The sequence below is a fragment of the Citrobacter sp. Cpo100 genome (assembly GCF_030332595.1).
In the GTDB taxonomy this organism is placed as follows: domain Bacteria; phylum Pseudomonadota; class Gammaproteobacteria; order Enterobacterales; family Enterobacteriaceae; genus Citrobacter; species Citrobacter portucalensis.
The window spans coordinates 1-57,671 of record NZ_JAOWHM010000031.1; the positions used below are offsets into that span (position 1 = coordinate 1).

The 57,671-nt window shown below is 51.3% G+C and carries 55 protein-coding genes, 3 tRNA genes and 1 pseudogene (1 of these 59 running past the window's edge); 14 read left to right on the plus strand and 45 right to left on the minus strand.

The window, feature by feature from the left end:
- The 3 genes and pseudogenes from OGX96_RS06850 to mrdA2 all read left to right on the plus strand — a co-directional run.
- On the plus strand, positions 1–3,371 hold a 3,371-nt coding region (locus tag OGX96_RS06850; protein WP_286582548.1), incomplete at its 5' end, for an RHS repeat domain-containing protein.
- Positions 3,372–3,786: 415 nt separating this feature from the next.
- Positions 3,787–4,065 (plus strand): annotated as a pseudogene (locus tag OGX96_RS06855) (RHS repeat-associated core domain-containing protein); the annotation flags it as partial.
- Between the two features lie 234 nt (positions 4,066–4,299).
- On the plus strand, positions 4,300–6,237 hold the full coding sequence (gene mrdA2, locus OGX96_RS06860) for a peptidoglycan DD-transpeptidase MrdA2 (protein ID WP_048216124.1): 1,938 nt from the start codon (positions 4,300–4,302) through the stop codon (positions 6,235–6,237).
- Here the strand turns inward: mrdA2 and bglB are convergent.
- The 10 genes from bglB to tar form a co-directional block, all read right to left on the minus strand.
- Positions 6,209–7,348, minus strand: coding sequence for a beta-galactosidase BglB (gene bglB, locus OGX96_RS06865; RefSeq protein WP_032943794.1), 1,140 nt, complete (start codon positions 7,346–7,348; stop codon positions 6,209–6,211). The genes mrdA2 and bglB overlap by 29 nt on opposite strands.
- A gap of 308 nt (positions 7,349–7,656) precedes the next feature.
- Positions 7,657–8,049: a flagellar protein FlhE gene (gene flhE, locus OGX96_RS06870; protein ID WP_125362616.1), complete on the minus strand. Its 393-nt coding sequence runs from the start codon at positions 8,047–8,049 to the stop codon at positions 7,657–7,659.
- Entirely contained in the window at positions 8,049–10,127 is a 2,079-nt protein-coding gene (gene flhA / locus OGX96_RS06875) for a flagellar biosynthesis protein FlhA (RefSeq protein WP_003833865.1), read from the minus strand. The genes flhE and flhA overlap by 1 nt, the downstream gene beginning before the upstream one ends.
- Positions 10,120–11,271 carry a flagellar biosynthesis protein FlhB gene (gene flhB / locus OGX96_RS06880; RefSeq protein ID WP_003833866.1) on the minus strand — a complete coding sequence of 384 codons (1,152 nt, stop codon included), beginning with the start codon at positions 11,269–11,271 and terminating at the stop codon, positions 10,120–10,122. Before flhB ends, flhA begins: the two co-directional genes overlap by 8 nt.
- Positions 11,272–11,429: 158 nt before the next feature.
- Positions 11,430–12,074: a protein phosphatase CheZ gene (gene cheZ, locus OGX96_RS06885; protein ID WP_003034659.1), complete on the minus strand. Its 645-nt coding sequence runs from the start codon at positions 12,072–12,074 to the stop codon at positions 11,430–11,432.
- 10 nt (positions 12,075–12,084) lie between these two features.
- Complete coding sequence (gene cheY, locus OGX96_RS06890) at positions 12,085–12,474, minus strand: chemotaxis response regulator CheY (RefSeq protein ID WP_003034656.1); 390 nt, start codon at positions 12,472–12,474, stop codon at positions 12,085–12,087.
- A gap of 17 nt (positions 12,475–12,491) precedes the next feature.
- The gene (locus OGX96_RS06895; RefSeq protein WP_003833872.1) at positions 12,492–13,541 is read right to left on the minus strand and encodes a protein-glutamate methylesterase/protein-glutamine glutaminase; all 1,050 of its coding nucleotides are present in this window, start codon (positions 13,539–13,541) and stop codon (positions 12,492–12,494) included.
- Complete coding sequence (gene cheR, locus OGX96_RS06900) at positions 13,538–14,410, minus strand: protein-glutamate O-methyltransferase CheR (RefSeq protein WP_032943796.1); 873 nt, start codon at positions 14,408–14,410, stop codon at positions 13,538–13,540. The genes OGX96_RS06895 and cheR overlap by 4 nt, the downstream gene beginning before the upstream one ends.
- A 19-nt stretch (positions 14,411–14,429) precedes the next feature.
- Positions 14,430–16,031 (minus strand): methyl-accepting chemotaxis protein IV, encoded by a 1,602-nt coding sequence (tap, locus tag OGX96_RS06905; protein ID WP_198802484.1) that lies wholly within the window; start codon positions 16,029–16,031, stop codon positions 14,430–14,432.
- Between the two features lie 43 nt (positions 16,032–16,074).
- On the minus strand, positions 16,075–17,730 hold the full coding sequence (gene tar, locus OGX96_RS06910) for a methyl-accepting chemotaxis protein II (protein WP_003833879.1): 1,656 nt from the start codon (positions 17,728–17,730) through the stop codon (positions 16,075–16,077).
- Between the two features lie 406 nt (positions 17,731–18,136).
- Here tar and OGX96_RS06915 point away from each other — a divergent pair, with 406 nt between their 5' ends.
- Entirely contained in the window at positions 18,137–19,396 is a 1,260-nt protein-coding gene (locus OGX96_RS06915; RefSeq protein WP_286582552.1) for a dicarboxylate/amino acid:cation symporter, read from the plus strand.
- 76 nt (positions 19,397–19,472) lie between these two features.
- Here OGX96_RS06915 and cheW read toward each other — a convergent pair whose 3' ends face one another.
- From cheW to flhD, 6 genes are all read right to left on the minus strand, one after another.
- Positions 19,473–19,976: a chemotaxis protein CheW gene (gene cheW / locus OGX96_RS06920; protein ID WP_003034638.1), complete on the minus strand. Its 504-nt coding sequence runs from the start codon at positions 19,974–19,976 to the stop codon at positions 19,473–19,475.
- Between the two features lie 20 nt (positions 19,977–19,996).
- Entirely contained in the window at positions 19,997–22,033 is a 2,037-nt protein-coding gene (cheA, locus tag OGX96_RS06925) for a chemotaxis protein CheA (protein WP_198802486.1), read from the minus strand.
- A gap of 4 nt (positions 22,034–22,037) precedes the next feature.
- Positions 22,038–22,967 carry a flagellar motor protein MotB gene (gene motB / locus OGX96_RS06930; RefSeq protein ID WP_103285437.1) on the minus strand — a complete coding sequence of 310 codons (930 nt, stop codon included), beginning with the start codon at positions 22,965–22,967 and terminating at the stop codon, positions 22,038–22,040.
- Entirely contained in the window at positions 22,964–23,851 is an 888-nt protein-coding gene (gene motA, locus OGX96_RS06935) for a flagellar motor stator protein MotA (protein WP_003034628.1), read from the minus strand. The genes motB and motA overlap by 4 nt, the downstream gene beginning before the upstream one ends.
- A gap of 124 nt (positions 23,852–23,975) precedes the next feature.
- On the minus strand, positions 23,976–24,560 hold the full coding sequence (gene flhC, locus OGX96_RS06940) for a flagellar transcriptional regulator FlhC (RefSeq protein WP_008785071.1): 585 nt from the start codon (positions 24,558–24,560) through the stop codon (positions 23,976–23,978).
- Complete coding sequence (gene flhD, locus OGX96_RS06945; protein WP_003034622.1) at positions 24,557–24,898, minus strand: flagellar transcriptional regulator FlhD; 342 nt, start codon at positions 24,896–24,898, stop codon at positions 24,557–24,559. Before flhD ends, flhC begins: the two co-directional genes overlap by 4 nt.
- 793 nt (positions 24,899–25,691) lie before the next feature.
- On the opposite strand from flhD, the gene uspC reads away from it, so the two are divergent.
- Positions 25,692–26,120, plus strand: coding sequence for a universal stress protein UspC (gene uspC, locus OGX96_RS06950; protein WP_008785072.1), 429 nt, complete (start codon positions 25,692–25,694; stop codon positions 26,118–26,120).
- Between the two features lie 17 nt (positions 26,121–26,137).
- Here uspC and otsA read toward each other — a convergent pair whose 3' ends face one another.
- The 6 genes from otsA to OGX96_RS06980 form a co-directional block, all read right to left on the minus strand.
- Positions 26,138–27,559, minus strand: coding sequence for an alpha,alpha-trehalose-phosphate synthase (otsA, locus tag OGX96_RS06955; protein ID WP_286582555.1), 1,422 nt, complete (start codon positions 27,557–27,559; stop codon positions 26,138–26,140).
- On the minus strand, positions 27,534–28,337 hold the full coding sequence (gene otsB / locus OGX96_RS06960; protein ID WP_286582558.1) for a trehalose-phosphatase: 804 nt from the start codon (positions 28,335–28,337) through the stop codon (positions 27,534–27,536). Before otsB ends, otsA begins: the two co-directional genes overlap by 26 nt.
- A gap of 175 nt (positions 28,338–28,512) precedes the next feature.
- The gene (gene araH, locus OGX96_RS06965; protein ID WP_008785075.1) at positions 28,513–29,499 is read right to left on the minus strand and encodes an L-arabinose ABC transporter permease AraH; all 987 of its coding nucleotides are present in this window, start codon (positions 29,497–29,499) and stop codon (positions 28,513–28,515) included.
- A gap of 14 nt (positions 29,500–29,513) precedes the next feature.
- The gene (gene araG, locus OGX96_RS06970) at positions 29,514–31,028 is read right to left on the minus strand and encodes an arabinose ABC transporter ATP-binding protein AraG (RefSeq protein WP_003839135.1); all 1,515 of its coding nucleotides are present in this window, start codon (positions 31,026–31,028) and stop codon (positions 29,514–29,516) included.
- A gap of 132 nt (positions 31,029–31,160) precedes the next feature.
- On the minus strand, positions 31,161–32,150 hold the full coding sequence (locus tag OGX96_RS06975) for an arabinose ABC transporter substrate-binding protein (protein ID WP_286582560.1): 990 nt from the start codon (positions 32,148–32,150) through the stop codon (positions 31,161–31,163).
- A gap of 318 nt (positions 32,151–32,468) precedes the next feature.
- On the minus strand, positions 32,469–33,026 hold the full coding sequence (locus tag OGX96_RS06980; RefSeq protein WP_071446156.1) for a DJ-1/PfpI family protein: 558 nt from the start codon (positions 33,024–33,026) through the stop codon (positions 32,469–32,471).
- Positions 33,027–33,581: 555 nt separating this feature from the next.
- Between OGX96_RS06980 and OGX96_RS06985 the strand changes: the two genes are divergently transcribed.
- Positions 33,582–34,085, plus strand: a complete 504-nt coding sequence (locus tag OGX96_RS06985) for a non-heme ferritin-like protein (protein WP_003034597.1) — start codon at positions 33,582–33,584, stop codon at positions 34,083–34,085.
- A gap of 139 nt (positions 34,086–34,224) precedes the next feature.
- On the opposite strand, the gene OGX96_RS06990 is transcribed toward OGX96_RS06985, so the two are convergent.
- Complete coding sequence (locus tag OGX96_RS06990; RefSeq protein WP_003034595.1) at positions 34,225–34,476, minus strand: DUF2766 family protein; 252 nt, start codon at positions 34,474–34,476, stop codon at positions 34,225–34,227.
- A 129-nt stretch (positions 34,477–34,605) separates the two neighbouring features.
- Between OGX96_RS06990 and OGX96_RS06995 the strand changes: the two genes are divergently transcribed.
- Complete coding sequence (locus tag OGX96_RS06995) at positions 34,606–36,027, plus strand: MFS transporter (RefSeq protein ID WP_286582562.1); 1,422 nt, start codon at positions 34,606–34,608, stop codon at positions 36,025–36,027.
- Positions 36,028–36,060: 33 nt separating this feature from the next.
- On the opposite strand, the gene OGX96_RS07000 is transcribed toward OGX96_RS06995, so the two are convergent.
- Positions 36,061–36,699: an RpiB/LacA/LacB family sugar-phosphate isomerase gene (locus OGX96_RS07000; protein ID WP_286582564.1), complete on the minus strand. Its 639-nt coding sequence runs from the start codon at positions 36,697–36,699 to the stop codon at positions 36,061–36,063.
- A 267-nt stretch (positions 36,700–36,966) separates the two neighbouring features.
- Here OGX96_RS07000 and yecR point away from each other — a divergent pair, with 267 nt between their 5' ends.
- Entirely contained in the window at positions 36,967–37,302 is a 336-nt protein-coding gene (yecR, locus tag OGX96_RS07005) for a YecR family lipoprotein (protein WP_008785081.1), read from the plus strand.
- 194 nt (positions 37,303–37,496) lie between these two features.
- Positions 37,497–37,994 carry a non-heme ferritin gene (gene ftnA, locus OGX96_RS07010; protein ID WP_003034588.1) on the plus strand — a complete coding sequence of 166 codons (498 nt, stop codon included), beginning with the start codon at positions 37,497–37,499 and terminating at the stop codon, positions 37,992–37,994.
- Positions 37,995–38,039: 45 nt separating this feature from the next.
- On the opposite strand, the gene OGX96_RS07015 is transcribed toward ftnA, so the two are convergent.
- Positions 38,040–38,279, minus strand: a complete 240-nt coding sequence (locus tag OGX96_RS07015; protein ID WP_003034586.1) for a YecH family metal-binding protein — start codon at positions 38,277–38,279, stop codon at positions 38,040–38,042.
- 225 nt (positions 38,280–38,504) lie between these two features.
- On the opposite strand from OGX96_RS07015, the gene tyrP reads away from it, so the two are divergent.
- Positions 38,505–39,716, plus strand: coding sequence for a tyrosine transporter TyrP (gene tyrP / locus OGX96_RS07020; protein WP_003833907.1), 1,212 nt, complete (start codon positions 38,505–38,507; stop codon positions 39,714–39,716).
- Positions 39,717–39,742: 26 nt separating this feature from the next.
- Here tyrP and OGX96_RS07025 read toward each other — a convergent pair whose 3' ends face one another.
- The 6 genes from OGX96_RS07025 to OGX96_RS07050 form a co-directional block, all read right to left on the minus strand.
- Complete coding sequence (locus tag OGX96_RS07025) at positions 39,743–40,408, minus strand: YecA/YgfB family protein (RefSeq protein WP_003034581.1); 666 nt, start codon at positions 40,406–40,408, stop codon at positions 39,743–39,745.
- 209 nt (positions 40,409–40,617) lie between these two features.
- The gene (locus OGX96_RS07030; RefSeq protein ID WP_003833910.1) at positions 40,618–40,899 is read right to left on the minus strand and encodes a heavy-metal-associated domain-containing protein; all 282 of its coding nucleotides are present in this window, start codon (positions 40,897–40,899) and stop codon (positions 40,618–40,620) included.
- On the minus strand, positions 40,896–41,252 hold the full coding sequence (locus OGX96_RS07035) for a mercuric transporter MerT family protein (protein WP_003833912.1): 357 nt from the start codon (positions 41,250–41,252) through the stop codon (positions 40,896–40,898). Before OGX96_RS07035 ends, OGX96_RS07030 begins: the two co-directional genes overlap by 4 nt.
- Positions 41,230–42,372 (minus strand): transglutaminase-like domain-containing protein, encoded by a 1,143-nt coding sequence (locus OGX96_RS07040; RefSeq protein WP_286582566.1) that lies wholly within the window; start codon positions 42,370–42,372, stop codon positions 41,230–41,232. The genes OGX96_RS07035 and OGX96_RS07040 overlap by 23 nt, the downstream gene beginning before the upstream one ends.
- Positions 42,373–42,580: 208 nt before the next feature.
- The gene (locus tag OGX96_RS07045; protein ID WP_100272263.1) at positions 42,581–43,051 is read right to left on the minus strand and encodes an SRPBCC family protein; all 471 of its coding nucleotides are present in this window, start codon (positions 43,049–43,051) and stop codon (positions 42,581–42,583) included.
- A gap of 13 nt (positions 43,052–43,064) precedes the next feature.
- Positions 43,065–43,754 (minus strand): LolA family protein, encoded by a 690-nt coding sequence (locus OGX96_RS07050; RefSeq protein ID WP_198802493.1) that lies wholly within the window; start codon positions 43,752–43,754, stop codon positions 43,065–43,067.
- Positions 43,755–43,958: 204 nt separating this feature from the next.
- Between OGX96_RS07050 and OGX96_RS07055 the strand changes: the two genes are divergently transcribed.
- Positions 43,959–44,303 carry a hypothetical protein gene (locus tag OGX96_RS07055; RefSeq protein WP_048235186.1) on the plus strand — a complete coding sequence of 115 codons (345 nt, stop codon included), beginning with the start codon at positions 43,959–43,961 and terminating at the stop codon, positions 44,301–44,303.
- A 156-nt stretch (positions 44,304–44,459) separates the two neighbouring features.
- On the opposite strand, the gene OGX96_RS07060 is transcribed toward OGX96_RS07055, so the two are convergent.
- The 6 genes from OGX96_RS07060 to uvrY form a co-directional block, all read right to left on the minus strand.
- Positions 44,460–44,546: transfer RNA gene (locus OGX96_RS07060), tRNA-Leu, on the minus strand.
- 12 nt (positions 44,547–44,558) lie between these two features.
- Positions 44,559–44,632 (minus strand) — tRNA-Cys (locus tag OGX96_RS07065).
- A 51-nt stretch (positions 44,633–44,683) separates the two neighbouring features.
- Positions 44,684–44,759: transfer RNA gene (locus OGX96_RS07070), tRNA-Gly, on the minus strand.
- A 151-nt stretch (positions 44,760–44,910) separates the two neighbouring features.
- Positions 44,911–45,459: a CDP-diacylglycerol--glycerol-3-phosphate 3-phosphatidyltransferase gene (pgsA, locus tag OGX96_RS07075; RefSeq protein ID WP_003030490.1), complete on the minus strand. Its 549-nt coding sequence runs from the start codon at positions 45,457–45,459 to the stop codon at positions 44,911–44,913.
- Positions 45,460–45,514: 55 nt separating this feature from the next.
- Positions 45,515–47,344 carry an excinuclease ABC subunit UvrC gene (gene uvrC / locus OGX96_RS07080; RefSeq protein ID WP_286582572.1) on the minus strand — a complete coding sequence of 610 codons (1,830 nt, stop codon included), beginning with the start codon at positions 47,342–47,344 and terminating at the stop codon, positions 45,515–45,517.
- Positions 47,341–47,997: a UvrY/SirA/GacA family response regulator transcription factor gene (gene uvrY / locus OGX96_RS07085; RefSeq protein WP_003834023.1), complete on the minus strand. Its 657-nt coding sequence runs from the start codon at positions 47,995–47,997 to the stop codon at positions 47,341–47,343. Before uvrY ends, uvrC begins: the two co-directional genes overlap by 4 nt.
- Positions 47,998–48,293: 296 nt before the next feature.
- Between uvrY and OGX96_RS22665 the strand changes: the two genes are divergently transcribed.
- Together OGX96_RS22665 and OGX96_RS07090 are read left to right on the plus strand one after the other, a co-directional pair.
- The gene (locus OGX96_RS22665) at positions 48,294–48,437 is read left to right on the plus strand and encodes a hypothetical protein (RefSeq protein WP_420291770.1); all 144 of its coding nucleotides are present in this window, start codon (positions 48,294–48,296) and stop codon (positions 48,435–48,437) included.
- A gap of 19 nt (positions 48,438–48,456) precedes the next feature.
- On the plus strand, positions 48,457–48,681 hold the full coding sequence (locus OGX96_RS07090) for a DUF2594 family protein (protein ID WP_003030482.1): 225 nt from the start codon (positions 48,457–48,459) through the stop codon (positions 48,679–48,681).
- A gap of 66 nt (positions 48,682–48,747) precedes the next feature.
- Here the strand turns inward: OGX96_RS07090 and sdiA are convergent, their stop codons facing one another.
- The 8 genes from sdiA to OGX96_RS07130 form a co-directional block, all read right to left on the minus strand.
- Entirely contained in the window at positions 48,748–49,470 is a 723-nt protein-coding gene (gene sdiA / locus OGX96_RS07095; protein ID WP_008785095.1) for a quorum-sensing transcriptional regulator SdiA, read from the minus strand.
- Between the two features lie 230 nt (positions 49,471–49,700).
- On the minus strand, positions 49,701–50,453 hold the full coding sequence (gene tcyN, locus OGX96_RS07100; RefSeq protein ID WP_003030477.1) for an L-cystine ABC transporter ATP-binding protein TcyN: 753 nt from the start codon (positions 50,451–50,453) through the stop codon (positions 49,701–49,703).
- Positions 50,450–51,118 carry a cystine ABC transporter permease gene (gene tcyL, locus OGX96_RS07105; RefSeq protein WP_003030474.1) on the minus strand — a complete coding sequence of 223 codons (669 nt, stop codon included), beginning with the start codon at positions 51,116–51,118 and terminating at the stop codon, positions 50,450–50,452. The genes tcyN and tcyL overlap by 4 nt, the downstream gene beginning before the upstream one ends.
- A 21-nt stretch (positions 51,119–51,139) precedes the next feature.
- A complete protein-coding gene (gene dcyD, locus OGX96_RS07110; RefSeq protein WP_286582574.1) occupies positions 51,140–52,126 on the minus strand; it encodes a D-cysteine desulfhydrase in 987 nt (328 codons plus the stop codon).
- Positions 52,127–52,233: 107 nt separating this feature from the next.
- Complete coding sequence (gene tcyJ / locus OGX96_RS07115) at positions 52,234–53,034, minus strand: cystine ABC transporter substrate-binding protein (RefSeq protein WP_003030469.1); 801 nt, start codon at positions 53,032–53,034, stop codon at positions 52,234–52,236.
- A gap of 225 nt (positions 53,035–53,259) precedes the next feature.
- Positions 53,260–53,811, minus strand: a complete 552-nt coding sequence (gene fliZ, locus OGX96_RS07120) for a flagella biosynthesis regulatory protein FliZ (protein WP_003030467.1) — start codon at positions 53,809–53,811, stop codon at positions 53,260–53,262.
- 57 nt (positions 53,812–53,868) lie between these two features.
- Entirely contained in the window at positions 53,869–54,588 is a 720-nt protein-coding gene (gene fliA, locus OGX96_RS07125; protein ID WP_016153479.1) for an RNA polymerase sigma factor FliA, read from the minus strand.
- A gap of 162 nt (positions 54,589–54,750) precedes the next feature.
- On the minus strand, positions 54,751–56,262 hold the full coding sequence (locus OGX96_RS07130; RefSeq protein WP_198802497.1) for a FliC/FljB family flagellin: 1,512 nt from the start codon (positions 56,260–56,262) through the stop codon (positions 54,751–54,753).
- 255 nt (positions 56,263–56,517) lie between these two features.
- On the opposite strand from OGX96_RS07130, the gene fliD reads away from it, so the two are divergent.
- Positions 56,518–57,671, plus strand: partial view of a flagellar filament capping protein FliD gene (gene fliD / locus OGX96_RS07135; protein ID WP_198802499.1) — the 5' portion only. The gene runs 250 nt beyond the window's last position; the window shows 1,154 of its 1,404 coding nt (coding positions 1–1,154); the start codon lies at positions 56,518–56,520; the stop codon falls past the right edge of the window.

Sequence of the window (57,671 nt, forward strand, 5' to 3'; positions counted from 1 at the left end):
CCGGGCCGTTCAGCGGCCATATCACCGGGGTGACGGACGGCGCAGGCCGTCGCTTCCGGCTGGTGCTGAAGCAGATGAACACACTGCCCGTCACCCGCTACGGCCAGGATGACGGGGTCCGCCTCGGTGCCGTCTGGCTGACGCACGACCCGGAATACCCGGACAATCTGCCGGCATCCCCGCTGGTGCGCTATGACTATTCCCCGCGCGGGGAGCTGGCGGCGGTGTATGACCGGGGCGGAGTGCAGGTGCGCCGCTTTGATTATGCCGCGGACACCCCGGGCAGGATGGTGGCACACCAGTACCCCGGACGCCCGCAGACCACCTACCGCTACGATGCAGCAGGCCGGGTGGTGGAGCAGCATAATCCGGCAGGCTTAAGCTACCGCTATGAATACGGGAAAAACGCCGTCACCATCACCGACAGCCTGCACCGCCGGGAAGTGCTGCACACCGCCGGTGAAGGTGGCCTGAAGCGGGTGGTGAAAAAGGAATACGCCGACGGCAGCGTGACCTGCAGTGAATACAACCCCGTGGGCTGGCTCACCGCACAGACCGATGCGGCAGGCCGGAAAACCGAATACCGGTACAGTATCGCGTCCGGTAACGTCACTGAAATTATCTCCCCTGACGGCCGGAAGACGGCGTTTTATTACAATGGCGGGCGTCAGCTGACCGGTATCATCCACCCGGACGGCTTACGGGAGAAGCGCGAATATGATGAGCATGGCCGCCTGACGGCGCAGACTTCCCGCCAGGGAAACACCACCCGCTATGTGTATGCTGACCCGCACAGTGAATCCCCCTGCACCAGTGAAGATGCCACCGGCAGCAAAAAGCAGATGACATGGAGCCGCCACGGGCAACTGCTGAGCGTCTCCGACTGCTCCGGGTATGAGACCCGCTATGACTATGACCGTTTCGGGCAGGTCACGGCCATTCATCAGGAAGACGGTCTCAGCCAGTATCGCGCTTACGATACCCGGGGCCGGCTTGTCAGCCAGAGAGATGCGGCAGGCCGCGAGACCCGCTATGAATACAGTGACGCAGGAGACCTGACGACAGTGATTGCCCCGGACAGCAGCCGCACGGAAACGCAGTATGACACGTCTGGCAGACCGGTCGGTATAACCGAAGGCGGCCTGACGCGGCAGATAACATACGATGCCGCCGGACGCGTGACACAGCTGACCAATGAGAACGGCAGCCACACCAGCTTCACGTATGACCTTCTCGACCGTCTGACGCAGCAGACCGGCTTTGACGGCCGTACGCAGCGCTATGGCTACAACACCGGCGGACAGCTTATCCGCAGCGAGGACGAAAGCCTGGTCACGCGGTGGCATTACGATGAATCTGACCGCCTGACACACCGCACGGTGAACGGCGAACCGGCGGAACAGTGGCAGTACAACGAACGCGGCTGGCTGGCGGAAATCAGCCACCTCAGTGAAGGCCACCGGGTCGCCGTGCACTACGGCTATGATGAGAAAGGCCGCCTCATTCGCGAACAACAGGTGGTGCATCACCCGGAAACGAACGAACCGCTCTGGCATCATGAGACACAGCACGGCTACAGCGACGCAGGCCTGGCACACCGCATGACATCAGACAAACTGCCTGCTGTGGAGTGGCTGACTTACGGCTCCGGTTATCTGGCTGGAATGAAACTCGGCAGCACCCCACTCATCGACTTCACCCGCGACCGCCTGCACCGGGAGACGCTGCGCCGTTTCGGCGAATATACGCTCACCACCGGCTACAGCGCGGCCGGACAGCTGCTGAGCCGGCACCTGAACAGTCCGCTTCTGAACCGCGACTACGGGTATAACGGGACCGGGCATCTGACCCGCATCAGCACCCCGCGCCAGACCCGGGAATACGACTACAGCCAGACCGGCAGGCTCACCGGCGTGCGCATGACTGCGGACGGTCTGGATATCCGCCTCCCTTACGCCACCGACCCGGCGGGCAATCGTCTGCCGGACCCGGAATTTTATCCGGACAGCAGCAGAAAAGTATGGGCGGATAACCGCATCACGGAGGATGCACAGTACCTGTACCGCTATGACCGTTACGGCAGGCTGACGGAGAAGACGGACCGTATCCCGGACGGGGCCATCCGCATGTACGATGAACGCACGCACCGCTACAGCTACGATAACCAGCACCGGCTGGTGCACTACCTCCGCACACAGTACGGCAAAAAACAGGCGGAAGGACGGTATCTCTACGACCCGCTGGGCCGGCGTATCGGAAAGCAGGTGTGGCAACGGGAGCGTGAGCATCCGGACCATGACCAGATGGCGCTGTCGCACAGGCCGTACACCACCTGGTACGGCTGGGACGGCGACCGGCTGACCACCACGCAGACGGCGCAGACCCGCGTCCAGACGATTTACGAACCCGGCAGCTTCACGCCGCTCATCCGGGTGGAGACCGCCACGGAGGCGCTGGATGTCCTGCGCCGTCACCGGACGCTGGCGGAGAAACTCCGGCAGGAAGGCAGCGAGGATGGCGCTGGCGTGATGTTCCCGCCGGCGCTGGTACAGATGCTGGACCGCCTGGAAGGAGAGCTGCGTGCCGGGGTTATCAGCGACGAAAACCGGCAGTGGCTGGCCGGGTGCGGCCTGACGCCGGAACAGATGGCGGCGCAGATGGAGCCGCTGCCGGTCCCGGAAAGGACGCTTCATCTGTACCACTGCGACCACCGGGGCCTGCCGCTGGCGCTGATACGCCAGGACGGCGCCATCAGCTGGCGCGCGGAATATGACGAATGGGGCAACGTGCTGCGGGAAGATAATCCACATAATCTGCAACAGCTTATCCGCCTGCCGGGCCAGCAGTATGACGACGAATCCGGACTGCACTACAACCGCCACCGGTACTACAATCCGGGACTGGGCCGGTATATCACCCAGGACCCGATAGGGCTGATGGGGGGGTGGCATTTATATCAGTATTCTTTTAATCCAATTCAATTTATAGATCCACTAGGCTTGGCTCAAATTTGTACAAGACCCCTTAAAGGTTCGCGAGGTTTCAGGACAAATGGCATGACAGGTCTCGACCTTGGTATTTTCCATGCACACATATTCTTTGATGATGGTACTAATATCGGCTATGGTGGTGATAGTGGGGTATTTAGTGAACCTAAAACTAATGATTATACCTGTAACAAAGAAAAATATAACGATGAAATAATGAAAAAAGCAGTCGATATAGTCAAAAATGAACCAGATAACTTATTATTTCCGAAAGGAAGTAAACAATATGAAAATGATAACTATGGTTTTATAGTAAATAACTGTCAAGACTTTGTAAGCGATGTTCTGGATGAATACAACAACATAGAAAGTGCGAAACAATGAGCCGTTTTCTGGTAAGAATTTTTATCGTTGATATTTTTATATTATCAATTCAGGCTGCATTGCTACTTTACCATCCATTTCGCTCGCAAAAAAATGATGTAATATCTGATTTAATTATTCACTTAACGTTTACTATAAAAAATGATACTGTCTTATTTCTAAATCCGCCCTTATTAATTTTCTTATATTACGCACTATTTTTTTTAACAAATAAAACTGGTGGATTGATACTGAGATTATTCGTACCAGGGATTTTAAATTTCATTACTCTGTATTGTTTTTCTTGGATTGAAATGCTTCTGTTAATAACCAATGACGTTAGGGTATAGCAGTACGAATACAGTCACCTCCGTGAGGATGATTTTAGTTAAATGGACATGCCCCGTATTAGCACCTAGCGGGACAACTGGAGGAGTACCTACAGGATAGGAAAGTTCATCTATACCACTGCGACCACCGGGGCCTATCGCTGGCGTTGGTCAACGCGAAGGGGAAAGTGGACTGGTCGGCAGAATATGATGCTTGGAGTAATGTGCTGCGTGAGAATAATCCACACAATCTGACGCAGCTCATCCGTCTGCCGGGACTGCAGTATGACGACGAATCCGGACTACACTACAACCGTCACCGGTACTACAATCCGGGACAGGGACGGTATATCACCCAAGATCCGATTGGACTGGAGGGCGGATAGAACCTATGTTCATACCCGCTAAATCCTATTAAGAATTAAGGAAAATATGGTTTAGACGAAAAAATCATCTCCAACTACAATCCTTCGTAATGGGCTTTACAGATGATTACTTATCTACAATTGTAACAACCCACAAGGAATGACACATTTCCCTAGAGATATGGAACATCTTTTGCCTGTCATCCCGTCTAAGCCTCCGTATCATTAGGCGGCGAATTAATCGGGTACGGGTCAATGACATTCAGAGATTTTGAGGCGGAAGAAAAGCTCTTCCAGCGGCGTGTATTGGTGGCCTTTGGCCTGGTAGTCATCTGTTTTGGCATCCTGATTTACAATCTGTATAACTTACAAATCTGCCAGCACCAGTATTACACCACCCGGTCGAATGCAAACGACATCAAAATGCTGCCCGTCGCCCCAACGCGTGGCATGATTTACGATCGCAACGGCATCCCGCTGGTGCGCAACGTTACCTGGTACGATATTTCCGTTACGCCGTATAAAATCAGCGATATGAATGCGTTACTCCAGCAGCTCACGCCGATCGTTGACCTCACACCTGATGACATAGACCAGTTTCGCCATGAGCTGAAAGCCAGCAGCCGCTATCGTCCTGTGGTGCTAAAAAATGCGCTAACCGATGTCGAAATCGCCCGTTTTTCGGTAAACCAGTTTCATTTTAGCGGCGTCAACATCAATAGTTACGAAGACCGCCAGTATCCCTATGGCGCGGCGCTGGCGCATGTCCTGGGTTATGTTTCAAAAATCAATGACAACGACCTGAAAGCACTGGATCAAAAGGGTCTGGCGGAGAACTACGCCGCCGATCACAACATCGGTAAGCAAGGTATTGAGCGCTATTACGAAAACGAACTGCATGGAAAAACCGGTTATCAGGAGGTGGAAGTAGATAACCACGGACGCATCGTACGCCTGATCAAAGATGTGCCGCCCGTTGCCGGAAAAGATATCCATCTGACGCTGGATTTACATTTACAGCAATACATTGAGAGCCTGTTGGCTGGCCAGCGTGCCGCCGTTTTGGTTGAAGATCCACACGACGGTTCCGTACTGGCGATGGTCTCAAACCCCAGCTATGACCCTAATCCGTTTGTCAAAGGCATCAGCTATCAGGACTATAACAAGCTACTCCAGGATAAAGACCTGCCATTAATCAACCGCGTCACGCAGGGATTGTACCCTCCCGCTTCAACGGTCAAACCGTATATGGCGATGTCGGCATTACTGAACGGGGTAATCACTCCGCAGACCAGTTTCTTCGGTGCCCCTACCTGGACGCTACCCGGCACCGAGCGACATTACCGTGACTGGAAAAAAACGGGCCACGGTATGCTGGATGTCACCAAAGCGATAGAAGAGTCTGCCGATACGTTCTTCTATCAGGTGGCGTATATGATGGGGATCGACCGGATTAACAGCATGCTCAGCCAGTTTGGTTATGGTAAACCGACCGGCATCGATCTTGATGAGGAGTATAACGGCCTGCTTCCGAGCCGCGAATGGAAGCAAAAAGTGCACAAAAAAGCCTGGTATCAGGGGGACACTATTTCAGTTGGCATCGGTCAGGGCTACTGGATTGCCACACCTATTCAGATGGTAAAAGCCATGGTCGCACTGATTAACAACGGCAAGGTTATCGTCCCTCACCTGCTGCTCGATGAAGAGAGCGGCAAAACCATCACGCCGTATCAGGCTCCAGAAGCACCATCACAAATCGCCTCGGCCTCATCGCCCTACTGGGGACTGGTGCGTCAGGCGATGTTCGGCATGGCGAATGAACCAAATGGTACAGGTTATAAGTTCTTTCACACCGCGCCATACGGCATTGCGGCAAAAAGCGGCACCTCGCAGGTCTTTAGCCTGAAAGAAAATCAGACCTACAATGCGAAGATGATCCCTGTCCGCTTGCGCGACCACGTGTTCTATACCGCATTTGCACCCTATAAGAACCCGAAGGTCGCGGTGGCGTTAATTCTGGAAAACGGCGGCAGCGATGGTGTCACCGCCGCGCCGGTTATGCGTCAGATCATGGATCATCTGTTTGCCCCGCAGGACAACACGGTACAAACAGTGACGACTGAACAATCAGGTCCGATAGCGGTATCGCCATCGAATACCGATATCAAAAATACTTTCGCAAGTATTCGGTAAGGCACAGCATCGCCATCGCCTGTCCGTAAGGCATGGAGGTCCGAGGGATGTTGCGGTAGAAATCAAGATTGTGTCCCATCCCGGTACCAAACGAGGTGTGCAGCAGTTCACCTTCCGGTGAAATATGCTGCACAATGCCGCGAATGGCTTTTTCGGCTACCGGCGCATACTCTTGCCCAACATAGCGTTTACGTACTGCTTTGAGGATCCCATAGGCAAATCCGGCAGTTGCCGATGCTTCCAGATACGACTGCGGGTCGTCCAGCAAGGTATGCCACAACCCACTTTCATCCTGGCATTTCGCCAGCGCCGCGATTTGCGCGTTCAGGACCTGTACCAGATAGCGGTGAACAGCATTGCTTTCCGGGAAATCAAGTAATTCGAGGAAGTCCGGGATCACGATAGTTAACCAACTGTTGCCACGCGCCCAGCGGGCATTAGCAAAGTTATGATTTCCTTCATAGCTCCAGCCGTGGAACCACAGCCCCGTTTCTTTATCCATCAGGTTTTGCACGTGCAGCAGGAACTGATACGTTGCCTCTTCGATGTAGTCCGGGCGATTGAGTAGCTTGCCAATCTTCGCCAGCGGTAAAACCGTCATCATCAGCGTGTCATCCCACATCTGTTGATGGTTTTCTTCCGCCAGCGTGATGTGTTGCATACCACCAAATTCGGTACGCGGCATCTCATGCATTGCCCACTCAGCCCAGCTGTCGAGCCACGGCAGATACGCTGGATTACGCGTCTCTTCATAGCGATACGCCAACGTTAAAAATGGCGCCATGGTGTTCACGTTTTTAGTGGTTGCACCTTCAGCAAAGCGATCGGCAAACCAGCTATCGATGATATCGCGCATCGTTTCATCGCCGGTTTGCAGATAGTACTGATACATCCCGTACAGGCCGACGCCGTGTGTCCACTCCCATCCCGCCCAGCCTTTAGTATCAATTACGCGTCCATCGTCCAGACGCAGTAAGAACTCACCGGTTTCGTCATGAATATTGACCAGGTTATGCGTCACCTTTTTGATCAGCGTTTTTAATTCATCCCTGGCAATAAAATGTTCTGGCTGGCGCAATAACGGGCTATGTTTAACCGGGTAAACAATCATTTACTAAACCTCTGTCAATGTCGGATTCAATGCTGTGACCTGCCCCTGTTACGGCGCAGCAGCTTTATTTGGGAGGCCCCGCAATCCTCGCTTTGACAATGGGCATCCTTATAGGGTCACAGTAAAAGCTAACAGAAAGTGAAACCTTTCTATTTCTGCCAGAAGGATTCGTGAAATGGCAAGAATGCAAAGAGTCCGGCAACGTACGTCACTTATTTTATAAAACGGCGTTTCTATTTAATTGAATGAGAGACTGGAATGTTGAAACAACCAGCAGTTTCAACTGCTGGTCTGAATGACGGAGGGTGTTAACGGTAGTTCACGATCACCTGATTGCTCTGAATGCGTAACGCGGGGATCAGGCGACCACCGCCGGGGACCTCCCAGACAAAATGCATCGGTTCAATGGCCGGAACGTTATTGAACCCGTTGGTGGTCCCACTTTGCCCGTCCAGCTCGACACAACGGGACTGAGAACATAAACGCACCCGCAAACCTGCGGGCGTGGGGCCATTCAGCTCATAGCGCCAGGCCACCAGCGTCATCAAGCCTGAGACCGGCTGGCTGGGAACCAAAGGATCAGACGAGGCTGACTGGCCACGGTGATTTAAGGTGATCCCCATTCCGCTTGCCTGCCAGGCTCCTTCTCCGGCAGCCTGCGCCATCAGAGGAAAAAACAACAACCACAGTAACTTTCGCATTATTTACCTCCAATGGTCGCCGTCATGCGGATATGGCGGTTATCGGAAAGCTCCATGTTCGATAACACCACCAACTGCGGGATGCTGCGGCGTAAAAACCGCGCCAGTAACGGACGTAACGCGTGATTAACCAGCAAGACCGGCGGCGCGCCCAACATTTCCTGTCGGGACAGCGCTTCCTGAGTCTGGGCCAGCAGTCGGTCTGCCAGCCCAGGCTCCAGGCCGCCTCCGCCCTGCAGCGCTTGCAGCAGCAAACGCTCGAGTGGAGTATCAAGACCGATAACCTGAACCTCTTCATTACCCGGGAACCACTGCTGAGTGATGGCACGTCCTAACGCAACACGGACGACCGCGGTAAGCTCGTGCGGATCGTTTTGCAGCGGCGCATGTTCCGCCAGCGTTTCAAGAATGGTGCGCATATCGCGAATCGGTACTTTCTCATCCAGCAAGTTCTGCAGCACTTTATGCAGCGTGGTGAGCGTCACAACACCCGGCACCAGATCTTCCGTCAGCTTCGGCATCTCCTGCGACACACGATCCAGTAGCTGTTGCGCCTCCTGACGGCCAAACAGCTCAGCGGCGAACTGCCCAATCAGGTGGTTTAGATGCGTAGCGACAACAGTACTGGCTTCAACCACCGTAAAGCCCTGAATCTGCGCCTGTTCCTTCAATGCGCTTTCAATCCAGATAGCGTCCAGTCCGAACGCCGGATCGACCGTTTTCTCACCCGGCAGCGACCCGGCGGCAGTACCCGGGTTAATAGCCAGCCAGCGTCCCGGATAGGCGTCACCGCTGCCAATTTCTACCCCTTTCATCAAAATTCGATAGCGGGCTGGCTGCAGATCCATATTGTCTCGAATGTGTACCACCGGCGGCAGGAAGCCCATATCCTGGGCAAATTTCTTACGAATACTGCGAATTCGCCCCAGCAACTCGCCATCCTGTTGAAAGTCCACCATTGGGATCAGGCGGTAACCAACCTCCATGCCCAGCGAATCTTCCAGTTGCACGTCGTTCCATGTGGCTTCCACCACGGAGTTGTTTTCCGGCATTTTCACCGGCTGCGGTTCATCCGGCGCTTTTTGCTCACGACCGCGCATCCACCATGCCAGAGCCAACAATGCGGCAGTAAACATCAGAAACACCAGGTTCGGCATGCCCGGAACCAGACCCAAAAGTCCAAGTACCGCCGCACTGAGCAACATGACGCTGGGGTTGCTGAACAGTTGGGTCACCATCTGTTCGCCTACGTCCTGGTCGGTACTCACGCGGGTCACGATAACACCCGCCGCGGTAGAGATAACCAGCGCAGGAATTTGTGCCACCAGCCCGTCACCGATGGTCAGCAGGGTATAACTTTCCGCAGCGCTGCCCATGCTCATACCATGCTGCAACACCCCAACTAACAGACCGCCGACCACGTTGATTACCATGATCAAAATACCAGCGATGGCATCTCCACGGACGAATTTACTCGCACCGTCCATTGAGCCGTAAAAATCCGCTTCCTGGGTCACTTCCGAGCGTCGTTTTTTAGCTTCATCTTCGCCAATCAGACCGGCATTTAAATCTGCATCAATCGCCATCTGCTTGCCGGGCATACCATCCAGAACGAAGCGCGCGCCAACCTCGGCGATACGCCCTGCACCTTTGGTGATTACCATAAAGTTAATGATGACGAGAATCACGAAGACCACGATGCCGATCGCAAAGTTACCGCCCACCAGGAAGTGACCAAAGGCTTCAACCACCTTCCCCGCCGCCGCCGCGCCAGTGTGTCCTTCCATCAAAATGATACGGGTAGACGCGACGTTCAGCGCCAGACGTAATAATGTGGTAAACAGCAAAATCGTCGGGAATGCGGCAAACTCCAGTGTACGCTGGGTGAACATCGCCACCAGCAGCACCATGATCGACAGCGCAATGTTAAATGTGAACAGCAAATCGAGGACGAAAGCCGGCAGCGGCAGCACCATCATCGACAGAATCAGCAGGATGAGGATCGGTCCGGCAAGGATTTGCCATTGCGTGGATTTCAGGTTGCTGGGCAGACGCAGCATCGCGACCAGATTAGCCATCAGTATTCTTCTCGTTCATGAAATCCAGTGCTTCTGGCACCGGAAGGTTTTCAGGTTGTGGTGGACGTTTGCCGCCAGCCAGACGCCAGCGTTTTAGCTGCCATACCCATGCCAGTACTTCGGCAACGGCGGCGTATAATTGCCCCGGTATTTGCTGACCAATTTCAGCATGGCGATAGAGCGCACGCGCCAGTGGCGGCGCTTCTAATGTCGGGACACGGTGCTCTGCGCCAATTTCACGAATGCGCAACGCAACCAGCCCGGCCCCTTTCGCAACAACTTTCGGCGCACTCATTTTGTTCTCGTCATACTTCAACGCCACTGAGTAGTGCGTAGGGTTAGTGACAATAACGTCTGCTTTCGGCACATCCGCCATCATGCGACGCTGAGCGGCCGCGCGCTGCATTTGACGTATTTTGCCTTTAACGTGCGGGTCACCTTCGCTTTGCTTAAATTCATCGCGGATATCCTGACGCGACATACGTAGCTTTTTCACATGGCTATAGATCTGGAAAAAGACGTCGAACCCCACCATCGGAATGACGCCAAGTACCACCAGAAGTGCACACATACCGACTAAATCCAGGGCGTTGCCCATCGCCGTAATCGGTGACTCCGCCATCAGACGCATCATCGCTGGCCAGTTATGCCAGAGATAAAATCCGGCCACGCTTCCCACCAACGTGGACTTCAGTATCGCTTTGAGCAGTTCTGCGCCGGTTTGCGCGGAAAACATGCGCTTAATGCCCGGCAACGGATTCAGCTTAGAGAATTTGGGTTGCAGGGATTTACCGCTGAAAATCAAGCCGCCAAGCATCACCGGGGAGATTAAAGCCACCAGAACGACGCCGGTAATCAACGGCAACAGCGCAATCATCGCGTCTTTAATCAGCAGGATGATTTGGCTGAGGATCAGATTCGGGTCGTTAACCATGCTATGGTCAAAACGTAATCCGGCCGACAGCATGCCAGCCAGCCTGCGGGCAAGCGACTCCCCACCAATCCAGATAATGCACACACCCACCAGCAAAATAAGCAGTGAGGTTAGCTCTTTGGATCGGGGGATCTGCCCTTCTTCCCGCGCTTTTTCAAGTCGGTGGGGTGTGGGGGCTTCTGTTTTGTCGTCGTCGCTTTCTTCTGCCACGCATCAGACCCTGGATAGAGATATAGGCGAGAATGATGCCAGAACAGCTATCCAGCAATGGGAAGAGTAAGCGGTAAAAAAGACGGGATTTATGGCTTTAAGCAGAATTGCGCGTAAGCCGGATGAGAGGCCCACGCCTCACATCCGGCAAATACGCATCAGAACCCGAGGCTATCCAGCAGGTCGTCAACCTGATCCTGACTTGCTACTACGCCGGCTTTCGAGGCGTCAACCTGCGGGCCGTTAAGCAAGCTTTCGTTTTCACGTTTTGGACGTGCGCCCTGTTCCGGAATGTTTTCCAACAGAACCATCAGCAACTGACGTTCAATCTCCTGGATAACATCCATCATGCGCTTGATGACCTGACCGGTGAGATCCTGGAAATCCTGCGCCATCATGATGTCCAGCAGTTGGGCATTGGTAAAGCTGGTATGTCCAGGCACATCACCAAGGAACTGACGGGTATCGGTGACCAGTTCACGAGCATCGGACAGTTCGATCGGATTTTCGAACCATTCATCCCAGCGTTTAGTCAGGTCTTTGGCCCCTTTTTCCATCGCGTCCTGATGCGGCTGCGAAGCTTCTACGCTGTTTAGCGCACGCTCCGCCGCCTGCGCGGTCATCTGCACAACATAATCGAGACGATCGCGGGCATCAGGAATCGCTTCTGCCGCTTCGGCAATGGCCTGATCCAGCCCCAGTTCACGCAGGCTGTCGCGCAGCATTCGGGTCAAACTGCCGATGCGCGCGATGATGTCCCCTGCAGAGTGTTCGTCAGCAGGTTTAATTTGTGGTTGCATCATCATCACACCCTCACATGCCCAGTTTCTCAAAGATTTTATTCAGTTTTTCTTCCAGCGTCGCCGCCGTGAACGGTTTCACGACATAGCCACTGGCACCTGCCTGTGCTGCCGCAATGATGTTCTCTTTTTTCGCTTCTGCCGTGACCATCAGCACCGGCAGAGAAGCCATCCCGCCATCGGCACGGATGGTTTTCAGCAGTTCCAGTCCATCCATGTTCGGCATGTTCCAGTCAGAAATAACAAAACCGAATCCCCCAGCCTGCAGCTTGTTCAGCGCATCCACGCCGTCTTCAGCCTCTTCAACATTGTTGAATCCCAGCTCTTTAAGCAGGTTACGCACGATGCGACGCATGGTGGAAAAGTCATCCACAACCAAAAACTTAAGCTCTTTATCCGCCATAAAAATAAACTCCTGATTCAAATACGTATTGCCTGTCCGGCACTAATTTTCACCAGCATTTGCTGGCTCACCTGGCTAAGATCGACCACTTCGCTTACGCCACCCATATTGATGGCCTCGCGCGGCATGCCGAACACCACACAACTTGCTTCGTTTTGCGCAATGGTCCAGGCTCCCGCCTGATTCATCGCTAACATTCCGGCTGCGCCATCGTTGCCCATACCGGTCAGGATCACCCCGACGGCATTGCGCCCCGCATGTTTCGCCACCGAATGGAACAGCACATCCACTGAGGGCCGATGCCGATTAACCGGCGGACCGTCATGAATTTTGATTTGATAGTTCGCGCCGCTGCGCGCCAGTTCCATATGCTTGTCGCCCGGCGCGATATACGCATGCCCCGGGAGTACGCGCTCTCCGTCTTCTGCCTCTTTCACGGTTATCTGGCACAGTTTGTTCAGACGTTCGGCGAACGAACGGGTAAACCCTGGCGGCATATGCTGGGTAATAAGAATACCGGGGCTTGAAAGCGGCAATGGCTGGAGTACATGGCGAATTGCCTCTGTTCCTCCGGTTGACGCCCCAATCACCAGCAGCTTTTCCGAACTGAGTAACGGCCCTGCTTTCAAGGTCGTCGGTGCCGCCATGGGCTTATGGGCCGCCAGTTTTGCGCGCGATGCGGTGCGGATCTTTTCAGCAATCATCTCGCTATACGCCAGCATCCCTTCGCGGATCCCCAGTTGCGGTTTGGTGACAAAATCAATCGCCCCCAGTTCCAAGGCCCGCAGCGTGACCTCTGAACCTTTGCCGGTCAGTGAAGAAACCATCACCACAGGCATTGGACGCAGGCGCATCAACTTCTCCAGGAAGTCGAGGCCGTCCATGCGCGGCATTTCCACGTCCAGCGTCAGGACGTCGGGATTGTATTTTTTGATTAAATCCCGGGCGACCAACGGATCCGGCGCCGTCGCCACCATTTCCATATCACTGTGGCTGTTAATAATTTCGGTCATGATTTGACGCATCAATGCAGAATCATCTACCGACAACACCCTGATTTTACTCATGCTTTATCCTTACCTGGCGCATGCGCATACACGGTCTGTCCACGCAGGCTAAACTCGCGCACAAGGTTGCTAAAGTTTTCTGAATGACCTGCAAACAGCAGCCCGTCAGGTTTAAGAAGTGGAACAAAACGGTGCAAAATGTCCTGTTGTGTCGTTTTATCGAAATAGATCATCACGTTACGACAAAATATGGCATCAAAAGGGCCAGGCACGTTGTACTGCTTATCCAGTAAGTTCACGCTGGAAAATTCAACATGACCTGCCAGTTCCTGCCTAACGCGTACCAGTCCTTCATGCGGCCCGGTGCCGCGCATGAAATAACGCTGCAACTGCTGGGGTGACAGCGTCTTTAGCTCATCGAGGCGGTAAATGCCGTTTCTGGCCTTTTCCAGTACTTCGGTATCAATGTCGCTGGCAAAAACGCGCCAGCGGCCCGGTGCCATACCTAAGGTATCGGCAAGCGTAATCGCAATGCTGTAGGGTTCTTCTCCGGTTGACGCCGCCGCGCTCCAGACGCGGTATTCACCGCTGCGCCGACGAGCGTGATCTGACAGCACCGGAAAATGATGCCCTTCGCGAAAAAACGCGGTCAGGTTGGTAGTCAGGGAGTTAATAAAAGCCTGCCACTCAGCACTGTTCTGGTTAGCTTCCAGCATGCTGAGATAGCGACCAAAGTCATCCAGCCCCAGGGTACGCAGACGACGAACCAGGCGGTTATAAACCATGTCCCGCTTATGGTCGGCCAGTACGATCCCCGCACGCTGGTAGATTAATTGACATATCCGACGAAAATGCGCGTCAGACAGCGCGAGGCGCTGTGTCATCTGTAACAATAATGACGTTTGCCCGGAGGGCAGAGATGATGTCATAGCGCCTTCTCAATCACATTCAGGATACAACGGGCGCAACCTGAGGCTGCGCCAACTCTTGTTTTGCTACGGTTTGCTCTTCAAGTTTAAAAAATGCGACACAAGCAGAAAGATGATCGGCCTGCGTCGCAAGTTGTCCGGCGGCGGATGCGGCTTCTTCCACCAGACCGGCGTTTTGCTGCGTCACGGAGTCCATCTGGCTGACGGCCTGCGCCACCTGCTCAATGCCTCTGCGCTGTTCATCGGATGCCGAGGCAATCTCGCCCATGATGTCGTTAACCCGGGTCACCGAACTGACTATTTCCGTCATAGTGCGCGACGCCATATCCACCAACTGCGAGCCCTGATGCACCCGGGTGACAGATTCCTCAATCAGTCCCTTAATTTCTTTCGCCGCCTGTGCGCTACGGCTTGCCAGATTGCGCACCTCACCAGCGACGACGGCAAAACCACGCCCTTGCTCCCCCGCCCTGGCGGCCTCTACCGCGGCATTCAACGCCAGGATATTGGTCTGGAAGGCAATGCTGTCAATCACGCCGATGATGTCGCCGATTTTCTGCGAGCTGGCAGAAATCTCATGCATAGTGCTGGCGACCCGGGACGTCTGCTCGCCACCTTTATGCGCTGTGTCTGCCGCACTTTTGGCAATTCCTGACGCCTGGCGTGCGTTATCAGCGTTCTGGCCGACGGTGGCGGTCAGTTGCTCCATGCTGGCCGCCGTTTGTGCCAGCGCGGCCGCTTGCTGTTCGGTTCGCGAAGATAAATCGTTATTGCCCATCGCAATTTCTGAAATACCGCTATGCATGGCTGAGCTGCCCTGACGAACGTCACTTACCGTTTCACGTAACGCCTTTTGCATCTTCTGCAGGCTGGCAAAAATGGCCGAGATCTCATTGCGCCCATAAACCGCTACCGGTCGTGCCAGGTTCCCCGCGGCAATACTGTCGAAATGGCTGCCAATAATCGCCAGCGGCTGAACGATCATCTTGCGCGACCAGAACAGCGCACCGCTGGTGAGCAGTGCCGCCAGTACCACCATGGTGGCGAAAATCACCCCCGACATGTGGTAATTGCGCTGACTCTGCTCTCCCGCCGTTTGCAACACGCTGTCGATGTTGCTCTGCCACGCATTCACATTCGCATCAAAAGCATCTTGAGCCGCCTGCACCGGCGCGGTCAGAAAATCTGACAACTGATTATTTTCAAGCCAGGTGGCCTGATGCGCGAGAGCGCTGTGCCACTGGCTGAAACTATTCTCCGTTGCGCCAAACAGCGCCTTCCCTTGCTCCGTCGAATCCGACGTCGCCATAAAGCGTTTAAACATCAATTCAGACTGCGCCAGGCTGTCGCGCGCGAGGGCCATCAGCGTTTTGATGTCCTCTGGCGGATAGCTCAGGGCGGTCAGCGTCCCTGCCTTATTAAGGGCCGTACTGGCCTGTAATAACACAGCGCGGGTTTGGGCCAGCGCAGCGCGTTGCTGATTACTCCGTTCGACCTGATTCAGGTTCTGAAAACCGTCCCGAAATGCCCAGAAGGACAAGCCATTACTGCCAATCTGCAAAACACCGCAGAGGATTAAAATCAAAAACAGCGTGGTCGAAATTCGAATACGATTAAACATCAACGCTCCCATTGGGCGGCACTGGCCGCGGTTTAACTATCAGTCAAAATGTTTCCCAATTCGTATCTTGTTCAATGCTCTGGCGCGGATAGGATGCGCTCGGGGCTGCTGGTAATCGTGTATCGCGTGGTTTTGTCGAGGCCGGACGTGACGCAAGACGGAAAGTCGATACCGACTGCGTTAAGCGACTGGCCTGTTCTTCAAGAGCGGCCGCTGCGGCAGCTGACTCCTGTACCAAAGAGGCGTTCTGCTGCGTAACGCGATCCATTTCAGAGACCGCGAGCGCAACCTGATCAATCCCCCGGCTTTGCTCGTCAGATGCCGAGGCAATCTCGCCCATAATGTCGGTCACCCGCGTCACGGCATTGACGATATCGTTCATTGTTTCGCCGGCGCTTTCTACCAGTACGGAACCGGTATCAACCCGGGAAACGGAATCTTCAATCAATGCTTTGATCTCTTTCGCCGCCTGCGCACTGCGACTTGCCAGATTACGCACTTCACCCGCTACCACAGCAAAGCCGCGGCCTTGCTCACCGGCACGTGCTGCTTCAACTGCCGCGTTCAGTGCGAGAATGTTGGTCTGAAAGGCAATGCCATCGATGACGCTGATGATGTCGGCGATTTTCTTCGAGCTATCGGCGATTTCGTGCATGGTGTTCACCACGCTATCAACCACTTTGCCGCCATGCTGCGCGGTATCGGACGCGCTTTTTGCCAGTTGCGAGGCCTGACGCGCGTTGTCCGCGTTTTGCTTCACAGTTGCGGTCAGCTGTTCCATGCTGGCTGCGGTCTCTTCAAGTGCAGACGCCTGCTGTTCCGTACGAGATGAAAGGTCAGTGTTTCCGCTGGCAATTTCACTGGTACCGGAATAAATCGCGTCAGAGCCTTCACGCACCAGAGTGACGGTTTCCGTCAGCGAGCGCTGCATATGATCAACCGTACTGGCCAACTCGCCGATTTCGTTACGGCCACTAACGGCGAGAGTTGCGGTCAGGTTACCGCTGGCGATTTCCCGGATATGGGCAATGACACGGGACAGAGGATTAAGCAGGGTATGACGGATGCCATACCAGACCACCACCAGAATCAGCACCAGCACCACGGCCAGCACGCCGAGCTGCCATTGGGCGAAATGGTAATCCCGCGCGCTTTGATCAAATGCCTGGACGTAAAGCTTTTCGCTAACGCTGGCGTACTTGCCCAGCGCCTCGCCGAGCGCGTTTTGCATTCCCTGCGTGGGCTGCGCGAAGTAGGCGTCCATATTGCCGCTTTCCAGAAACTGAACCAGTTCTGCCAGGGCCGCATGGTACTGCTGATATTTTTCCTCAACGTTGCCGCTGGCTTCTGCCATTTCCGGCAACGGTGTGATGTTTTTAAATTTTGCGTAATGCGTTTCAGCCTGCGCCAGCGATGCTTTCGCATTCTTCAGCAGATCGTTTTTGGCGCTGCTTTGCTGGTTAGATGCATCCATCATCATGCGCGCAGAAGAACGGCTTAAATTGATTCGTGTCTGCAGCATCAGATCCCATGTTGAGGTGAGTTCACTTTGCTGCTGTCGAAGATCGTTAGAAATAACAAAACTTTGCTGATTCTGCTGCAATGAAGAAAACAACAGACCACCGGAAACAAGCTGTAGCAGTGCGAAAACCCCCAGCACCATCATCAGCATTGTGACAACGCGGATACGGTTAAACATAAGGCACCTTCCTGAAAACGAGTTATCAACGTTATCGGCACTCGCTGAGATAACTTTACGTTTGCGAAAAGGAAATCCTGAAGGGATGTGAAGCCTGGCGAGGGGAAGATAAAACGGGTGTGCAGCAACCACAAATCATTCACATAAAAACACCATAATTATCATGTAAATAACATTTATTTTCATCGGTGAGCACGGTCAGAATGGCCGAAATACGCATTTTTATGTGATTGAGATCACACATACGCATCGTAAATACCACAACAAAATGGATAAAAAATTAAAAAAAGTTGTATCCGTTTACGCTTTAATCCAATTTATATGATGAATACCTCGTTACCACTTAATAAGTATAAAAAATGAGTAACCGATCAATAAATGTTAAATCCTTACTGAGGGCTTTTTAGTGGCAAATGCAAACAAACTCACGTTGTTTATCGTGATCTTCATGCTGGCGGGGATCCTGTCGGGTGCGGTGATCCACTCTTATGCCTCCCCCGGCGTCGTGACCGCCTGGGCCGATAACATTACGCTTCTTACCGACATCTTTTTACGCCTGATTAAAATGGTGATCGCGCCTTTAGTATTCAGCACCCTGACCGTTGGTATTATGCGCCTGGGAGAAACGTCCACCATCGGTCGCGTGGGCGGCAAAGCGATGATCTGGTTTATCAGCTCTTCTATATTGTCTATCCTGGTCGGTCTGTTTGTGGTTTCCCTTGAGCAACCCGGCAGCGGGCTGAACCTGGCGATCCCGCTGGAAGCCACCGACACCGGCCTGGCCGTGGGCGGCATGAGCCTGAAAGGTTTTCTGACGCATACCATTCCAACCAGCATCGCCGAAGCGATGGCTAACAATGAGATCCTGCAAATTGTGGTGTTCTCAATGTTTTTCGGTATTGGTGGCGCATCCCTTGGTGAGAAATTCAACGCCCCACTGGTTGCGGCGCTGGATGTGGTTTCCCATATTATGCTCAAAGTGACCGGCTACGTGATGTACGTTGCACCGCTGGCTATTTTTGCCGCCATCTCTTCCGTCATCTCCACCCAGGGTCTGGGGATCCTGCTTAACTATGCGTCGTTTATCGGCGGTTACTATGTGGCGATTTTGCTGACCTGCCTGGTTCTGCTGGCTGTGGGTTATGTCATGCTGAAAAAAGAGGTATTTCGCCTGGTGAGCATGCTAAAAGACCCGGTTCTGGTCGCATTCACCACCAGCAGCTCTGAGGCCGCTTATCCGAAAACGCTGGAGCAATTAACTAAATTTGGCTGCTCACCCAACATCGTGTCATTCGTGCTGCCTATCGGTTATTCGTTTAACCTGGTCGGTTCCATGGTCTATTGTTCATTTGCCTCCATGTTTATCGCGCAGGCCTATAATATTCACCTCTCCTTCGCAGAAATCACCGTCCTGATGCTGACGCTGATGCTGGCGTCCAAAGGGATTGCCGGTGTGCCGCGTTCAGCACTGGTAGTGCTGGCTGCAACCATCCCGAGCTTTAACATTCCGGTCGCCGGGATCCTGTTGCTGATGGGAATTGACCACTTCCTGGATATGGGACGTTCAGCAATCAACGTATTAGGTAACGGGATTGCAACGGCGATGCTGGCGCAGGATGAAGGTTTACTGGAAGAAGAACCGGAGCTGATTGAGCGGGAAGCGTAAGAGGGAAATCTGCCGGATGCGTTACGCTAATCCGGCCTGCAACAGCAATCATTGTAGGCCGGATGAGTTATGGCGATTATGCGACGTGGGAAGCGGCAATATCCAGCAGCGCCATTTCTTCGCTGTTCAGCAGTTTCTCAATGTTGACCAGAATCAGCATCCGGTCACCCAGCGCACCCAATCCCGTCAAATATTCCGTCGACAGCGTGACCGCAAACTCCGGTGCCGGACGGATTTGATCCGTTGTCAGCGACAGCACATCCGAGACGCCATCTACCACAATTCCAACCACCCGCTGACCCAGATTCAGCACAATCACCACTGTGTTTTCATTGTAATCCACATCGCTCTGGCTAAATTTCACGCGCAGGTCGACGATAGGCACAATCACACCACGTAGGTTTGTGACGCCTTTGATAAACGCAGGCGTGTTAGCGATGCGCGTCACCTGATCATAACCACGGATTTCCTGCACTTTCAGGATATCGATACCGTACTCTTCATCCCCCAGCGTAAACACGAGGAATTCCTGACCTGACGGTTCGCCGGCCAGTTTAGTTACATTACTCATACCGGTCATATTATTCCCTTCTCACTCAATCAGGCGGCTGTGATCGCCACACGTTGTTCGCGGTTTAACCCCTGCAATGCAGAGACATCGACAATCAGCGCGACGCTGCCGTCGCCGAGGATCGTTGCAGCAGAAATACCTGGCACTTTGCGGTAGTTGCTTTCCAGGTTTTTGACCACTACCTGGTGTTGGCCAATTAACTGATCGACCAGCAGCGCATAGCGACGCCCTGCACTTTGTAAAATGACCACAATGCCCTGAGTCGCTTCAGTTTTTGCGCCTTCAACCTCAAAGACTTTCCACAACTCAACCAGTGGTAAATATTCGCCACGCACTTCCAGAACGCGCTCTCCTCCGGCCAGCGGATGGAGATCTTCTTCGCGCGGTTGCAGCGATTCCATAACGGCATTCAGTGGCAGAATGAAGACCTCATCGGCCACACGCACGGACATCCCGTCGAGGATCGCCAGCGTCAGCGGCAGCAGAATGCGAATAGTGGTCCCCTGTCCCTGTTTAGACTGGATCTCAACATGACCGCCCATCTCCTGGATATTTCGCTTCACCACATCCATACCCACGCCGCGTCCGGAAACATCCGTCACCTGTTCGGCGGTCGAAAAGCCTGGCGCGAAGATCAACATACCCACTTCGTCATCGCTCATGTTTTCGTGGATCGGCATGCCCTGAGAGACAGCTTTAGCCAGGATACGTTCGCGGTTCAGGCCAGCGCCATCATCGGTCACTTCAATACAAATATTCCCGCCCTGATGCTCCGCGGAAAGCGTCAGATTGCCGATTGGGCTTTTGCCAGATTCAAGGCGTTTTTCCGGCAATTCGATACCATGGTCGAGGCTGTTACGCACCAGGTGCGTCAACGGATCGATGATGCGTTCAATCAGGCTCTTATCGAGTTCGGTTGAGCTACCTACCTGCGTCAGCTCGACCTGTTTACCCAGCTTACCGGCCAGATCGCGCACCAGACGAGGGAAACGGCTGAACACGTACTCCATTGGCATCATACGAATCGACATCACCGACTCTTGCAAATCGCGGGCGTTACGTTGTAACTGACCCATACTGGTGATGAGATCGCCATGATTGACAGGATCCAGTTCGTTAGAGCGCTGGGCCAGCATCGACTGCGTGATCACCAACTCACCGACCAGGTTAATAAGCTGATCAACCTTTTCAACCGCTACGCGGATACTGGTCGACTCGCTGGCGCGGGCGGGTTTTTCACGTTCCGCGCGGCTATGTGGTGCTTCACTGGCGGCAGCTTTCACCGCAGGTGCCACAGCAACCGGCTGCGGCTCAGTGACAACAGCTACCTCTTCAGCTTCAGCTGCCACAGGCGCTGCGCTGACGGTTTCGAATTCAATTTGGTCCGCTTCAATGACAAAGCAAAGCACCGCGATGATGTCATCTTCTGCGAGGTTGCCATCAAGCGTTGCTGATAACGTGTCGCTTCCTTTTACCACATCGGTTAAGGTCGCCAGATTCCCCAGTTCCTCTTCCAGTAAATCCACTTCGCTGGCTTTCAGGCGCGAGAGAGTAATGCGTTTTTTGCTCTCTTCACTGGCGGGTTCAGGCTTTGCAACCGCCTCTTCCTGCATCGCGGCGCTGTCAACAACGCTAAGTTTTGCTGAGTTGACAACTGCCGGTGCGGTTTCACCTTTCGCTTCGAGCGCTAACTGCCGTAACGCCTGGCAGATGTACTCAAAACTGTCGGCATCAGGCTCCACTGAGCTTTTATAGGCGTCGAGCTGTTCCTGCATAATATCTTTCGTTTCCAAAAACAGGTTGATAATGTCGGCATTGAGCTGCATCTCGCCACGCCGCGCTTCATCCAGCAGGTTTTCCATCAGATGGGTCGTTTCCTGCAAAATGGTAAAGCCGAAGGTGCCCGCCCCGCCTTTAATCGAGTGCGCTGCACGAAAAATGGCATTCAGCTGTTCGGAATCCGGGGCTTCAGGAACCAAATCAAGCAGGTGTTGCTCCATATCAGCCAACAGTTCGTCAGCTTCATCAAAAAATGTCTGATAAAAATCGCTAATATCCATGCTCACGCTATCACCTCGGATTGGCTGGTGGCGATGTGGGAACGCTTACCGGCGGGAGTTCCGCTGGCCGTTGTAAGACACTTACCGGCTCATTCTGGCTTTCAGCGTTTTCATGCAAAATGGCCTCTTCTGCCTGCTTATTGAGAACCAGCAGGCTAATACGGCGGTTGATAGCGTCTTCAGGACCGCGATCGCTCAGACGCATCGTGGCGGCCATACCTACCACACGTAATACTTTTCCATCATCCAGACCGCCGCTAACCAGCTCGCGACGCGATGCATTTGCGCGATCGGCAGACAATTCCCAGTTGCTGTACCCTTTCTCACCATTCGCGTAAGGGTAATCATCCGTGTGACCGGAAAGGCTGATCCGGTTAGGGATCCCGTTGAGCACTGGAGCAATCGCGCGCAGGATATCGCGCATATACGGCTCAACGTCAGCGCTACCGGTCTTAAACATCGGGCGATTCTGACTGTCGATAATCTGTATCCGCAGCCCTTCCTGAACCAAATCAATCTTTAAATGCGGACGCAGCGCTCGCAGTTTGGGATCGGATTCAATCAGTTGATCGAGATCGCCGCGAAGTTTGCTCAAGCGGCTCTGTTCCATACGTTTTCTCAGGTCATCAATATTCGGCTGCTTGTTCACCTCGCCCTGCTGCTGGGTGTAATCATCCCCGCCGCCTGGAATCGGGCTTTGGCTATTCGAAATACGATTTCCCCCGGTCACTGCGGTGGCCAGCGGTGTACGGAAATATTCGGCAATCTGGATCAATTCTTTAGGGCTGGAAATAGAAATGAGCCACATCACCAGAAAGAAGGCCATCATCGCGGTCATAAAATCGGCGTAGGCGATTTTCCACGAGCCATGCGCCCCACCACCGTGATTCTTATGTTTGCGTCGCTTTACAACGATAATGGGATGGGCCTGATTTTTCATGCGTCCTCGGTCGTCTGTTGCGCAGTTGGATTTCTCACCGCACGAACATGTTCTTCCAGTTCGATAAACGAAGGACGTTCGCTGGAGTACAATGTCTTACGACCAAACTCAACGGCAATCGGCGGCGCGTAACCATTCAGATTGGAGAGCAGCGTTATCTTCACGCACTGCATCATTTTGGTTGTTTCAGCGCTTTTCTGGCGCAGAACGCTGGCAAGCGGAGAAATAAATCCATAGGCCAGCAAAATACCGAGGAATGTTCCCACCATCGCATGCGCAATCAACGCACCCAGCTCTGCTGCCGGGCGATCGGCAGAAGCCAGCGCATGCACAACACCCATAACGGCCGCGACGATCCCGAATGCCGGTAGTGAGTCGCCGACCATCGCCAGGCTATTCGCCGGGACTTCAGCCTCACTCTCATGAGTCTCAATTTCTTCGTCCATCAGCGCTTCAATTTCAAACGTATTCATGTTGCCGCTGATGATCAGGCGCAGATAATCGACAATAAAATCAAGCATTACCGCATCCGCAAGAATGCGCGGATAGCTGGCGAAGATTTCACTTTCTTTTGGGTTTTCGATGTCGCGCTCAAGCGAGAACATGCCCTGTTGACGTGACTTGGCCATCAGGCGATACAAGAGCGCCAGCAGATCCATATACATCGCTTTGGTGTATTTCGAACGACGGAAAAGCAACGGGATCGCTTTCATCGTCCCTTTGATGGCTTTCCCGTTATTGCCGACGATGAATGCCCCAATACCCGCACCACCGATAATCACCAGCTCAGCCGGTTGATAGAGTGCCCCAAGGTGTCCGCCGGTCATCATGTAACCGCCGAAAACTGTACCAATAACAACCAGGTAACCTAATAAGATAAGCACGACATCATCCTTTCGCAATTGACTATGGCAGGATGCGCAGTCGGGCAATTAACGTAAGGTCAGGACAAAAAAAAGCAGCGGTAATCGCTTACCGCTGCTGGAGTGTTCATCCACACCGTATCAGTTAAACAGCCTGTTCGATCTGTTCATCCAGCAGTTGTGGAATAATATCGGCAGCATTCTGGGAAAGTTTACGTCTTTTTACGGCCCGTGATGGCGGTTGGCATAAACTACAGGCAAAGCTGCCTGCGGGTTGGTGTGCGTGGGTGATAAAATTCCCACCGCAGCAATTGCATTGGGACAACTCCAGCAATCCGCTGTCGACAAATCGCACCAGCGTCCACGCGCGGGTTAACGCCAACAATGGCCCTTCTTCAGGCTGCGGACACTGCTCAAGATATAACCGATACGCCTTGATCACGGCATCCACGCCGCTACAGAGACCCGTTTTGAGCAGGAATTGCCATGCATTGCAAAACATCGACGCATGAATATTTTGTTCCCACGTCATAAACCAGTCGGTGGAAAACGGGAGCATCCCTTTTGGCGGAGGACTACCGCGTAATTCTTTGTACAGCTTGATTAATCGACCACGGCTTAATTGCGTTTCGCTTTCCAGCATTTGCAAACGGGCGCCCAATGTGATTAATTCCATTGCTAACTGGATATCACGCGCTTCCTGAACAATGCTTTTTTCGCTCATCATCAAGCCCTTTTCTTACGTGCTGCATCATCGATGTCGCTTAACAGGCGTGTTGAAAGCATGATACCAGTATGAATTTGCTGAAGATCGTCAACGCGGGAGTCTTGCGTCAGGCGAGTAACAGTCTGGTGATCGTCGAAACGGAAATGACATACCAGTTGGTTTGTTTCGGCCAGTTTGACCATTTGAGGAAGTGTTAATGTTGCCAACGTGTCCGCCATTTCCTCGCTGATACCAAGGCGAAACATCGCAGATGCTTTGTCCTGAACGATCAAACGCTGTGCAAGCAATAAATATGACAAATTGATGTCATAGATGTGTTTCAGCAACTCGGATGTATGCATTATTTGCATCCATAATAACCAACATTGTTTTCATGCGGTAAAACCGCACCCCGTGATGTCGCCGGGAAGGCCCGGTAAAAAAAAGCAAAAGGTCAAATACATAGCAGCGTGACGACACTTACGCGTTGTCTAAACATTCCCTTTTAAGAAGGCAGCGTCCCTTACAAGCTCACATCAATTCTTACAAATGTCTAAGATTTTTCCTAATTCGACGCAACTCTACCCGCCGTCAGTTACACATACAACGGAGGTATGCTGCGAATTTAAAGAATATGTGATCAAGATCACATAAACCAGCCAAACACTTAACATAAATCCATCAGCGTAGCTTTTACTTTGCTTATTTTTTAATCCGCCATCATCCATTTCAATTCCTGATGTACGAATATTCTTGCAATAAAAGCGAATAGTATTTTGTTCACATCCGTTAATATCACGCTGTGAAATAGCGAGCTGGATCACATATTTAACTCAAAAAACTTTTTTAATTAAATTCTTTAGAAACAATAAGTTAAATATTTAGAGTGATTAATTAATACCGCGATGTGACGACCTTGCAAATGTTAATATATGTTTAATTTTTATTAACACATTGTTTTCATTAGCGGTGGGTTTCACTTAAGTAACCTGAACATATCTGCAACTAATATGAATCGATTATTCTATTTATAAGAATAATTAATGAATAATCATGATGACATTCACACTATCGAGGCGGGAAACGTTGCAGTATGGGGTAAGCTGAGTAAAGCTGAAAAGCCCTCTCATAATTCTTGAAAAAAAGGAGCGAGTTATGAGCTATTCGCACATTCTTGTTGCTGTTGCCGCCACCCCTGAAAGTCAGCAGTTGTTAGACAAGGCGGTTTCTATCGCTCGCCCTGTCAACGCCCGAATTAGCCTGATTACACTGGTCTCAGACCCCGAGCTGTATAACCAGTTTGCTGCCCCCATGCTGGAAGATCTGCGTGAAGTGATGCAAGAAGAGACTCAGGATTTTATCGACAAACTTAGCAAAGAAGCAGAATACCCCATTGAACATACCTTTATTACCTATGGGGCTCTGAATGAACATATCCTGGATGTATGCCGCAAACACGCCGTTGATCTGGTCATTTACGGCAACCATAACCACAGTTTTTTTTCGCGCGCCTCCTGTTCAGCGAAAAGCGTGATTCATACCAGCCAGGTGGACGTTCTTCTGGTTCCGCTAGCTGGAGATTAATCCACAGTGCCACGACTTCATGCGAGTTTAGAACAGGAAGAGATATTGTCTGGCAGTTGGCATTGACCCCGACGCGGCGTGACCGTTTTAAGATCGCAAATGAACGTCGCCTGCCAGTTGTCGATATCGTTTTTAACGATAGTCTCAAGCATTTCAGCGTGGCGCGAGATACGTTCGGTAAGTGGCATCGTCAGCGCCTGGTTTAATGCGCCTGCCACTTCATCCCGGTCATAAGGATTAACAATAAGGGCGGAGGTTAGCTCGTTCGCCGCCCCGGCAAATTGCGATAAAACCAGCACGCCAGGGTTAGCAGGATCCTGTGCGGCCACAAACTCTTTCGCCACCAGGTTCATACCATCGCGCAACGGGGTCACCAACCCTACATCAGAGTAGCGGAAGATCTTCATCAGCAATTTACGATCAAAATACTGGTTCAGATAGTAAAGCGGTGTCCAGCCCAGTTGCCCATATTTGCCGTTGATTCGCCCTGCCTCTGTTTCCAGTTGGTGGCGAATATCCTGATAGGCCTGCACCTCTTCGCGCGAGGTCGGTGCTATCTGCGTATAGCGAATTTTACCGTGGTGCTGCGGATAATGTTCCAGTAAGGCCTCATAGGCCTGAAAGCGCTCCGGCAAGCCTTTGGAGTAATCCAGACGCTCCACGGAGAAAATATTCTGCACATTTTTAAGCTCCGCTTTTAGCTGTGCCAGTTTTGGCGGCAGCGGACCGGACGCCTGTCGTGCAATCTCATCCGGTTCAATACCGATGGGATAAACCTGAGTACGAAACGCTTTCCCCCATGCCTGGTGGTGCTTATCTTTATGCGTGGTCACCCGAGTCTGGGCTGCGAGACAGTCCAGAAAAGCCTGGCGATCGTTTTCGGTCTGGAAACCAAGCAAATCAAAATCACACATTTGCTCAAGTAGCGCCAGATGCGGCGGGAGCGCATTAAAAATTTCCGGCGTCGGAAACGGAATATGCAGGAAAAAACCGATGCGATTACGCACGCCGCGCTTACGTAACTCGCAGGCAAATGGCAACAGATGGTAATCATGAACCCAAATAATGTCGTCATCGCCAAGCAATGGTAGAAGTTTATCTACCAGTAAGGCATTAACCCGTTGGTAGCCCTCCCAGGCAGAGCGCTGAAACTGAACTAAATCCAGTCGATAGTGAAACGCGGGCCATAAAACCGCATTTGAAAACTGGCAGTAATACTCTTCGTAATCTTGCTCACTCAAATTAAACGAGGCCCAGGTGATATTGCCACGCGTGACCTTTTTTAACGGTTTATCCTCATTACCTGTATCACCACTCCAGCCAAACCATAAACCACCAGCAGCTTTTAACGCGCCCAGTACACCGACCGCGAGCCCACCCGCGCTCCCTTTGTCATCTGGTGAGGCGATACGATTAGATACTACGACTAAACGACTCATAGCCACCTCTTCTGTTATTCGTTGCTTTCGGTTCTTGCTGCGAAGAGTTATTTTTCTCCAGCCAGTGCCAGACATCCCTGACACCATCCAGACGCCATGTTGCCTGCGTCGGCCCGCTCCCTACCTTTACAGAAATACCGCCAGCGCGGTTAACTACAGCAAACCCTGTTTCATCTGTCAGATCATCACCGAAAAACACCGGGATCCGGCCAGCAAAAGGCGCTTCCTGCATAAATGCAGCTATCGCGTCGCCTTTATTACTGCCCTTAGGCTTTATTTCCACGACACATTTTCCGTGCTGCAGAGCAAGCTGCGGCCATTTGCGCGTGATGCGTTCAGCCAGGGTAACCAGCGCCGCTTCGTGTTCGGGTGCCTGGCGATAATGCAACGCGAAGGCCATGCCTTTGGTTTCAAGTGTTGCCCCCGGTAACATCACCAACGCTGCGTGTAATAACGCCCCGGCTTCACGTTCGATATCTTCAGGCAGGTTTACTATGTGCGTTTGACCATTGATATCACGGCGTTCTGCCCCATGCACTCCGGCAAGCGGAAAACGAAACGGAGTAGTGAGTGCGTCAAGCTCAACCATTGAGCGCCCTGAAATCAATGCCAGCGCATCCGAATTCTGCGTCGCTAACTGATGTAGACATTGCAGGATTGTCTTAGGGACAACGACCTGGTCGGGAAAAGGTTTAATCTCAGCAAGTGTCCCATCGAGATCAAAAAAGTAAGCACAGTTTGCAGATTGTTCAGGGGGTAAAGTCAGTGATGCTGTCACCCGGTTATCCTCCTCATCATGGTCAGAACGCCACGCGGATCGCGGCGTATAGATGATGTATGACGGATATAAGTATAGACAGTGTGACCATGCTCGCCATTTGAAAAAACAATCGCCAGCCGGGTAGCGGCTGGCGACGGGCAGAAGCTAGACTAAAAAGTTGGGGTTTAAATCATCAAACGGTACGCTTCGCTTTTTGCTTATAACGGTCGAAGATCACCGCCGCCAGCAGGATGAGGCCACGAACCACATACTGCGCGAACGGAGAGATATTCAGCAGGTTCATCGCATTCTCAACCGTCCCCAGGATCAACACCCCGGCCACCACATATGAGATTTTTCCGATGCCGCCTTTAAGCGAAACGCCCCCTAACACGCAGGCTGAAATCACGATCAACTCATAACCGATTGAGGTCATTGGCTGGCCGCTGGTCATACGCGATGCGAGGATAATCCCGGCAATGGCGGATACCAGACCGGAAAGAATAAAGATAATAATCTTGGTGCGAACAACCGGAACCCCAGCCAGGCGCGCCGCCTCTTCATTGCCCCCAATGGCCAGCGTATTACGCCCAAACGTGGTTTTGTTCAGCAGTAAGCCAAAGACAATAAAACAAACGACCGTGATCCAAATAGGCGCCGGCAGACCAAACCAGTTCGCATAGCCGAGTGTGAAGAAACGCTCGTCTTCAATCCCGACTGCCTTACCGTCGGAGATAATATAGGCCAGACCACGTACAATCTGCATTGTCGCAAGAGTAGTGATCAGGGCGTTAATTTTTAACCGCGCAATCACGAACCCATTCACCAGACCACACAGAATACCGAGCAACAGCCCGGCAGCCACACCAATCCACAGACTTTCGGTCATGTTAATGACTACGGCAGTGGTAACACCAGCACAGGCAATTACAGACGCGACAGACAGGTCGAAATCACCGGATGCCAGGCAAAACAGCATCCCGCAGGCAACCATACCCGACATTGATACCGCCAGCCCTAACCCCTTCATGTTGATGAAAGTAGCAAAGTTTGGCACAAAGAGGGAACAAACTAGGAACAGCACGGCGAACACCACCAGCATGCCGTATTGGTCCCAAATGCGGCCCAGATTTAGCGCCGACTTCGTTGCGCCAGAACCCGATGTAGAAACGGAAGACATCATACTCTCCTTATTCAGGCTACAGCCTGGCTGACTTTAGGCATAGCAAGGCTCAACGCCTGGCGCTCATCCGCCTGTTCATGAAGTAACTCACCGGCAATTTCGCCTTCTCTCATCACCACAATACGGTCGGCGACACCGAGCACTTCTGGCAGGTCACTGGAAGCAAACAACACGGCCACACCGCGCGCTGCGAGGGCATAAATCACATTGTAAATTTCATGCTTGGCGCCCACATCAATGCCGCGTGTCGGCTCATCCAACAAAATAACTTTCATCTCTTCCGACAACCAACGACCGAGAATAGCCTTCTGTTGATTACCGCCGGAGAGGTTCATGATCAGTTGCTCTGCACCCGGCGTTTTGATGTTGAGTGAACGAATATGGTGATCGGCATTGGTCTCTTCCCAGCCGTTGTTGATCACGCATCCCCCCAGAACATGCTTACGCCGTGCACTAATGTTGATGTTGTTGCGCACTGAATGGACCGGAATGATCCCTTCAGCTTTGCGATCCTCCGGGCACAGCATCATCCCCGCTTCAATGGCATGGCTTGGTTTACGGATATCGATAGGCTGTTCATCAATAAATACCTGGCCCGCAGTGATACGCGTACCGCCGAACAGCCCTTTCATTAATTCGCTACGTCCGGCCCCCACCAGGCCAAACAGCCCGACAATTTCACCGCTTCGCACGGATAAGCTGATTGGCGTACGCACGCCTGGAGCTTTGACTTCATGCAGCCGCAGACGCTCTGTGCCATACGGTCTGGATTTCCAGCCATAGATATCCCCGAGGTCGCGCCCGACCATCGCCTGCACCAGCGCATCGTGATCGACCTGCTGCATGTCCGTGAACGTTTTGACGTAATGACCATCTTTAAACACGGTGATGGCATCGCTGAGAGCAAAAATCTCCTCCATACGGTGTGAAACGTACAGAATGATGCGACCTTCGTTGCGCAGCTCACGGATGACGCGAAACAAATTCTCAATCTCGCGAGCCGACAGGGAGCTGGTTGGTTCATCAAAGGCGATAATTTTGGCGTTTCGCGCCAGCGCTTTTGCAATCTCCACCATCTGCCACTGGCCAATGGAGAGGTATTTCAGTGGGGTATCGGGATCGATATCCATCCCCAGATGCTTCAGCTGGATTCCTGCTTCATAGTTCAGCAGCGAGCGGTTCACAATCCCGCCTTTGTGCGGTAACTGCCCTAAGTAAATATTCTCGGCAACGGTCATTTCCGGGACGAGATGCAGTTCTTGATAAATAATGGCGACACCGGCGTTGAGTGCGGCAGTAGTATCCGCGAACGAAACTTCCTGTCCGCGGATCGTCAGAGATCCCGTTGTTGGTGCATAGTTACCGCTGAGAATTTTTAAGAGTGTTGATTTCCCGGCGCCATTTTCGCCCATCAGCGCATGCACCTGACCGGCATAGCAGTCGAAACTGATATCCGTCAGCGCCTTAACGCCCGGGAACGTTTTGCCAATGCCGCGAAATGAGAGATACGGGGTAGACTGTTGCATAACGTCTCCGTGAGTCAGGATTTTACCGGCCTGGAAAACCGCCGGACGTAGGCCCGGTAAGCACAGCGCCACCGGGCATTGCGCCGGATGGCGGCTTCGCCTTATCCGGCCTACAACATCGCAGCATTTCTGTTACTTACCGCCTAAGCCTTTCTTCTCCAGCTCTTCTTTGAAGTTATCGCGGGTAATCAGCACCACATCTGTCACTTCAGTGAATGCCGGTGGCTCTGCACCTTTCGTTACCCAGTTGTAGAGCATTTCACTGGATTTGTAGCCGTGAACGTCCGGGCTTGGCAGCAGTGAACCGTAGAACCCGGTCGCTTCGCCTTTTGACAGTTCGCTCACCGCGTCAACGCCGTTGATCCCGATACCAATCACGTTTGGTGCTTTGAAGCCCTGCCCTTCGGTCGCACGTACGCCACCCAGCACGGTGTTGTCGTTCATGCCGACAATCAGCCAGTTTTTGACTTCAGGATGCTGAACCAGCATGGAGTTGGCGGCGTCAAATGCGCCGGGGATGTCATTCGATTTTGTTGGGACCTGGTAAATCTGTTTTTCCGGGAAGCCTGCGGCTTTAAGCGCTTCCATTGAACCAGAAGTACGACGACGTGCGGTATCCAGTTCGTTGGCGGTAATGGCCATTACGGCGGTGGATTTCACATCCCAACCGCGTTTTTGCATCTCTTTGTACAGCTCCTGGCCCTGGCGTTCACCAATTTTGGTTGCCGCCATCATCACCAGCGGCACGGTATCCATCGGCTTACCTTTAGCGTTGGCAAACTGGTCGTCGACGGCAATGACTTTCATATCGTAGCCACGTGCCTTAGCCATAATGGCTGGCCCCAGTTTTGGATCTGGCGTGCAAATCACAAACCCTTTTGCTCCACTTGCAGCCAGGCTGTCGATGGCGTTAAGGGTTTTCTCACCATCCGGAACGGCAATTTTAATCACCTCAAAACCAAGGTCTTTACCGGCTTTATCGGCAAATTTCCATTCAGTCTGGAACCACGGTTCTTCCGGCTGCTTGACCAGGAAACCGAGCTTCATGGATTCAGCGATAGCGGATTGTGACATAATGGCCGCCAGACCGATGGCAGCCAGCGCTTTAGTGAATTTGTGCATGGTTAACTCCAGCTTTAACGTTCTTTTATGTAGGGTAAAATCAGACGATTTTTTGTAATTCGGACGTAAAACAAGGCATTACCTTTTATTGATAAGATCAATGCCAGTGCTGAGAGTATTTTTAGCGGGAAATTGATTCTCCATAAGAGAGCGGCATCACACCACAGAATTACAGTAATTGCGTACATAAATTCAGCGGGAAATGACATAAAAAAACGCGGTTTTGTCGACGGGAAAAAAGAGGGGTAGCAGATTAGTCCATAACATCAGCCAACGAATCCTTGTTCCCGAATACCGAAGCATTCGGGAGCACAATGATTACCATCTGTAATAAATGTGGTCAGCGTGATCGCGAACCGGAATGTCATCTTCCAGCAGACGCGCTGAAAGCGTGAAAGCAAAATCGAAAATATGCCCTAATCCTTTGCCGCTAATAAGGTTGCCATCTTCAACAACCGGCGCATCAATATATTCCCCATCCGCGACGTTTTGCCACAGATCTCCCGAACACACATAGCGACGCCCCTTCAGCAGGCCGTTGCCACCCAGCACGCGCGCCGCCGCAGAACACACCGGGCAAATGAGTTTTCCCGCCTCGTCATGGCGAGCGATAAACTGGATGACAGCCTCACTGGCGGCAAGGTTAACGCTGCCCAGCGGCCCGCCGGGTAACACAACGGCATCATAAAGATCCGTCTGACGCGCAGCCAGCGTGCTGTCCGTCACCATCGGCACGTCATGGTAGCTCACCACCGCACGGGACTCGGCGCAGGCCAGTGTTTCAACTTCGATCTGCAGGCGGCGCAGAATATCAATGGTAACAATGGCTTCCGCCTCTTCAAAACCAGGTGCCAGTAGCACGGCAACCTTTTTCATACACACTCCTCGATTTTTCCAAATACACCAAACAATAAATGTCGAATCATTCAGGCGCTTAACTTTATTAATTTCCACAAAACTGATCTGGCGCAAAAAAAATTAGCCAGCAGATAGCGTTCACAGACGCGGGTCAATGGTGAAATTTCTTCATCCGAAGACCAGATAATCATCTGGCGACAGACAATACCTGATTGTGAAATTCCATTTCGTGATATGAAACATCATTTCATTATCAACATCTCACTTTAATACTATAAATATCAATCTGTTATATTCACAGCATTTATATGCACATGTGGAAAAATCACTAATATTGCTATGACAATATGTAAAAAATCATAAATACGCAGATTTAAGGATTTTCTTATGTCGGGACTGGAGTTATGCTGAATCTCGATCGGGAGCGAATATAATTCGTGATCACTAAAGGACCGGCGGAACGGATTTATTCTGCTAACAGTTTTAATTGTACGTAGTGGTGAGGTGTAGCGGCAGCCCGTTGCACTGACGTTAGTAACGTACATCCCCCTTTCTGGAAATAAGGATATTGATATGGCTGCAGTTGGAATTGTTCATAAACTTAACACGCAAATGAACCTCGAGTTCTACGCATCGAATCTTTACCTGCATCTCAGTGAATGGTGCTACGAACACAGCCTGACTGGCACCGCAACCTTTCTACGCACCCAGGCGCAAGGTAACGTAACTCAAATGATGCGTATGTTTAATTTTATGAAAAGTGCCGGGGCTAACCCTATCGTCAAGGCTATCGATGTTCCGGGTGATGAACTAACTTCCCTTGAAGAACTGTTTCAGAAAACGCTGGATGAATACCAACAGCGCTACAGCAAGCTATCACGCTTAACCAATGAAGCAGAAGCCTTGAATGATGCAACAACCATTGATTTTCTTCACGATCTGGAAAAAGAGCAGCAGCAGGATGGCGTGCTGTTACAGACGATTCTTGATGAAGTCCGCAGCGCTAAACGTGCGGGACTGTGCATGGCGCAAACCGATAAGCACCTGCTGAACGTCGTGAACTATCAACATCACTAATCTTCAATTTTCATCGTGTTAATGCCGGATAACGATGCGACGCACCTTATCCGGCTGGTGCTTAATTTTCTCTACGCTCACGCCTCTCATTCTGCGAGGCGCAAAAAAACCTTTCTAAAACCTGAAACAACGGTTTATTTTAGTGAGATTCATTCTGCGGCGTGAATTTCAACTCGATCAAGGCAACCGCTTTTTGTATTGCGCGCATAGTGACCGGATCGGCACCTGCAGGATGGCTGGAAAAGTCGATGCTTTTCAGCTGGCTGGACATTTTCTCCCGAACTTCTACTGGGGCAATAACATCAAGAACATCCAGAATCTGCTTGATAACCAGCTGACAGGCAACAACGTCCGAGAGCAGTTCCTGATCGGCATTCAGTGTTTGGGACATAGTGAGCTCCTTATAGAAAGGTCGTCATAGTACCCATTCAACGAACGAAACGATAGCCGCGCATGCCTTCCGAATGCGCTGAAAATAAAAATAGTTCCAGTCAGTTTCTTTTGAGATGGCAAGCACAACATGAGTGAACATTTAGCGGTTGAGAACAAACGCGGTCTATCCCCGGCTGCATTACTTGTTGCCGGGGCTTTCTTTATGGAGTTTATTGACGGCACGGTGATTGCCACCGCACTGCCCGACATGGCGAAAAGTTTTGGCGTGCAGGCAGTTGACCTGAACATAGGTATCAGTGCCTATCTGATCACCCTCGCGGTACTGATCCCCGCCAGCGGCTGGATTGCGGATCGCTTCGGCGCCAGAAAGGTGTTTACCCTTGCACTGGCGATATTTACTCTCGCCTCGGTTTTATGCGGTTTGTCCGAAAGCCTTGAGAGCTTTGTCGCCATGCGAATCTTACAGGGTGTAGGTGGTGCGCTAATGGTTCCGGTTGGCCGACTCGCGGTATTACGAACCACGCCTAAACATCAGTTGATCACCGCTATTGCGACCCTGACCTGGCCCGCTTTAGTCGCGCCCATCATTGGCCCTCCCCTTGGCGGATTCATTACCAGCTATGCCAACTGGCGCTGGATCTTCTTCATTAATGTACCGCTCGGAATACTGGCGATTGCGCTGGCGCTACGTTTTATCCCGGATATTCATGACGACGAGCGCCGCCCATTTGATATAACAGGATTTATCGCAACCTCTGTTGCGATGGTGAGCCTGGTGTATGCCATGGAGTTACTGGGAACCCAACAGCCTCAGGGCTGGCTGACCGCCGGACTTTTGGCGCTAGGAACATTGACCTTTCTGTTTGCCCTGCATCATTTTCGTCGCACCGCCTGGCCAATGATTCACCTTGATGCCATGAACGTCCCTACTTTTCGCGTCACCATGTATGGCGGATCGCTGTTTCGTGCCTCTATCAGCGCCGTGCCGTTTCTGCTGCCGTTAATGTTTCAGGTAGGTTTTGGCATGAACGCTTTTCACGCGGGTTCGCTGGTGCTGGCGGTATTTGTCGGCAATCTGACGATTAAACCTGCCACCACACCGTTGATACGCTGGCTGGGCTTTAAGAAACTGCTGTTGATTAACGGTGCGCTTAACGTTCTGGCGTTGCTGGCCTGTGCATTAATTACGCCGCAGACCCCCGTGTGGGTTATTTTGCTGGTGTTGTATCTGGGCGGTGTGTTCCGCTCAATTCAGTTTACCGGCGTCAGCACGCTTGCCTTCGCGGACGTCCCCGCGGCACAAATGAGCTACGCTAATACGCTGTTCAGTACGGCGACACAATTAGCGGTGGGATTGGGCATTTCTTTAGCCGCTATTGGCATCCGCATTGGCGATGTGGTCAGTGAAAGGCTGGCATTGGGCAATATTCCGGGGATCAGTTTCCGGCTGGCCTTTGTCGCTATTGCCATTATTTGTCTGGTAGGTATGGTGGATACGCTGCGGCTCACCCGTGATGCAGGAAGCGCAGTATCGAACAGGAACAGGTAGCCCGGAGGGTGAACGCCGCCGGGCCAACAGGATTTAGCCAATCACCTCGCGTACAAACGCTTCGATTGCTTTGTCCTGGCAGTTTTCAAAGAAGCACTGCTGGAAGCGCGGGCCTGATACAGCGGTTTTCACCAGTTCAGGATCGATCGCGCGCAGCGTGTCCAGATAATTTTCTTTTACCACAGCCGCTTTCACCTGATTCAGAATTCCGGCGTTACGCACCTGCGGCTCTTTACGCTCCGGTGGGTAGCCTTCACCGTTACGCCCGGTGAACGCTTTTTCAAACATATAGCGCACATTCAGCTCAGCACCCCAGCCAAAACCTTTGGCGAATGCCAGAGAAAGCGCGTTGCCGTTGTTGATCTGAGAGAACAAGAACGCATCTGCAGAATCAAGGCAATAACCACACACCACACCCGGATGGATATTCAGTGACATCATTGCTCCCTGGCCCGTACCGCAACCTGTAACAACAAAGTCTACAGCTTTGGAATTAAGCAGGATGCTGGCCATAATGCCTAAATGGATGTAGGTCAGATGATGATCATTTTCGTCGCTCATCCCAACGTTATAGACCGGAAAACCTTTCTCATCCGCAACGGCCTTAAGCTCGTTATGGATGATGGCGTTTTTGCTTGCCTGGCTGTTTTCCATCATCAATGCAATTTTCATTCTGTACTCTCCTGAATGCGCTGCGGTAGCCCGCTGAAAGTCATAACATTCAGCCACATTACTATTTTGCAATCACACTTTCAAATTTAATGAAATTTAGTTTTAAAAAACAAAGTTGCGCTCACATTCCTGTCTGAACAGTTAAGAATTACCTCAAACAAATGACCTCGTTGTGATTAATCGCAGGTGATCTTCGGGCTATTCAAGCCATTGATGAGGGTCTCTGTATGCCATGATAGTGTATCTTCGAACTTTCAGAGCGATCTCATGAAGACTTTTATCCTGGCGCTTTTGCCGCTCATGCTGACAGGATGCACAATTACAAAACAGGCACAGGTCAGCGAAGCCAGCGCCATCACTGGTGTGGTTCGCCTGACTTATAATCAGGCCATGTTACAAACAGCACGTACCGATGACTACGTTACCCAGGGGACAGCCACCAAAGAGTGTCAGCGCCTGGGCTATGCCAGCGCAGAAGCGTTTGGCCAGCCGGTGTCAACCTGTAGCGTGTATGCAGGCTCTCTGTGCTTAAATACCAAAATTACACTCGCCTGGCAGTGTCATGGTGTCGCGGTACCCCAATCACCTTCTTTCAATTATTAATATTTCCGACCAGCTCATTTTTGCTGGTCTTTTACCACTTTATTATTTATATCCTCCGTTTAATATCGTTAATGCGTTTTATTCCCATTCGCATTTTTAATAAATAAATTTATTATTTTACCTTTTGCAAATAATTAAATAACAAATTATAGTGGCGCCACGTCAATATATAATAACGTTTGTGGAGCAGAACCATGCTGAAAACAGAAATGATCGACCAACTGAATGAGCAAATGAATCTTGAATTATATTCATCTCTGCTCTACCAACAGATGAGCGCGTGGTGCAGCTATCACAGCTTCGAAGGTGCTGCCGCGTTTTTGCGCCGTCACGCCCAGGAAGAGATGACACACATGCAGCGTCTGTTCGACTACCTGACCGATACCGGCAGCTTGCCGCGTATTAATACCGTTTCTTCACCCTTTGCTGAATATGCTTCTCTGGATGAACTGTTCCGTGTTACTTACGAACACGAGCAGCTAATCACCCAGAAAATTAATGAGCTGGCACACGCGGCAATGACCCACCAGGATTATCCAACCTTTAATTTCCTGCAATGGTATGTTGCCGAGCAGCATGAAGAAGAGAAATTATTTAAATCTGTTATTGATAAGCTGTCGCTGGCAGGAAAAAGCGGCGAAGGTCTTTATTTCATCGATAAAGAACTGGCTACGCTTGATACACAGAATTAATATTTTAGGGTAATGAAGGCAACACGCCATCATTACCCCTTGAAATCAGTGACGGCAGATCTTGCTTTCGTGCGTAGAGAAGCCGTCTTCTTTTGCAATAAACTTTCCCTTCGCCGCTAAAAACGCCACCAACTCACCTGCCGTCATATCCGCCGCAGAACAAGTGTGAAAACGCGCCTGCTCGCCGAAACGTGCCGTAATCGCCGCTTCAAGGCTGGCATTTGAATACTGCTCACCAGATTCAATCATCATGTTAAGCACTTCGTGACCGTGAATAGATTCCATATTACCTCCTTAATAAAGTCCGTAGCCTAATGTGAACCGCACATCGTCGCTTTGCGCTAACGCAGGTTTATCAGCAGATAAATGTCATTTGTTATACATCTTAATGGTCAAAAAATCGTAAACATTAATGTACAGTCATTGTAACGGTGATTTGACGAAAATAGCGTTTTGCCTTAATCTGCGCCGCAGATATAACCATTGATTATCTCTGGGACAGAGGAAAGCGTGAAAAACAGAACCCTGGGTAGTATTTTTATCGTGGCGGGAACCACGATTGGTGCCGGTATGTTGGCAATGCCGCTGGCTGCGGCAGGCGTGGGGTTTAGCGTCACGCTGGTATTGTTAGTCAGTCTTTGGGCGTTGATGTGCTACACCGCGCTGTTGCTGCTTGAAGTGTATCAACATGTCCCGGCAGACACCGGGCTGGGTACGCTGGCAAAACGTTATCTTGGTCGTTACGGACAATGGGTAACGGGCTTTAGCATGATGTTTTTAATGTATGCCCTGACGGCGGCGTACATCAGTGGTGCAGGTGAACTGCTGGCCTCCAGCATCAGCGACTGGACTGGAACAAATATATCTCCGACGACAGGCGTACTGCTGTTCACCTTTGTTGCCGGTGGCGTGGTTTGTGTTGGGACCTCGCTGGTCGATCTGTTCAACCGTCTGCTATTCAGTGCCAAGATAATCTTCCTGGTGGCGATGCTGGCTCTGTTAATGCCGCATATTCATAAAGTGAACCTGCTTACGCTGCCACTGCAACAGGGGTTGGCGCTCTCCGCAATCCCGGTCATCTTCACCTCGTTCGGTTTTCACGGCAGTGTTCCCAGTATCGTCAGCTATATGAACGGTAACATCCGTAAACTGCGTTGGGTGTTTATTACGGGTAGCGCTATTCCTCTGGTCGCCTATATCTTCTGGCAACTGGCGACGCTTGGTAGCATTAACTCGACAACGTTCATGGGGCTATTAGCCAACCACGCAGGCTTAAACGGCTTATTGCAGGCATTGCGTGAAGTCGTGGCTTCGCCACACGTCGAACTGGCGGTGCATCTGTTCGCCGACCTCGCGCTGGCAACCTCTTTCCTCGGCGTTGCATTGGGATTATTTGACTACCTGGCCGACCTCTTCCAGCGCCGCAATACTGTAGCGGGAAGAATGCAAACCGGCGCGGTGACATTCCTGCCGCCGCTGGCATTCGCGCTGTTCTATCCGCGTGGTTTTGTCATGGCATTAGGGTATGCGGGCGTTGCCCTGGCGGTGCTGGCGCTGCTCATTCCCTCGATGCTGGCCTGGCAGAGCAGAAAACATAATCCGCAGGCCAACTACCGCGTAGCAGGCGGTGCTCCGGCGCTGGCGCTGGTATTTTTGTGCGGCATTGTGGTGATAGCAGTACAGTTTTCTATTGCAGCAGGATTACTACCAGAAGTGGGTTAAAACAAAGGGGCTTTCGCCCCTTTCTGTTAATGCAAACAGCACTGCTTATATTTCTTTCCGCTGCCACATGGGCAAGGGTCATTGCGCCCTACTTTGGCATCCACTTTCACCGGTACTTTGACCGGCGTTTCCTGAGGATGCGCCATCCAGTAAGCGTGCAGGTCCAGCGCAGCCAGGCGGATAGCATCGACGCTCTCTTCAAACGCTTCCGGCGTTAGTTTCTCAACCACCGCAAAGTTCTCTTCCGTGCCGTGCAGCGCAATAGCTTCAAGTGCTGGTTTTAACGTGTCCGGTAACGCGGACCAGTCTGACAGTGCGACGCCGCGCATATAACCAAAGCACCACTCTTCAACGATGGTCAGTTCATGCTCGTCAATTTCACGCAAACCAAATAACGGCTCAAACTGCTCAGGATATTCATCCAGACGATCGGCCGTATCCGCCATATGTTGAAACGCTAGGTTCATGAAACGCGTCATTTCTTTTTCGGAGGACCAGCGAGGGACATACTGCGCGCCGCCCCAAATTGCGACCAGCCACTGCTCTGGTTCAATTTCATACGGTGAACTCAGCACCGCCGTCAGCAAACCATCCAGTTCTGACACATCCAGAATAGCCTTGTCTGTATTGTACTTAGTCAGTACATCATCCAGCCATTCCAGTTCGCTCTCGTTTAATGGTCCCGTTTTCATAACGCTTTTCCTTAGTCAAAAAATCTTGCCTGTGATCATCCTACATGGCTGGAGGGATAACAGATACAAATGGGCATATGCGGCATACAGCTGCCGCCTGTTCAGGTTAACAGGAAACGAGGGGAATTCCGGAAGTTAACGCACAAAAGAGAACACTAAGCCGCCGGGCATCATACCGGGAAAACACAATAAAACCACCCGTAGGTGGTTTACTGTTGTTCAATACGATTGAGCGTTGCGGTATAGCCCGTTTTCGCTACCGCGTTAAGTAACGTATCGGTTGGGAAACCTTCTGGCACAATCGCTTCTGCTTGTCGGGTTTTTAGGGAGGATTTTGCTTTAATCACACCGTCGGTTTCACGTAGCGCCTGATTGACCGAAATAACGCACAGCGAGCAGGTCATATTTTGTATATCCAGCACCACTTTTTGATTGGCCGCCTGAGCCCACAGCGGCAGCAACAAGCATGCAACTAATGTGAAGATTTTCATTCAAATACCTCATAAAACCAGGCAACGAGCGTTGGATAAAATAGCACCGGCAAAATCAACGCCAGCGCGCACCAGTAGAGAACGCGCGCTTGCTTCAACGTTAACCATCCGGAGCACCACAGCCGCCTGGAAAAATAGAGCCGCCAGAAGACGCGCAGTAATAAGCCCAATGACACCAGCATCAGGGGAATTCGCAAAAACTCAAACTGGGTAAAAACAGCAAAGCTCGCCGCCGAAATACCAAACAACAGATAGAGCAGCGGTCCAACGCAGCATAAGCCCGCGGTGACGGCAGCCGCAGCGGCCGTCAACAGGGTGAGTCCCGCCCCTTTAGCGTTGTTCTGTGGCGACATAGCTGTACGAGAACGCTTTAGGATCATAGAAATTGATCGGGTCGCCATCGACTTCAGCGTAGGGATAGCCAAAGTTGTTCATGGCTCCCTGCTCCGTTGCTGGATACAGCTCGAAATCACGCCCGTAGTTAAATCCAACCCAGTTCATTTCCCAGTTACCAAACAGGTAAGTGTTTACCGCCTGGACATCGGCGTCCTGATGCGATTTTTTCTCTGCCAGACGCATTTTGGTCACATCAGCAGGATCGCACGGTAACCAGCCGTAACCGGCCAGATAGAATTCGGCGCGGCAATGTTGTCCGCCGCTCACATCGGCGACGCCTGCACTGTCTGCTTTGCCAAAAGCGCTTTTCGAGTAACGTTCGAGTTTATTGGCTTTGCCCAGACGGATGCCAAACAGTTCGCGTGCCGGAATACCGCTGGCCCGTGCCAGAGAAACAAAAACGGAGCTCATGTCGGTGCATTTTCCTTTGAGCTTACCGCTTTTTAAGATCTCCGCCACATCCCCCGTGCCGCAGCCGATAACGTCGTTATCGCGCTCCATATGGCTACTCACCCACTCGTAAATCAGGCGTGCTTTTTTCAGCGGATCCTGCTCATTACCGGTAATTTTACGTGCGGTTTCCAGAACCTGCCCATCAACTGGGGTATGTGTCGTCGGCAGCAGGTACGGTTTTACATCCAGCGGATAAATAATCTGCTCCGGCGCTTGCCAGGTTTTCAGCGCGTCCTGCTTCAGCGGCTCCCAGTCGGCGGTTTCAATGTCGATATCAACGTTAATCAACAGTTCGCCCTGCGAGTCAGGCCAGGTGGCAAACAGCGTTTTCGCGCCATAAGTATTATTAGTGGTAACGTACGCCTGCTTATAGTTTCCGCTAAAGGCAAGCGCCGTCATTTGTTGAAACGCGGTATCTACCGGAAGCGGGATCCACAGTTTTACCACGCCGCTCGACCCCTTAGGAGGGTTAAGTTTATACGTCTGGGATAACACAAAGCGCCGACGCGCGACTGGTGCAACGGATGGCTCAGCGGCGTGAACCGTCTGGCTAATAACCGCAGGACCGACTAAACCGGCGGCGGAAAGGAGAACGCTATTTTTGAGAAATTGTCGACGTTGCATTGCTGTCTGTCCATGTTGTAAGAGTTGGGCTACGGCTAAGAAGGTAAAAACCGTATGCGATCATCACAGCAGACAGACGCTGACATAAAAAGGTGAGCCGATGGAGGTTATTCATCAATAACAGACCTGTTAACTGTGAATGAAATAAGAAACTGCGCGACAGATAGTAAGCCATAGGCAGGCAAAAAGTACAGCCGTGAGAGCGAGTTCAGAATATATAAACATTCGTTGCCAGCTTACGGGCTAACCCTCTGGCCCCTTCGCGCATAACCATATCGTGATTCCAGCGAAAAACAGGTGCCGCCAGCGGAGCCAGGTAATTCATCCAGAGAATCGTGGTGCGAACATTCCAGTCATATCTGACGATAGTCTCTGTGCCATTGGCAGAAAAAGACCACACGCCTCGCCCTTCAACCGCCCCGCTGGCTTGCCCCTCAAGCAGCGAGCAGGGCAGAATATTCAACACATTGATGTCAAAGGTTAAGCGATAAGGAAGCGCTCCTTTCCAGGTATAACGATGCAGCGCCCCAATGCCCTGTGTATCACCTTTTTTAATCTCAACGATGCGTTCCAGACTTTCCCACCATTCTGGCCACTGATCGGGATGAGAAAAAACATCCCATACCTCCTGAATTGAAGCCTCAACCCGCCAGACGGTGGAAAACCGATAGTTAGCCATAATACAGACTCCCTCAAGGCGAGAAGAAATTGGCGGGAAAACGGATGTTAATGACCATAGCATCCAGAAGCACGGTTTCTAATCGCTGCCCATCTGGCGCATAGCTGATCACTTTGGCAGGGAGTCCGTGATAATTATCCAGCCAGACGTCATAGCGGTGAACACCATCAACCGCCATTGTTCCTGGCCCAACCACAGATACGCGCGTCGTCGCCCGTCCTGCAAGGTTTTCATTACCAACTGTGGTTGTTATCCCTTCGCGTTGCAGATGACGAATATTGCCCAACAACACGCCGATATCAGAGCGATCCACCCGATGACCGCGCTCATCCTGGATCAATGAATTAGTAGGTGACAGGTGCAAAATGGGCAACGTACCCGCACCAAATGGCCATAACGTCACTTTACCGCTGACAGGATTAAAGATAAGCACCGCACCTGAATGCGGTTGGGTAAAATCCATCCGCACATACCCAGGCTTTTGAAAGCTATAGCGAATAATTTTGCTTTCATCGGATGGCGACGAGGAGCGCATCATAACCTGATAAGATGTCAGGTTATTAAATGACTGTTGAGAAAACGCGATGGGATCCGTAGCCCTGGCATTCTGCGAAAAGATATCCCCTTCTTCCACCGAATATGCTGCACCACTAAAGGTAAGCAATGCTGCGAACATAACTATCGGAAAAGATGAAATGTTCATAGCAGCCCCCTGAATCAGCACTGTCTGCCAACAGAAGTAATCATCTGTTGGCTGTTTTTATTATAGTTCTTAACTGCGCGGCACTACTCTTCCGGACTTTTAAACACAGTATGGATAGCAGGTTTAAATTATTGGTTTTCTTTTCAGTTAAGATGACAACATAAAGCTATACTTTAATAGCCATGCTTTTTATAGGTATTAATCATGAAACTGCCATCGGTATTTTCATGCGCCGTTCTCATATTACTGCTGCTGGCGTCATCGTCTGCCACAGCCAGCGCGTTACAAAACCAGGCTGTTAGAGAGCAAGAGTTGAGCGAGGCACTTCGAGCTGGTAATGGCGTGATCATCATTGGCGGGACGGATGATTTCGCTTTCACGTTCAGGGCACGAAACCGAATCCACAGACAACTGGCGATACAGGATGGCTTTGGCGATCCCATACTGATGAATGGTTTCCAGGACCACAACTATAATCCCGCCCGCGATGGGTTTATCAACAACCCTGCCCGAGGGGGCTTTATGTTTAACGCGCCGATTCGGCGATAGATTGATTAACAATAGTGAGTATATAGAGGGCAGTTTACGTTTCTGGCAGGTTGCTTGACGCAAGGTATCTATGCTTGTAAAAAACAGGCACAAAAAAACCACCCGTAGGTGGTTTCACGACACTGCTTATTGCTTTGATTATTCTGTTCTTTCCCATGGTACCCGGAGTGGGACTTGAACCCACACAGCGCGAACGCCGAGGGATTTTAAATCCCTTGTGTCTACCGATTCCACCATCCGGGCTCGGGAAGAAATTGGAGGCGCGTTCCGGAGTCGAACCGGACTAGACGGATTTGCAATCCGCTACATAACCGCTTTGCTAACGCGCCGAAATCTTTTGGCTTTACAGCCGACATCCGCTATTGCCGATGTCTTAAATTTGGAGCGGGAAACGAGACTCGAACTCGCGACCCCGACCTTGGCAAGGTCGTGCTCTACCAACTGAGCTATTCCCGCATCACCAAGTAATTTTGTTAATCACTTGATTTTGTTATCGTCTGGCAATCAGTGCTGCCGTTCGATGCGTTGCATTCTACTTACCTGACGCAATGAGTCAACGATATTTTTCACCACTGACGATCGTTTGCTGAAATTTGCGTCGAAACGATCACTGATCAAGCAAATCTCCACGTGCAGCGCTCAAATACTGGAACATTGACCACAAAGTCAGTATCGCGGCGACGAAGAAAAGTGCGATCCCAGCATACTCTACCCAGATATTTGGACGCCACAGCAGCCAGGCTAGTGCAGCCATTTGCGAAGTGGTTTTCACTTTACCGATCCAGGATACGGCTACGCTGCTGCGTTTACCCAGTTCGGCCATCCATTCACGCAGTGCAGAGATGATAATTTCACGCGCAATCATTGTTGCGGCAGGGAGCGTTACCCACCAGCTGTGGTAATGCTCTGTCACCAGGACCATCGCGATTGCCACCAGCACTTTATCAGCGACCGGATCGAGGAAGGCGCCAAAACGCGTGCTTTGGTTCCAGCGGCGTGCCAGAAAACCGTCAAACCAGTCAGTGACCGCTGCGATACAGAAGATCAGCGCACAAACAAAGGGAGCCCAGGTGAATGGCAGGTAAAAAGCCAATACAAAGAATGGGATCAGGATGACGCGAAACAGCGTGAGCAACGTAGGGATATTAAATTGCATATGACGGATAACTATCTGTTGTCAGTGAAATTACCCCTATGTTGCTACAGAGGGCCTAATGTTTCAACGAGTAGAAGATCTTTTCTGCCAGAGCTTGCGAAATACCCGGCACTTTTGCAATTTCTTCGATACTTGCGTTACGAAGGCCTTGCAAACCTCCCATATATTTCAACAACATCTGGCGACGCTTTGGCCCGACACCTTCGATGGTCTCAAGCGTGCTGGTGCTTTTCACTTTCGCCCGCTTTTTACGATGCCCGCTAATCGCATGATCGTGAGATTCATCGCGGATATGCTGGATAACGTGCAATGCAGGCGAATCCGGCGGCAGGCTAAAGCCCTCACCTTCCGGCTCAAAGAACAGCGTTTCCAGGCCTGCTTTACGATCGGCCCCTTTTGCCACCCCCAGCAAGAGTGGGTGCTGTTTGTCCCAGGGAACATCCAGCTCAGCAAAAACGGCTTTCGCCTGCCCTAACTGACCTTTACCGCCGTCGATCAATATGACGTCCGGAATCTTACTTTCTTCAATCGCCTTACCATAACGCCGACGCAAAACCTGATTCATCGCCGCATAATCATCACCCGGCGTAATGCCGGTAATGTTGTAGCGGCGATACTCTGCGCGCAGCGGGCCATTGGCATCAAAGACCACGCAGGAAGCTACCGTCTGTTCACCCATCGTATGGCTGATGTCGAAGCATTCCATACGCTTCACCGCAGGTAACTTCAACACCGATGCCAGCGCCGTCAGACGTTGCGTAATCGTCGACTGCTGAGAAAGTTTTGTGGTGAGCGCCACTGCCGCGTTGGTCCGCGCCAGCTTGAGATAACGTGCGCGATCCCCTCGCGGTTTCGTCTGCACGTTAATCTTCCTGCCGGCCAGTTCAGACAGAGAGTCTGCCAGCAGGGTTTTATCGCTAAGATTAAAATCGAGCAGGATCTCCCCGGGTAAGGTACGCATCTGGCTCCCCTGCAGATAAAACTGCCCGACAAAGGTTTCGACGACCTCGCCGAGTTCCGTACCACCGGGTACTTTCGGGAAATAGCTGCGGCTGCCCAGCACTTTACCCTGGCGAATAAACAGAACGTGCACACAGGCCATACCGGCGTCAAACGCCACGCCAATGACGTCCAGATCGTCTCCGGTATTAGAGACAAACTGTTTTTCTGTCACGCGGCGTACGGCCTGGATTTGGTCACGAATGCGCGCAGCCTCTTCAAACTCGAGATTTTGGCTGGCCTTTTCCATGCGGGTGATCAGCTGCGTTAATACCTGATCGTCTTTTCCGGACAGGAACAGACGAACATACTCGACCTGCTGAGCATACTCTTCCTCACTCACCAGACCCGCGACACACGGACCGAGACAGCGGCCAATCTGATATTGCAGACAAGGTCGAGAACGGTTGCGATAAACGCTGTTTTCGCACTGGCGGATAGGGAATATTTTCTGCAACAGCGCCAGCGTTTCACGCACCGCATAACCGTTAGGGAACGGTCCAAAGTACTCGCCTTTGGCATGCTTTGCCCCGCGATGCATCGCCAGGCGCGGGTGGGTATCGCCGCTAAGGAATATAAAAGGGTAGGATTTATCATCGCGCAGCAATACGTTATAGCGCGGCTGATACAGCTTGATGTAGTTGTGCTCAAGCAATAACGCTTCGGTTTCAGTGTGCGTTACCGTGACATCAATCTGCTGGATTTGCGCGACCAGCGCTTCGGTCTTGCGTGACGCAAGATTACTACGGAAGTAGCTGGAAAGCCTTTTTTTCAGGTCTTTCGCTTTCCCGACATAGATAACCGTCCCGGCGGTATCATACATACGATAGACGCCGGGCTGACTGGTCACGGTTTTCAGGAACGCTTTGGCATCAAACTCGGTCACTGGCTTGTTAATGTCTCCGCATTACACAGGCCATGGCGAATTGCCAGGTGAGTCAGCTCTACATCGCCGTGAATGTTTAATTTACTGAACATTCGATAGCGATAGCTGTTCACCGTTTTAGGACTAAGATTCAGCTGTTCTGAGATCTCATTGACCTTCTGACCTTTGGTGATCATCAGCATAATCTGCAACTCGCGTTCAGACAAACTGGCAAACGGGGTTTCCGTTTTCTCAGGCTCAATCTGGCTGAGCGCCATTTGCTGAGCGATATCGGAGGCAATATAACGCTGCCCGGAAAAAACCGAACGAATGGCACTCACTACTTCCTGGGGGGCGGCGCCTTTGCTGAGATACCCTGCGGCCCCTGCCTGCATAACTTTTGCAGGTAATGGGTTTTCGGTGTGTACCGTCAGCATGATCACTTTAATGTCTGCCGTGGAACGCGCAATTTTGCGGGTTGCTTCCAGACCGCCAATACCGGGCATATTCATATCCATCAGCACAACGTCAACGGAATTTGAGCGGCACCATTTTACCGCATCTTCACCGCAGCACGCTTCGCCGACAACTTTTATGCCTTTTATATCTTCCAGAATGCGTCGTATCCCTGCGCGCACCAGTTCGTGGTCATCAACAAGAAAAACGTTGATCAAAGGAATATCTCCAGAATAGGGATAACGCTACCGATAGCTAATCGGCCCTATGTTAACGGGTTTTATCTCAACTTTGAAATGTAAAAAACGCCCGACTTTCGATTTTGCTCTCGTTTTTGGAAATTAGATTGTACGACGAGTGGAAACTTTCAGTCCTGACAGCCTTCTGCCACGGTTATATCTGCATAGCTGTTTCAGAATAGTGACAAAAAATTCATATTCCCTCGCTGAATGCAAAATAGGTAGTCAAAGTTGTAACAATAATTAACGAGGAAAATACTCGAAATAAACAACATGTGGAGAAAATATATGCACTGCAACATGTTGTTTATTTTAATGTCCACAACATTGGTCCGCGCAAAAAACAACCACAGATATTTTTAGCCTCGCTTATGGTATACTCCGCCGCCTTAAGATTTAACATCGCACTTTTTCATTGAAACATAACGAGGAAAATAAATGAGTACGCCTGACTTTTCCACTGCTGAGAATAACCAGGAACTGGCCAATGAAGTCACCTGCCTGAAAGCCATGTTAACGCTGATGCTGCAGGCAATGGGTCAAGCCGATGCAGGCCGCGTGATTCTTAAAATGGAAAAACAGCTCGCGCTGATTGAAGATCAATCACAGGCGGCGGTATTTTCCAACACGGTTAAGCAAATTAAACAAGCTTACCGCCAGTAAAAAGAAACCGGCTGATAGCAATGCTCTCAGCCGGTTTTGCGTCTGACACTCAGAACGATAATTTACTCAGATAAGCCCGGTTGCCGCGGCATAACAGGCTATCTGCGTTTTGTTTGGTGCATTGAATTTCTTTTGCATATTCTTCTGGTGGAAGTTTACGGTATTTTCAGAAATAGACAGAATGATGGCTATCTCTGAAGAGGTCTTCCCCTCCGCCGTCCATTTCAATATTTCCTTTTCCCGCTTGCTAAAGCGCATTTCTGGCGCCATAACCATGTCATCTTCCAGCCGCGTCAGTACAGACAGGCTTTCCCGCACCAGAAGCTGCATCCTGAGCTCCACTTCATCGCTCGCAAGGCGACTGTTACGGATACTTGCACGCGATACCGATAAAAAACCCAACGCCCGATTAGGCAACATTAAGCATTGCGTCATCCCTTTGCGTAAACCGTGATTGCGTGCGGCGTCCCACAAAGGTTGCGCATCGCGAAACAGAGTATCGTTCCAGGGTAAATGCCCCTGACTGAAGTTTTCAGGTTTCAGCACCGGATCAATGGCGAAATAATTTTCGGACTGATAATGCGCCACCCATGCTTTGGGATAGGTCGTATGAAGAGACGTTTTAGGTCGGGTAAAAGGTACCGGATGACGAACACAGAGCGCGTAAAAATCGAACTCTAAGTGCTGCGTCTGTTGTTGTAATTCCGTATAGACATCCTCTGCCGTCGCCATTTCCTGAAAGCGTAACAGCATGCTCCGTCGCCAGGTGAAGAAATCATGATCCTGCATACTAAGTGGTAATGCCCCTGAGATTGATAATCATCCAAACATATGAAACAAGCTAACACATAAATGTATTTTATATATGCAAATTATCGGACAAATGAAGAATTACTTGAGTATTACTCAGCAGTGGAAGGAAGTAACAGATTCAAGCGTTAATAATAAAGCAATAATTATAAATAGTTATGCGAACAGCACTCGCCAGAAACAATTCCGACGAGTGCTATATGCACTATTTATTGCATCAAAAACTTCTCAAGAAACTGGCGGGTACGCGGCTGCTGCGGATGCGTGAATAAGGATTTTGCTGGTCCCTGCTCCACTATCCGTCCTTGATCCATAAATATCGCTCTATCGGCAACATCGCGAGCAAAGCTCATTTCATGCGTCACAATTACCATGGTGCGTTTTTCCTGCGCCAACTGGCGGATGGTATTAAGTACCTCGCCAACCAGTTCAGGATCAAGTGCGGAGGTCGGTTCATCAAAAAGAATAACCTCAGGTCGCATCGCCAGCGCTCGGGCAATCGCTACGCGCTGCTGCTGTCCGCCCGATAAACGCCGCGGATAGCTGGTTTCTTTGCCCGCCAACCCGACTTTCGCCAGCAATTCACGCGCACGAGCTGTCGCTTCAGCTTTTGGTTCACCTTTGACTATCACCGGCCCTTCAATAATGTTTTCCAGCACCGTCCGATGCGGGAACAAATTAAAGTTCTGGAACACAAAACCGACGTGCTGACGTAACTGACGAATCAGCCCTTTCTGCTGGGTCAACGAACGCGCGGTATCAATGGTAATCTCACCCACTTTAATAGTGCCCGCCTCCGGTTGCTCCAGCAAATTAATGCTACGCAGCAGCGTGGTTTTGCCCGATCCGCTCGGCCCGATAATCGCTACTACTTCACCAGGTTTGACGTCAAGATCGATCCCATGCAGCACCGTTTGCCCATGAAATTTTTTGACCAGGTTTCTGACTTCGATAGCACTCATTTCGGCTCTCTCTCCTGGCGGTTCAGTTGTTCTTCAAAATAGTTTTGCAGCGCAGAAAGCACCGTCGCCATCACCCAGTAAATCAACGAGGCCGCCAGATACATCGTAAAGACTTCCAGCGTACGCGAGGTAATCAGCTGCGCCTGACGGAACAGTTCCGGTACCTGGATAGTGGCGGCCAAAGAGGTATCTTTCACCAGACTGATAAAGCTGTTGCTCAGCGGCGGTAGCGCAACGCGTGCCGCCTGCGGCAGGATCGCACGGCGCATGGTCTGCCAGCGCGTCATGCCAATACTGGCCCCTGCTTCCCACTGACCTTTGTCGATGGAGGAGATTGCCGCACGCAGGGTTTCCGCAGCATAGGCTGCCGTATTCAGCGACAAGCCAATCATCGCTGCCGGGATGGGATCAAGCTCAATACCAAACTGCGGCAGACCGTAATAGATCATAAACAGCTGAGCAATCAGCGGTGTTCCGCGAAAAATAGAGATATAAAAACGCGCCAGCCAGCGCACAGGCAGCAGCGGCGACAGACGCATCAACGCCAGGATAAACCCCAGCACGAGGCCAAAAAACATCCCGCCGATACTCAGTTGCAGCGTAAAAACCGCGCCTTTGAGCAGATACGGCAGAGAATCAATTACCAGTTGGATACTTTCATGCATTAGCGTTTTTCGACCTGGTTGTTACACGTGAGGATGGTAGGCAAACAGTGCAGGTGCCCCACCGGTATGAATAAAGAGGATTGGCCCTTCGTCTTTGAAGCGTTTCTGGCTGATACCGTCAATCAAACCTGCCATCGCCTTACCGGTATACACCGGATCCAACAAAATGCCTTCCAGGCGCGCCAGCAGTTTTACCGCCTCCATGCCTTCTTCGTTTGGCGTACCGTAGCCCGGCGCAAAATAATCGTCCCATAACAGGATATCCGCCGAGGCCGTCAGTTCCAGTTCGCGGGCAATATCCTGCTGCAACATTACAACTTTGGGCTTTTGATCGGCGAAGCTGCGCGAGACGGTCACGCCGATGAGCTCGACGTCTGGCATCAGTTGTTCCAGGCCCACGGCCAGCCCGGCGTGCGTTCCCGCACTGCCCGATGCCACCACAACGGAAGAAAGCGCAACGGCCCCTTCACACTGCTGGGCAATTTCCAGCGCGCTTTCCACATACCCCAATGCGCCCAGGGCGTTAGAACCACCAACGGGGATCACATACGGGCGGAACCCCTGCGCTTCAATGCGCGTCGCCAGTTCCTGAAGCTGCGCATTCGGGTCGGTCAGCGCATCGCACATTTCGATCTGCGTATTAAACAGGTCCAGCAGCAGACGGTTGCCGTTGGTGAGATAGTTTTCCGCAGTAGTGCCAATCGGATTTTCCAACAGCGCCACGCAGTGCAGGCCAAGCTTTGCCGCTACCGCCGCCGTCTGGCGAACATGGTTAGACTGGATGGCACCCGCGGTTATCAGCGTATCTGCACCTTCACGCAGTGCGTCTGCGGCCAGGAATTCCAGCTTACGCAGCTTATTGCCGCCCATAGCCATCGGCGTGACGTCATCGCGTTTGATGAAAATATCGCGCCCGAGGTAGTCGGAGAAGCGTGGAAGATATTCGAGCGGCGTTGGCGCGCCAATAAATTCCAGACGTGGAAAGCGCGTTAAGTTATGCAGCGGCATACAGCCTCCGGTATTCGTTGTTGTGATGTTCTTTTTATTATGCACGCTCAGGCGCAATGAAATAAAAAAAGGCGCTGTTAAAGGCGCCTTTTTTCATCGGATGCTGATTATTTCGTCACATCCGCTCCAAACCATTTTTCAGACAGGGCTTTCAGCGTACCGTCTTTCTGCATTTCAGCAATGGCCGCATCAACCGCTTTCAGCAGATCTTCATTGCCTTTGCGCAGTGCCACGCCGGACTCCTGGCGGGAGAATGCTTCACCGGTTACAGCCAGCGTATCCTTGGTTTTCTTGACCAGATCCAGCGCCGCCAGACGGTCAACCAGAATGGCGTCGATACGACCTACACGCAGATCCTGGTATTTGGTCGGGTCATCATCATAGGTACGAATATCCACGCCCTGCACGTTCTGGCGCAGCCACTCTTCATAGTTGGTGCCCAGACCAACGCCGACTTTTTTACCTTTCAGATCGGCAGCGGTCTTAATAACGCCTTCATTACCTTTCTTAACCAGCGCCTGAATACCAGAAACCGTATACGGGGTAGAGAAATCGTATTTTTTCTTACGTTCGTCAGAGATGGTCACCTGGTTGATGACCACGTCAATGCGCTTGGAATCAAGAGAGGCCAGCATACCGTCCCACTTGGTCGGCTTCAGGTTAGCTTTCACCCCAAGGTGCTTGGCCAGTTCCTCAGCAAACTCCACTTCGAAACCGGTCAGCTTGCCGTCATCGCCCTGAAAACTAAACGGGGGATAGGTCCCTTCCAGGCCCACCAGCAGCGTGCCGCGCTCTTTAACTTTATTTAACAGACCTTCATCTGCATAAGTCTTTACGCTCATTCCAGCGACAAGTGCAACAGCCATTACACCCATCAGAGCCTGACGTCCCAGAAGTGCTAATTTCATAGTTACCCCGAATATTGTCATTAGTGACTGCTATTTATTCACAAAATCATTCGAGTTGTATCAAGGCGGCAAGCGAGTAAATCCCCAGGAGCTTACTAAAGTAAGTGACTGGGGTGAATGAGCGCAGCCAACGCAGAGACAGCTTGAAGGATGACGTGTATATGACTGTAGTGTAGAGCGTTTGTCGTGATCCACAAACACGACTCTGTTACACCTTATTCGTTTTTAATATATATCAGAACTGGCTGTCCAGGAGGATTTCTGCATATGTCCCATATGGGTATGGGCTTTGAACTGCTCATACTTACGCAAGGCGATGCGGTAATTGTTGGTGCTGGTTTCCGGCAGCCACGGGGCAAGGTTTTCGTCGAGGAACCCTTCCTGCAGCAGGTCATGAGAGATATTTTGTTCGGTCAGATGATTCCCGAGGCGACGCAGACGGACAACGTATTCACGTACCGTGCCGTGACTCATTTCGGTTTGCTCAAACAAAAATTGTTTAAATCCAATAATGTCGAAAAAGTCGCTCTGCTCTTTGCAATGCAAATCACCGCAAAAACGACACAGCGCCACCCACTCTTTTTTCTCCTGCTCCCACTCGGCTTCATCCAACAAAGTGTCCAGTCGAGCGATGGCGATTTTATTCACAATTTGCCCGCGACGAACCAGCGTGATCCGGTCGAGCAACTTAAAGCAATGGGCGCAATGCGTCTGGCTGTGTTTGAAATCTTTGAGGTAGCGGCTTAGAGGCCGTCTTTTTGATTGCTGCACCGTCATGAGAACTCCTGGTAGTCAATTCGTAATGCGGCATTGTTCAGGGGTAATAATGTACCCCTATAGCTTACCCAGCTTGGTGCGTAGACGTTTGATGGCCTGACTGTGCAACTGGCTGACCCGTGACTCCCCGACTTCCAGTACCGCACCAATCTCTTTCAGATTCAGCTCTTCCTGGTAGTACAGCGTTAACACCAGCTTTTCGCGCTCCGGCAACGCCTCGATCGCGTCCATCACGCGCTGGCGGAGGTTACCCTCAAGTAGCTGTTGTAACGGGTTTTCCTGCTGATGTTCTTCCGTCACCAGCTCAATACTATCGCCATGCTCTTCCCGCCACTCGTCATATGAGAAGAGTTGGCTGTTATTGGTATCGAGCAACATCTGACGATACTCTTGCACAGGAATAGCCAGACGCTCCGCCACTTCGGTTTCCGTCGCGTTGCGCCCTAATTCCTGCTCCAGTTGTCCCATCGCCTGTGCCACTTCGCGAGCATTGCGCCGAACGCTACGCGGCACCCAATCCCGGCTACGTAGTTCGTCCAGCATTGCTCCACGAATACGCTGCACTGCGTAAGTGGTAAATGCCGTTCCTTGCAAAGCGTCATATCGGTCAACGGCATTCAATAACCCGATGCCGCCCGCTTGTAGCAGGTCATCCAGTTCTACGCTCGCCGGCAAACGCACCTGAAGGCGCAATGCTTCGTGACGCACCAACGGTACATAACGCTGCCACAGCGAGTGTTTATCCATTACACCTTCAGCGGTATACAGTGAATTCACGATAAACAGCCCTGCGTTAAATGAGTTATCGGCATGATTATCCGTTTCTGCAGGGGTTTTAATCGGGTGAATAGTGGGTGAAATGGGGGGTTATTTGGGGGTTACGGGTAAAGCTAAATGTAAAAAACCCCGCCGGAGCGGGGTTTGCGCGATAAGCGTAAATTAACGCAGCAGAGACAGAACGTTCTGCGTGGTCTGGTTAGCCTGCGCCAGAACAGAAGTACCCGCCTGTTGCAGAATGTTTGCACGAGACATGTTGGACACTTCGGTCGCGTAGTCAGCATCTTCGATACGGCTACGGGCTTCAGACAGGTTGTTTACAGTGTTACCCAGGTTAGTGATGGTAGAGTTGAAACGGTTCTGTACTGCACCCAGGTCGGAACGCAGGTCAGCAACTTTCGCCAGCGCCGCGTCGATTTTAGCCAGCGGGCTGTCGGTAGTTGCAGTAGCTGCTTCAGACAGTTTAGGTTCTGCCTGGAAGTTGTGACCTTTTGCTTTAGCAGCCGTGTAGGTTTTACCGGCAATTTCTACCAGCTCAGTTTTACCGTCAACACCACCCAGTTGATTGACTGCTGTTGCAGTTTTACCAGAAGCATCAGTATAAGAAGTCGTCTTAAGTTCTACTTTATTATCGGTGTAATTTGCTGCGTATCTTTTTCCACCGACTTCTAACGCATAGCCACCATCAATAGTCTTATTATTTGAATCGGTATAAGACATTTTGACTAGTTTAGCACCTGTAGTATCAATGCCTGCATCAGTCAGAGGTTTAAGTTCAGCAGCAGATACAGTTACTGGGGTACCAATTTGCTCCTGTTTAACTTTTGTTGCGGTGGCATCACCGGTAACACCTGTAACTTTTGCTGCACCACCAGCTAATGTCACATTACCGCTGTCATCAACGGTAACTGCATATTTACCATTTTTAGTGGTACCGCCAGTTTCTGAGTCACCAGTAACGTCAGCATAATATTGACCATCTTTGAACGTTATAGTAGCAGCATAAGTATCACCAACTGGATCCTTTGGATCACCAAGAGCTGTTTTAATTGCAGCCGGAGCAAGTGTCTTGATATCCGTTGCAGTATCAACATAGCTTTTCGTTGTACCAGTGGTCACAGCTGTAGCTTTCACATCGTAGCCTTTCTGTACGTTCAGAGAATCCAGGCCTAACGTTTTGGCATTAATTTCTTTCAGGTTGATATCGATGGTTTCGCCATCGTTAGCACCAACCTGGATGGTCAGGGTGTTGTCTTTCGCCAATACTTTCACGCCGTTGAACTGGGTCTGACCGGATACGCGGTCGATTTCGTTCAGACGCTGAGTGATTTCAGCCTGGATGGAGTCGAGGTCAGACTGGGAGTTGGTACCGGTAGAAGACTGAACCGCCAGCTCACGAACACGCTGCAGGTTGTTGTTGATTTCAGACAGAGAACCTTCAGTGGTCTGCGCGATGGAGATACCATCGTTGGCGTTACGGGACGCCTGAGTCAGACCTTTAATATTAGATGTGAAACGGTTTGCAATCGCCTGACCTGCAGCATCGTCTTTCGCGCTGTTGATACGCAGACCGGAAGACAGACGCTCGATAGCGGAGCTCAGAGAAGACTGAGATTTGTTCAGGTTATTCTGGGTCAACAGCGACAGGCTGTTTGTATTGATGACTTGTGCCATGATCTTTTCCTTATCAATTACAACTTGATGTTATTGGGCTGTTGCCCACGGTTTCTCACCGTAACCCATGTATCGGCACCTTAATTTCGAACTTTAGAGAATTTTTACTTTCCGCCCTCTTTTTTCTTAGCCCGTGAAATACCCTCTTTATATGTCACTATTCTGCGCATTATTTTTACAAAACTATTATTAAACTTTGCACGCAGATTGCCGATAACCCGCTTAACTACTGTTTGCAATCACAAGGAATTAGGCATGCCTTCATTTACATCACTGGGCGTTGGTTCGAACTTACCACTGGATACGTTGCTGACAAACTTAACCACTGCTGAGAAAAAGCGTTTAACGCCGATTACCCAACAGCAGAGCGCTAACACCTCGCGTCTGACTGCGTATGGCACGCTGAAAAGTGCATTAGAAAAATTTCAGACAGCGAATACCGCACTGAACAATGCCGATCTGTTTAAAAGTTCCACTGCCACCAGCAGCACAGAAGATTTAAAAGTCAGTACCACCGCGGGCGCCGCTCCAGGGAAATACACCGTCAGCGTCACCCAACTGGCGCAGGCCCAGTCACTATCGACTACAGCGAAAATTACCTCGACTAAAGAACAGTTGGGTGATACCAGCGTTGATGAACGCACTATTACGATTTCGCAGCCGGGCCGCAAAGAACCGCTGGAAATTAAATTAGGCAAAGGCGAAACCTCACTGGAAGATATTCGCGATGCCATAAATGATGCGGACAGCGGTATTTCCGCCAGCCTAGTGAAAGTAAAAGAAGACGACTACCAATTGGTGTTAACCGCAGAAAGCGGTACTGAAAGTGAAATGACCATCTCGGTGTCAAATGACACAAAACTGAGCGATTTACTGTCCTATGACAGCAAAGCTGGCAGCGGGAAAATGAAACAGCTGGTCGGTGCACAAAATGCGCATTTGACCGTTAATGGTATCGATATTGAACGCCAAAGCAATACGGTAACCGATGCACCACAAGGCATCACGCTTGAACTGACTAAAGAAATAAAAGACGCCTCCATCACAGTCAAGAAAAGTGATGAAAAGGCTACTACGGCGATTAAGGCTTGGGTAGAAGCCTATAACTCACTGGTTGATACCTTTGGAACACTGACTAAATATAAAGAAGTTGAACCGGGTGAAGCAGCCAGCGCAGATAACGGCGCGTTACTGGGTGATAGTGTTCTCCGTACCATTCAAAACGGCATTCGTGCGCCATTTGCTAACAGTGGCAGCGAATCCCCGTTTAAAACCATGACTGAGATCGGCATTACGCAGGATGGTGGTACCGGTAAGCTAAAACTTGATGAAGAAAAACTTGCTAAGGCACTGAAAGATAATACCGCTGCCACCCGCGAATTGCTGGTTGGCGACGGAAAAGCAACCGG

Coding starts and splice junctions, on each gene's coding strand:
- mrdA2 (WP_048216124.1), top strand. CDS start 4,300: ATGACATTCAGAGATTTTGAGGCGGAAGAAAAGCTCTTCCAGCGGCGT.
- bglB (WP_032943794.1), bottom strand. CDS start 7,348: ATGATTGTTTACCCGGTTAAACATAGCCCGTTATTGCGCCAGCCAGAA.
- flhE (WP_125362616.1), bottom strand. CDS start 8,049: ATGCGAAAGTTACTGTGGTTGTTGTTTTTTCCTCTGATGGCGCAGGCT.
- flhA (WP_003833865.1), bottom strand. CDS start 10,127: ATGGCTAATCTGGTCGCGATGCTGCGTCTGCCCAGCAACCTGAAATCC.
- cheZ (WP_003034659.1), bottom strand. CDS start 12,074: ATGATGCAACCACAAATTAAACCTGCTGACGAACACTCTGCAGGGGAC.
- cheY (WP_003034656.1), bottom strand. CDS start 12,474: ATGGCGGATAAAGAGCTTAAGTTTTTGGTTGTGGATGACTTTTCCACC.
- OGX96_RS06895 (WP_003833872.1), bottom strand. CDS start 13,541: ATGAGTAAAATCAGGGTGTTGTCGGTAGATGATTCTGCATTGATGCGT.
- cheR (WP_032943796.1), bottom strand. CDS start 14,410: ATGACATCATCTCTGCCCTCCGGGCAAACGTCATTATTGTTACAGATG.
- tap (WP_198802484.1), bottom strand. CDS start 16,031: ATGTTTAATCGTATTCGAATTTCGACCACGCTGTTTTTGATTTTAATC.
- tar (WP_003833879.1), bottom strand. CDS start 17,730: ATGTTTAACCGTATCCGCGTTGTCACAATGCTGATGATGGTGCTGGGG.
- cheW (WP_003034638.1), bottom strand. CDS start 19,976: ATGACCGGTATGAGTAATGTAACTAAACTGGCCGGCGAACCGTCAGGT.
- motB (WP_103285437.1), bottom strand. CDS start 22,967: ATGAAAAATCAGGCCCATCCCATTATCGTTGTAAAGCGACGCAAACAT.
- flhD (WP_003034622.1), bottom strand. CDS start 24,898: ATGCATACATCCGAGTTGCTGAAACACATCTATGACATCAATTTGTCA.
- uspC (WP_008785072.1), top strand. CDS start 25,692: ATGAGCTATTCGCACATTCTTGTTGCTGTTGCCGCCACCCCTGAAAGT.
- otsA (WP_286582555.1), bottom strand. CDS start 27,559: ATGAGTCGTTTAGTCGTAGTATCTAATCGTATCGCCTCACCAGATGAC.
- araH (WP_008785075.1), bottom strand. CDS start 29,499: ATGTCTTCCGTTTCTACATCGGGTTCTGGCGCAACGAAGTCGGCGCTA.
- araG (WP_003839135.1), bottom strand. CDS start 31,028: ATGCAACAGTCTACCCCGTATCTCTCATTTCGCGGCATTGGCAAAACG.
- OGX96_RS06975 (WP_286582560.1), bottom strand. CDS start 32,150: ATGCACAAATTCACTAAAGCGCTGGCTGCCATCGGTCTGGCGGCCATT.
- OGX96_RS06980 (WP_071446156.1), bottom strand. CDS start 33,026: ATGAAAAAGGTTGCCGTGCTACTGGCACCTGGTTTTGAAGAGGCGGAA.
- OGX96_RS06985 (WP_003034597.1), top strand. CDS start 33,582: ATGGCTGCAGTTGGAATTGTTCATAAACTTAACACGCAAATGAACCTC.
- OGX96_RS06990 (WP_003034595.1), bottom strand. CDS start 34,476: ATGTCCCAAACACTGAATGCCGATCAGGAACTGCTCTCGGACGTTGTT.
- OGX96_RS06995 (WP_286582562.1), top strand. CDS start 34,606: ATGAGTGAACATTTAGCGGTTGAGAACAAACGCGGTCTATCCCCGGCT.
- OGX96_RS07000 (WP_286582564.1), bottom strand. CDS start 36,699: ATGAAAATTGCATTGATGATGGAAAACAGCCAGGCAAGCAAAAACGCC.
- yecR (WP_008785081.1), top strand. CDS start 36,967: ATGAAGACTTTTATCCTGGCGCTTTTGCCGCTCATGCTGACAGGATGC.
- ftnA (WP_003034588.1), top strand. CDS start 37,497: ATGCTGAAAACAGAAATGATCGACCAACTGAATGAGCAAATGAATCTT.
- OGX96_RS07015 (WP_003034586.1), bottom strand. CDS start 38,279: ATGGAATCTATTCACGGTCACGAAGTGCTTAACATGATGATTGAATCT.
- OGX96_RS07025 (WP_003034581.1), bottom strand. CDS start 40,408: ATGAAAACGGGACCATTAAACGAGAGCGAACTGGAATGGCTGGATGAT.
- OGX96_RS07030 (WP_003833910.1), bottom strand. CDS start 40,899: ATGAAAATCTTCACATTAGTTGCATGCTTGTTGCTGCCGCTGTGGGCT.
- OGX96_RS07035 (WP_003833912.1), bottom strand. CDS start 41,252: ATGTCGCCACAGAACAACGCTAAAGGGGCGGGACTCACCCTGTTGACG.
- OGX96_RS07040 (WP_286582566.1), bottom strand. CDS start 42,372: ATGCAACGTCGACAATTTCTCAAAAATAGCGTTCTCCTTTCCGCCGCC.
- OGX96_RS07045 (WP_100272263.1), bottom strand. CDS start 43,051: ATGGCTAACTATCGGTTTTCCACCGTCTGGCGGGTTGAGGCTTCAATT.
- OGX96_RS07050 (WP_198802493.1), bottom strand. CDS start 43,754: ATGAACATTTCATCTTTTCCGATAGTTATGTTCGCAGCATTGCTTACC.
- OGX96_RS07055 (WP_048235186.1), top strand. CDS start 43,959: ATGAAACTGCCATCGGTATTTTCATGCGCCGTTCTCATATTACTGCTG.
- pgsA (WP_003030490.1), bottom strand. CDS start 45,459: ATGCAATTTAATATCCCTACGTTGCTCACGCTGTTTCGCGTCATCCTG.
- OGX96_RS07090 (WP_003030482.1), top strand. CDS start 48,457: ATGAGTACGCCTGACTTTTCCACTGCTGAGAATAACCAGGAACTGGCC.
- sdiA (WP_008785095.1), bottom strand. CDS start 49,470: ATGCAGGATCATGATTTCTTCACCTGGCGACGGAGCATGCTGTTACGC.
- tcyN (WP_003030477.1), bottom strand. CDS start 50,453: ATGAGTGCTATCGAAGTCAGAAACCTGGTCAAAAAATTTCATGGGCAA.
- tcyL (WP_003030474.1), bottom strand. CDS start 51,118: ATGCATGAAAGTATCCAACTGGTAATTGATTCTCTGCCGTATCTGCTC.
- dcyD (WP_286582574.1), bottom strand. CDS start 52,126: ATGCCGCTGCATAACTTAACGCGCTTTCCACGTCTGGAATTTATTGGC.
- tcyJ (WP_003030469.1), bottom strand. CDS start 53,034: ATGAAATTAGCACTTCTGGGACGTCAGGCTCTGATGGGTGTAATGGCT.
- fliZ (WP_003030467.1), bottom strand. CDS start 53,811: ATGACGGTGCAGCAATCAAAAAGACGGCCTCTAAGCCGCTACCTCAAA.
- OGX96_RS07130 (WP_198802497.1), bottom strand. CDS start 56,262: ATGGCACAAGTCATCAATACAAACAGCCTGTCGCTGTTGACCCAGAAT.